The organism is Sporosarcina contaminans (genome assembly GCF_042679045.1).
In the GTDB taxonomy this organism is placed as follows: domain Bacteria; phylum Bacillota; class Bacilli; order Bacillales_A; family Planococcaceae; genus Sporosarcina; species Sporosarcina contaminans.
Genome location: NZ_JBHTLT010000130.1, coordinates 1 through 57671, shown reverse-complemented (window position 1 = coordinate 57671; position 57671 = coordinate 1). Strand labels below are relative to the sequence as shown.

General features: G+C 40.2%; 49 protein-coding genes. 14 read left to right on the top strand and 35 right to left on the bottom strand.

Annotated elements, in window-relative coordinates; translation table 11 throughout:
* Window positions 1-120: 120 nt before the first annotated feature.
* From ACFQ38_RS17220 to ACFQ38_RS17210, 3 genes are all read right to left on the bottom strand, one after another.
* Entirely contained in the window at window positions 121-1098 is a 978-nt protein-coding gene (locus ACFQ38_RS17220; protein WP_381482485.1) for an alpha-ketoacid dehydrogenase subunit beta, read from the bottom strand.
* Window positions 1099-1101: 3 nt separating this feature from the next.
* Window positions 1102-2217 (bottom strand): pyruvate dehydrogenase (acetyl-transferring) E1 component subunit alpha, encoded by a 1116-nt coding sequence (gene pdhA, locus ACFQ38_RS17215; RefSeq protein WP_381482483.1) that lies wholly within the window; start codon window positions 2215-2217, stop codon window positions 1102-1104.
* 258 nt (window positions 2218-2475) lie between these two features.
* Window positions 2476-3108, bottom strand: coding sequence for a YkyA family protein (locus ACFQ38_RS17210; RefSeq protein ID WP_336824879.1), 633 nt, complete (start codon window positions 3106-3108; stop codon window positions 2476-2478).
* A 146-nt stretch (window positions 3109-3254) separates the two neighbouring features.
* On the opposite strand from ACFQ38_RS17210, the gene def reads away from it, so the two are divergent.
* From def to rnjA, 3 genes are all read left to right on the top strand, one after another.
* A complete protein-coding gene (gene def / locus ACFQ38_RS17205; protein WP_336824876.1) occupies window positions 3255-3815 on the top strand; it encodes a peptide deformylase in 561 nt (186 codons plus the stop codon).
* A gap of 254 nt (window positions 3816-4069) precedes the next feature.
* Window positions 4070-4279 carry a DNA-dependent RNA polymerase subunit epsilon gene (locus tag ACFQ38_RS17200; protein ID WP_336824877.1) on the top strand — a complete coding sequence of 70 codons (210 nt, stop codon included), beginning with the start codon at window positions 4070-4072 and terminating at the stop codon, window positions 4277-4279.
* A 5-nt stretch (window positions 4280-4284) separates the two neighbouring features.
* A complete protein-coding gene (gene rnjA, locus ACFQ38_RS17195; RefSeq protein ID WP_336824878.1) occupies window positions 4285-5952 on the top strand; it encodes a ribonuclease J1 in 1668 nt (555 codons plus the stop codon).
* 652 nt (window positions 5953-6604) lie between these two features.
* On the opposite strand, the gene ACFQ38_RS17190 is transcribed toward rnjA, so the two are convergent.
* The 3 genes from ACFQ38_RS17190 to ACFQ38_RS17180 all read right to left on the bottom strand — a co-directional run bounded on the left by ACFQ38_RS17190 (window position 6605) and on the right by ACFQ38_RS17180 (window position 8452).
* Window positions 6605-7264: a potassium channel family protein gene (locus tag ACFQ38_RS17190; protein WP_381482480.1), complete on the bottom strand. Its 660-nt coding sequence runs from the start codon at window positions 7262-7264 to the stop codon at window positions 6605-6607.
* Window positions 7265-7393: 129 nt separating this feature from the next.
* A complete protein-coding gene (locus ACFQ38_RS17185; protein ID WP_336823352.1) occupies window positions 7394-7843 on the bottom strand; it encodes a TlpA family protein disulfide reductase in 450 nt (149 codons plus the stop codon).
* Between the two features lie 81 nt (window positions 7844-7924).
* Window positions 7925-8452, bottom strand: coding sequence for a peroxiredoxin (locus ACFQ38_RS17180; RefSeq protein ID WP_381482477.1), 528 nt, complete (start codon window positions 8450-8452; stop codon window positions 7925-7927).
* Between the two features lie 293 nt (window positions 8453-8745).
* On the opposite strand from ACFQ38_RS17180, the gene ACFQ38_RS17175 reads away from it, so the two are divergent.
* The 6 genes from ACFQ38_RS17175 (at window position 8746) to ACFQ38_RS17150 (ending at window position 14611) form a co-directional block, all read left to right on the top strand.
* The gene (locus ACFQ38_RS17175) at window positions 8746-9288 is read left to right on the top strand and encodes a helix-turn-helix domain-containing protein (RefSeq protein WP_336823354.1); all 543 of its coding nucleotides are present in this window, start codon (window positions 8746-8748) and stop codon (window positions 9286-9288) included.
* 15 nt (window positions 9289-9303) lie between these two features.
* Entirely contained in the window at window positions 9304-10410 is a 1107-nt protein-coding gene (locus ACFQ38_RS17170; RefSeq protein ID WP_336823355.1) for an ABC transporter ATP-binding protein, read from the top strand.
* Complete coding sequence (locus ACFQ38_RS17165; RefSeq protein WP_336823356.1) at window positions 10400-11224, top strand: ABC transporter permease; 825 nt, start codon at window positions 10400-10402, stop codon at window positions 11222-11224. Before ACFQ38_RS17170 ends, ACFQ38_RS17165 begins: the two co-directional genes overlap by 11 nt.
* Window positions 11208-12008, top strand: a complete 801-nt coding sequence (locus ACFQ38_RS17160) for an ABC transporter permease (RefSeq protein WP_336823357.1) — start codon at window positions 11208-11210, stop codon at window positions 12006-12008. The genes ACFQ38_RS17165 and ACFQ38_RS17160 overlap by 17 nt, the downstream gene beginning before the upstream one ends.
* On the top strand, window positions 12005-13075 hold the full coding sequence (locus ACFQ38_RS17155; RefSeq protein ID WP_336823358.1) for an ABC transporter substrate-binding protein: 1071 nt from the start codon (window positions 12005-12007) through the stop codon (window positions 13073-13075). The genes ACFQ38_RS17160 and ACFQ38_RS17155 overlap by 4 nt, the downstream gene beginning before the upstream one ends.
* A 345-nt stretch (window positions 13076-13420) precedes the next feature.
* On the top strand, window positions 13421-14611 hold the full coding sequence (locus ACFQ38_RS17150; RefSeq protein WP_381482473.1) for an MFS transporter: 1191 nt from the start codon (window positions 13421-13423) through the stop codon (window positions 14609-14611).
* A gap of 57 nt (window positions 14612-14668) precedes the next feature.
* Here ACFQ38_RS17150 and ACFQ38_RS17145 read toward each other — a convergent pair whose 3' ends face one another.
* The 14 genes from ACFQ38_RS17145 to ACFQ38_RS17080 all read right to left on the bottom strand — a co-directional run bounded on the left by ACFQ38_RS17145 (window position 14669) and on the right by ACFQ38_RS17080 (window position 33220).
* Window positions 14669-17266 carry a VWA domain-containing protein gene (locus ACFQ38_RS17145; RefSeq protein WP_381482470.1) on the bottom strand — a complete coding sequence of 866 codons (2598 nt, stop codon included), beginning with the start codon at window positions 17264-17266 and terminating at the stop codon, window positions 14669-14671.
* Window positions 17250-19013 carry a vWA domain-containing protein gene (locus ACFQ38_RS17140; RefSeq protein WP_381482468.1) on the bottom strand — a complete coding sequence of 588 codons (1764 nt, stop codon included), beginning with the start codon at window positions 19011-19013 and terminating at the stop codon, window positions 17250-17252. Before ACFQ38_RS17140 ends, ACFQ38_RS17145 begins: the two co-directional genes overlap by 17 nt.
* 12 nt (window positions 19014-19025) lie before the next feature.
* The gene (locus tag ACFQ38_RS17135; RefSeq protein ID WP_381482466.1) at window positions 19026-19898 is read right to left on the bottom strand and encodes a DUF58 domain-containing protein; all 873 of its coding nucleotides are present in this window, start codon (window positions 19896-19898) and stop codon (window positions 19026-19028) included.
* On the bottom strand, window positions 19898-20890 hold the full coding sequence (locus ACFQ38_RS17130; RefSeq protein WP_381482464.1) for an AAA family ATPase: 993 nt from the start codon (window positions 20888-20890) through the stop codon (window positions 19898-19900). Before ACFQ38_RS17130 ends, ACFQ38_RS17135 begins: the two co-directional genes overlap by 1 nt.
* Window positions 20891-21064: 174 nt before the next feature.
* Window positions 21065-22516: a hypothetical protein gene (locus ACFQ38_RS17125; protein ID WP_381482462.1), complete on the bottom strand. Its 1452-nt coding sequence runs from the start codon at window positions 22514-22516 to the stop codon at window positions 21065-21067.
* A 15-nt stretch (window positions 22517-22531) separates the two neighbouring features.
* A complete protein-coding gene (locus tag ACFQ38_RS17120; protein WP_381482496.1) occupies window positions 22532-23383 on the bottom strand; it encodes an ABC transporter permease in 852 nt (283 codons plus the stop codon).
* Window positions 23380-24309, bottom strand: a complete 930-nt coding sequence (locus ACFQ38_RS17115) for an ABC transporter ATP-binding protein (protein WP_336823365.1) — start codon at window positions 24307-24309, stop codon at window positions 23380-23382. Before ACFQ38_RS17115 ends, ACFQ38_RS17120 begins: the two co-directional genes overlap by 4 nt.
* A complete protein-coding gene (locus tag ACFQ38_RS17110) occupies window positions 24306-26717 on the bottom strand; it encodes a hypothetical protein (protein WP_381482460.1) in 2412 nt (803 codons plus the stop codon). The genes ACFQ38_RS17115 and ACFQ38_RS17110 overlap by 4 nt, the downstream gene beginning before the upstream one ends.
* 214 nt (window positions 26718-26931) lie before the next feature.
* Window positions 26932-27828: a LysR family transcriptional regulator gene (locus ACFQ38_RS17105; RefSeq protein ID WP_336823367.1), complete on the bottom strand. Its 897-nt coding sequence runs from the start codon at window positions 27826-27828 to the stop codon at window positions 26932-26934.
* Window positions 27815-29290 carry an MDR family MFS transporter gene (locus ACFQ38_RS17100; protein WP_336823368.1) on the bottom strand — a complete coding sequence of 492 codons (1476 nt, stop codon included), beginning with the start codon at window positions 29288-29290 and terminating at the stop codon, window positions 27815-27817. The genes ACFQ38_RS17105 and ACFQ38_RS17100 overlap by 14 nt, the downstream gene beginning before the upstream one ends.
* A gap of 133 nt (window positions 29291-29423) precedes the next feature.
* The gene (gene cbpB / locus ACFQ38_RS17095; protein WP_336823369.1) at window positions 29424-29864 is read right to left on the bottom strand and encodes a cyclic-di-AMP-binding protein CbpB; all 441 of its coding nucleotides are present in this window, start codon (window positions 29862-29864) and stop codon (window positions 29424-29426) included.
* Window positions 29865-30247: 383 nt separating this feature from the next.
* On the bottom strand, window positions 30248-30490 hold the full coding sequence (locus tag ACFQ38_RS17090; protein ID WP_381482457.1) for a hypothetical protein: 243 nt from the start codon (window positions 30488-30490) through the stop codon (window positions 30248-30250).
* Between the two features lie 62 nt (window positions 30491-30552).
* On the bottom strand, window positions 30553-31311 hold the full coding sequence (fadH, locus tag ACFQ38_RS17085) for a 2,4-dienoyl-CoA reductase (RefSeq protein ID WP_336823371.1): 759 nt from the start codon (window positions 31309-31311) through the stop codon (window positions 30553-30555).
* A 199-nt stretch (window positions 31312-31510) separates the two neighbouring features.
* Window positions 31511-33220 (bottom strand): EAL domain-containing protein, encoded by a 1710-nt coding sequence (locus ACFQ38_RS17080; RefSeq protein WP_336823372.1) that lies wholly within the window; start codon window positions 33218-33220, stop codon window positions 31511-31513.
* A gap of 262 nt (window positions 33221-33482) precedes the next feature.
* Here ACFQ38_RS17080 and ACFQ38_RS17075 point away from each other — a divergent pair, with 262 nt between their 5' ends.
* Complete coding sequence (locus ACFQ38_RS17075; protein ID WP_381482454.1) at window positions 33483-33938, top strand: YkyB family protein; 456 nt, start codon at window positions 33483-33485, stop codon at window positions 33936-33938.
* Between the two features lie 151 nt (window positions 33939-34089).
* On the opposite strand, the gene ACFQ38_RS17070 is transcribed toward ACFQ38_RS17075, so the two are convergent.
* From ACFQ38_RS17070 to ACFQ38_RS17045, 6 genes are all read right to left on the bottom strand, one after another.
* Window positions 34090-34827: a GTP pyrophosphokinase gene (locus ACFQ38_RS17070; RefSeq protein ID WP_336823374.1), complete on the bottom strand. Its 738-nt coding sequence runs from the start codon at window positions 34825-34827 to the stop codon at window positions 34090-34092.
* A 150-nt stretch (window positions 34828-34977) separates the two neighbouring features.
* Window positions 34978-35871, bottom strand: a complete 894-nt coding sequence (locus ACFQ38_RS17065) for an NAD(P)-dependent oxidoreductase (protein WP_381482494.1) — start codon at window positions 35869-35871, stop codon at window positions 34978-34980.
* Between the two features lie 141 nt (window positions 35872-36012).
* Window positions 36013-37251 carry a DUF4129 domain-containing protein gene (locus tag ACFQ38_RS17060; RefSeq protein ID WP_381482452.1) on the bottom strand — a complete coding sequence of 413 codons (1239 nt, stop codon included), beginning with the start codon at window positions 37249-37251 and terminating at the stop codon, window positions 36013-36015.
* Window positions 37194-38402 (bottom strand): DUF58 domain-containing protein, encoded by a 1209-nt coding sequence (locus ACFQ38_RS17055; protein ID WP_381482450.1) that lies wholly within the window; start codon window positions 38400-38402, stop codon window positions 37194-37196. Before ACFQ38_RS17055 ends, ACFQ38_RS17060 begins: the two co-directional genes overlap by 58 nt.
* Window positions 38402-39337 carry an AAA family ATPase gene (locus ACFQ38_RS17050; RefSeq protein WP_381482448.1) on the bottom strand — a complete coding sequence of 312 codons (936 nt, stop codon included), beginning with the start codon at window positions 39335-39337 and terminating at the stop codon, window positions 38402-38404. Before ACFQ38_RS17050 ends, ACFQ38_RS17055 begins: the two co-directional genes overlap by 1 nt.
* A gap of 13 nt (window positions 39338-39350) precedes the next feature.
* Window positions 39351-39530, bottom strand: coding sequence for an aspartyl-phosphate phosphatase Spo0E family protein (locus ACFQ38_RS17045; RefSeq protein WP_336823377.1), 180 nt, complete (start codon window positions 39528-39530; stop codon window positions 39351-39353).
* Between the two features lie 205 nt (window positions 39531-39735).
* Between ACFQ38_RS17045 and ACFQ38_RS17040 the strand changes: the two genes are divergently transcribed.
* Window positions 39736-39927: a YkvS family protein gene (locus ACFQ38_RS17040; RefSeq protein ID WP_336823378.1), complete on the top strand. Its 192-nt coding sequence runs from the start codon at window positions 39736-39738 to the stop codon at window positions 39925-39927.
* A 49-nt stretch (window positions 39928-39976) separates the two neighbouring features.
* Window positions 39977-40630, top strand: a complete 654-nt coding sequence (locus ACFQ38_RS17035) for a hypothetical protein (protein WP_336823379.1) — start codon at window positions 39977-39979, stop codon at window positions 40628-40630.
* A gap of 655 nt (window positions 40631-41285) precedes the next feature.
* Here the strand turns inward: ACFQ38_RS17035 and ACFQ38_RS17030 are convergent.
* Together ACFQ38_RS17030 and ACFQ38_RS17025 are read right to left on the bottom strand one after the other, a co-directional pair.
* Window positions 41286-41726: a MarR family winged helix-turn-helix transcriptional regulator gene (locus ACFQ38_RS17030; RefSeq protein ID WP_336823380.1), complete on the bottom strand. Its 441-nt coding sequence runs from the start codon at window positions 41724-41726 to the stop codon at window positions 41286-41288.
* A 77-nt stretch (window positions 41727-41803) separates the two neighbouring features.
* Window positions 41804-43231 (bottom strand): ATP-binding protein, encoded by a 1428-nt coding sequence (locus ACFQ38_RS17025; protein WP_381482445.1) that lies wholly within the window; start codon window positions 43229-43231, stop codon window positions 41804-41806.
* 201 nt (window positions 43232-43432) lie between these two features.
* Between ACFQ38_RS17025 and ACFQ38_RS17020 the strand changes: the two genes are divergently transcribed.
* Window positions 43433-45184: a B12-binding domain-containing radical SAM protein gene (locus ACFQ38_RS17020; protein WP_381482443.1), complete on the top strand. Its 1752-nt coding sequence runs from the start codon at window positions 43433-43435 to the stop codon at window positions 45182-45184.
* Window positions 45185-45354: 170 nt separating this feature from the next.
* Here ACFQ38_RS17020 and ACFQ38_RS17015 read toward each other — a convergent pair whose 3' ends face one another.
* Window positions 45355-45936: an LOG family protein gene (locus ACFQ38_RS17015; protein ID WP_381482441.1), complete on the bottom strand. Its 582-nt coding sequence runs from the start codon at window positions 45934-45936 to the stop codon at window positions 45355-45357.
* Window positions 45937-46034: 98 nt separating this feature from the next.
* Here ACFQ38_RS17015 and ACFQ38_RS17010 point away from each other — a divergent pair, with 98 nt between their 5' ends.
* Window positions 46035-46355, top strand: a complete 321-nt coding sequence (locus ACFQ38_RS17010) for a MazG-like family protein (protein WP_336823384.1) — start codon at window positions 46035-46037, stop codon at window positions 46353-46355.
* A gap of 590 nt (window positions 46356-46945) precedes the next feature.
* Here ACFQ38_RS17010 and ACFQ38_RS17005 read toward each other — a convergent pair.
* The 6 genes from ACFQ38_RS17005 to ACFQ38_RS16980 form a co-directional block, all read right to left on the bottom strand.
* Window positions 46946-48295 carry a TrkH family potassium uptake protein gene (locus tag ACFQ38_RS17005; RefSeq protein WP_336823385.1) on the bottom strand — a complete coding sequence of 450 codons (1350 nt, stop codon included), beginning with the start codon at window positions 48293-48295 and terminating at the stop codon, window positions 46946-46948.
* A 122-nt stretch (window positions 48296-48417) separates the two neighbouring features.
* Window positions 48418-49170, bottom strand: a complete 753-nt coding sequence (locus ACFQ38_RS17000; RefSeq protein ID WP_381482438.1) for a TerC family protein — start codon at window positions 49168-49170, stop codon at window positions 48418-48420.
* Between the two features lie 343 nt (window positions 49171-49513).
* Complete coding sequence (locus ACFQ38_RS16995; protein ID WP_381482436.1) at window positions 49514-52582, bottom strand: efflux RND transporter permease subunit; 3069 nt, start codon at window positions 52580-52582, stop codon at window positions 49514-49516.
* Window positions 52583-52983: 401 nt separating this feature from the next.
* Window positions 52984-54558 (bottom strand): peptide chain release factor 3, encoded by a 1575-nt coding sequence (locus tag ACFQ38_RS16990; RefSeq protein ID WP_336823388.1) that lies wholly within the window; start codon window positions 54556-54558, stop codon window positions 52984-52986.
* 111 nt (window positions 54559-54669) lie between these two features.
* The gene (locus tag ACFQ38_RS16985; RefSeq protein ID WP_381482434.1) at window positions 54670-56163 is read right to left on the bottom strand and encodes a UDP-N-acetylmuramoyl-L-alanyl-D-glutamate--2,6-diaminopimelate ligase; all 1494 of its coding nucleotides are present in this window, start codon (window positions 56161-56163) and stop codon (window positions 54670-54672) included.
* Window positions 56164-56175: 12 nt separating this feature from the next.
* Window positions 56176-57225, bottom strand: a complete 1050-nt coding sequence (locus ACFQ38_RS16980; protein WP_381482433.1) for a M42 family metallopeptidase — start codon at window positions 57223-57225, stop codon at window positions 56176-56178.
* Between the last annotated feature and the right edge of the window lie 446 nt (window positions 57226-57671).

Genomic DNA, 57671 nt, shown 5'->3' with positions numbered 1-57671 from the left:
GCGTTGAATTGTGTTACGCAACACTTATTAAAGCAATTGATATTGTTCCAAACGCAAACGTTTAATGCTCCTTTAACGGAAATTGCTCCCATAATCATTTGGCAATTTTAAAATAAATCCTTAGAATGTAAGTACTTTTTTAGCCGTGTCGATTATGTCGTTCGCGTTTGGCAACCAAGTGTTTTCGCCTTGGGCAAACGGATAGACAGTATCCGGTGCAGTTACACGCAATACTGGAGCTTCCAAGCTTAAAATTGCACGCTCAGTAATTTCCGATACAACGTTCGCAGCAATTCCAGCTTGTTTTTGAGCTTCTTGGACTACGATCGCACGATTCGTTTTCTCAACCGAAGCGATAATTGTTTCGATATCTAACGGTTGAACAGTACGCAAGTCAACCACTTCAACAGAGTACCCTTCTTTTTCAAGCGCCTCTGCAGCTTTTAAACTCTCATGAACCATCGCTCCATATGTGAAAATTGAAAGGTCATTACCTTCACGCTTCACATCCGCTTTCCCTAAAGGAATTGTATATTCCTCTTCAGGAACCTCTTGTCTAAATGAACGATAAAGCTTCATATGCTCCAAAAACACAACTGGGTTTTCATCGCGGATCGCTGAGATCAAAAGCCCTTTTGCGTCATATGGCGTAGATGGAATTACGACAGTCAACCCTGGCTGAGCAGCAACTAATCCTTCGAAGCTGTCTGCGTGCATCTCTGGTGTCGCAACGCCGCCACCGAATGGGGAGCGGATTGTAACAGGTGCATTGAATTTTCCGCCTGTCCGGAATGATTGGCGCGCCAATTGACCGCTGACAGAGTCCATCACTTCATATAAAAACCCGAAGAACTGGATTTCCATTACCGGTCGGAAACCTGTTAGCGTCAAACCGACCGCCAGTCCACCGATGCCCGATTCAGCAAGCGGTGTATCAAATACACAGTCTTCGCCAAACTCTTTTTGCAAACCTTCAGTTGCGCGGAATACCCCGCCGTTAACGCCAACGTCTTCACCGAAGACGAGGACGTTTTCATCATTTTTAAGCTCCGTGCGCATTGCATCGGTAATCGCTTGAATCATCGTCATTTGTGCCATCGGTTACTTCGACTCCTTCTCTGTATACAGTTCGAATTGCTCTTTCAAATTATAAGGCATATCGCCTTTGTACATTATTTTCATGAAATCAGTTACTTTTTGCTTCGGTGCTGCATCGGCTTTTTTGATCGCCTCTTTAATTTCTTCCTTCGCACGCTCAATTACTTCATTTTCTTTCTCTTCATTCCACAAACCTTTACCCTCAAGGTATTTGCGGAAGCGGATAAGCGGATCGCGTTTTTCCCATTCGTTATCCGTATCAGATGTACGGTATCTCGTTGGATCGTCTCCAGCCATTGTATGCGGACCATAGCGGTAACACATTGTCTCGATCAACGTTGGACCTCCACCATTAATTGCGCGTTCCCTAGCATCACGAGTTGCTGCATATACTGCAAGAGCATCCATTCCATCGACAAGAATGCTTGGAATGCCAGCTGCAACACCTTTTTGCGCTAATGTTTTAGCTGCAGTCTGCAATTCACGAGGTGTGGAGATTGCATATTGGTTGTTTTGGACAACAAAAATTGCCGGTGCACGGTATGCGCCTGCAAAGTTGATTCCTTCATAGAAATCTCCTTGTGAAGTTCCACCATCACCTGTATAAGTCATTGCAACAGCTTTCTTGCCACGTTTTTGGAATCCTAACGCAACGCCAGCCGCTTGGATGTATTGCGCTCCGATGATAATTTGTGGAAATAGAATATTTAAGCCTTCCGGGAAGGCACTTCCTTCATAATGTCCGCGAGACCAAAGGAAAGCCATATGTAACGGTAAACCATGGAATACGATTTGCGGAACATCACGGTACCCCGGCAAGATGAAATCTTCTTTTTCCAATGCGAAATGGGATGCTAATTGGGATGCTTCCTGCCCTGCTGTCGGTGCGTAGAAGCCAAGACGCCCTTGTCTATTTAATGAAATAGAACGTTGGTCCAAAATTCTTGTATAGACCATACGGGACATTAACTCTACCAACTCTACATCGGACAGTTTCGGATCCGCACCTTCGTTGACGATTTCACCTTCTTCGTTCAAGATCTGGAACATTTCAAACTTCTCTTCAATCGAATGAAGCGTTTCCACAGGATCGAACTGCTTGTCTTTTTTGGCAGCCATTTAGGCAACTCTCCTTTACATCTGTATTATGTTTAATCAAATGATTGAGTAATACAATTACCTTTCTTTTTTAGTATACTGAATCGGATTTGTTTGGTCAATCATTGAAACTACTGACATTACAGCACGGATAATTTTTCATAATTATACTGAAATAAGATTCTGTACTACTACAATATAATCTCTGTATTATAATAGAATGTCGTTTAACTATATAAAAAAGTGGAGCGTTTATAAGCCTCCACTTATTCTTTCCCTTTATTCATCTGCTTCTAAACTTGAAAAAAGTGCATCTTTCAAGTTATTGACTTCTTTTGTCTTAGCGTTGAACTGTTCTATCGTAGATTGCACGACAGTGTTTTGTTCATTGATTTCATCTGCTTTACTTTGTAGTGTCGCCAATTCAACATCTTTCTTCTCTAAAAGCTCATAAAATTCCTGTTGGATGGAAGTTAATTTTCTATATTGTTCCGTAAAGGATGCGTGAAGATCATACCGTTCGGTTGCGGCAGTGCTTAACTCTAAGATTTTTTCTTTGATCTCCTCACCAGCATCGTCAGCAGTTTTGTTCAATTGATTAATATACTTCTTCGCTTCATCCATTGAAGCCTCTTCACTTTCAAGATGCTTAAGTCGATCTTGTGTGGATGTAGTAAGCTCCTGTACATTTTTGCTAAGTTCGTCCACGTCTTCTTTCGTCAATTCCATCGTTTCTCCAAACAGTTTCTGTTCTGTTTTTTCCAAATCGCTCAAGGTCGTTTGATTTTTTTCATATTCAGCTTCTGAATCATTCATTTTTATAAGTGTATCTGATAATTGCTTCTCTATTGAAGCACCCATACTGCAGCCGGATAATGTTAAAACGCCTGCGGCTATTAATCCAATCATCATTTTATTCAAATCTATAAACCTCCAATCTGACTAAAACTATAACCTTCTCAATACTTCAATTCAAGTTTGCGGTAAAATCCTTTATCACATTTTCGTATTCGACTATACTATATGTACAGAAGGAAATTGAAAGGAAGTACATTTTTATGATTTTAATGAAAGATATTGTCCGTGAAGGCCATCCTATGCTTCGAAAAGTTGCGGAAGAAGTAACTTTCCCTTTATCGACAGAAGAAAAACAACTTGCACACGATTTACTCGAATACTTGAAAAACAGTCAAAATGACGAAGTATGTCTGCAATATGGTTTGCGTCCGGGAATTGGATTAGCTGCACCACAAGTCGCTGTGTCAAAAAGAATCTTCGCTCTCCATATTGATGAAGAAGAAGGTAAAGAGCCACTCAGCTTGATTGCTATCAATCCAAAAATCATCAGTCATTCTGTCGAAAAAACATATTTATCATCCGGTGAAGGGTGCTTATCCGTTGACAGAGATGTCGATGGCTATGTTCCCCGTTATGCAAGAATCACCATAAAGGCATTCGATGAAGATGGAAATGAATATAAGAAGAGATTAAAGGGCTTGCCTGCTATCGCTTTTCAGCATGAATTGGACCATTTAAATGGCATCATGTTTTTTGATCATATCGATCCGAAAGCGCCTTACAAGGAAATTCCTAATTCGACTCCTTATGATCGGAATTAGGCGATAACATATCCAACTTGACAGAAATATTAAAAAGCGGTACAATGTCTTTAAGGAGTGATATGCCCATGTATAAGCGCCTAAAACGTAAATTGTTGAGACGGCTCAATGGCATACTCGGTAAAAAGACGATTGCATAATTCAGTGGTTAATTACAGCCCACCTTCTGATTTGGTGGGCTTTTCTTTATTTTAAGCAACTGCCGTGATAATATTAAGAGAAAGATTTAAACGAACGAAAAAGGAGACCAAAACATGATTTACAAAGTTTATTATCAGGAGAATCCAAATCAAGTACCTGTTCGCGAAACGACAAAGAGCTTGTACATTGAAGCTGATTCTGAAAAATCTGTCCGCGAAAAACTGAAAAACCGCAATTATAACATTGAACTAATTCAAGTGCTTGAGGGAGAGCATTTAGAATACGAAAAATCCTCTGCCCAGTTTGAATTAGTACAGGACTAATCATTATGAAGCTTATTAAGAACAATGAAACAGCGGTTTTCGCTTTAGGCGGACTTGGCGAAATCGGAAAAAACACGTATTGCGTTCAATTTCAAGATGAAATCATTGTCATCGATGCAGGTATTAAATTTCCGGAAGATGACCTTTTAGGAATTGACTATGTCATTCCAGATTACACGTATTTGGAACGAAACGCAGACAAGATTAAAGGTTTATTCATCACACATGGCCATGAAGACCATATCGGCGGCATCCCTTATCTTTTGAGAAAAGTGAACATGCCCGTATATGGAGGAAAATTGGCTTTAGGCCTGTTGCGCAACAAATTAGATGAACACGGACTGCTTAGAACGACGAAAATGATTGAAATCAAAGAAGACGATCTCATTAAGTTCCGAAAAACATCCGTTTCTTTCTTCCGAACAACGCATAGTATTCCTGATGCTTTTGGAGTCGTTGTCAAAACGCCTTCAGGCAATATCGTCCATACAGGTGACTTCAAATTCGACTTCACACCTGTTGGAGAACCTGCCAATCTTGCAAAGATGGCTAAAGTAGGAAGCGATGGCGTTCTTTGCCTATTATCAGACAGCACGAATGCGGAAATTCCGAATTTTACAATGTCAGAGCGTAAAGTTGGGGAAAGCTTGAATGATATTTTCCGCAAAGTCGATGGGCGCATTATTTTTGCCACTTTCGCTTCCAATATTCACCGTCTTCAGCAAGTGATAGAAGCGGCTGAAAATTATGGGAGAAAAATCGCTGTATTTGGCCGCAGCATGGACAATGCAATTACGATCGGACGTGAATTAGGATATATTAATGCACCGAAAGAGTTGTTCGTCGACGCTCAAACGTTGAACCGACTGCCGGCCAACGAAGTGATGATCCTTTGTACAGGAAGCCAAGGTGAACCGATGGCAGCTTTATCGAGAATTGCGAATGGCACGCATAGGCAAGTGCAAATCCAGCCTGGTGACACAGTGATCTTCTCTTCTTCGCCAATTCCTGGGAATACGCTTAGTGTCAATAAGACGATCAATGCCCTTTTCCGTGCTGGTGCGGAAGTCATTCACGGCGCATTGAACAATATCCATACGTCAGGTCATGGATCCCAAGAAGAGCAAAAACTGATGCTACGCCTTATTAAACCAAAATATTTTATGCCGATCCATGGTGAGTACCGCATGTTGAAAATGCATAAGGAACTCGCTATCGATTGTGATGTTGAGTCGGACAATACATTCATTATGAGCAATGGTGATGTTTTAGCATTAACGGAAGACTCGGCCCGCATTGCTGGCAGAATCCCATCAGGAGATGTGTATATCGACGGAAGCGGAATCGGAGATATTGGCAGCGTCGTTTTAAGAGATCGTAAAATCCTTTCTGAAGATGGATTAGTTATTGTCGTCGCCACTGTCGATAAAAAGCGGAACAAGGTCGTTTCTGGTCCAGACCTCATTTCAAGAGGTTTCGTTTACATGAGAGAATCAGGCATGATGATCAACGAAGCGCAACAACTTCTTTCGAAAGAGCTCCAACGGAGACTTTCGGCAGAAACCGGAGATTCCGGATCATTAAAAAGCGATATTATCGATATCCTCTCGCCTTTCTTATACGACCAAACAAAAAGAAGACCAATGGTATTACCAGTAGTAATGGAAGTTTGAACAAAAGCGGAGAACGCCGCTTAGCCTCGACAGGCGTTGGAGGACTTGAACATAAGGCGCTTTTTGCCTTATGCTTCAAGTCCGAAACGACCCGAGAGGCTGGCGTTCGGAGTCTGGATGATAACAAAAGCGGAGAGGGGCGGTTAGCCCTGACAGGCACTGGAAGAAAAGAGTCTAAGGCGCTTTTTGCCTTGGACTCTTTTCTGAAGTGACCCGAAGGGCTGCCCCTCGAAGACTGGATGTAACAAAAGCGGAGGCGACCGGTTAGCTCCGACAGGCACTGGAAGAAAAGAACCTAAGGCGCTTTTTGCCTTAGGCTCTTTTCTGAAGTGACCCGAGGAGCTGGTCGCCGGAGTCTGGATGATAGCAAAAGCGGAAGGAGGCGGTTAACTGCGACAGGCGTTGGCCGACTAAGAACGCCGCGTCCTGCGGCAACGTCGGCACTAATACGTCCTGTATGTCGGAGGACTTAAAATAAAGGCGCTTTTTGCCTTTATTTTTAAGTCCGAAACGACCCGAGCAGCTGCCCCTCGGAGTCTGGATGAAAACTAAAGCGGAGAACGCCGCTTAGCTCCACCAAGCGTATCGATAAAAAAGTATAAAAAGCTGTTCACCAATTAAGAATCCAATTGGCGGACAGCTTTTTTACATGTTAATGAAGAGCTTTCTTTTCAAAACGATGAATATCAATGTCAGAGCCGATGACAATTAGAATATCATTCAATCGTATTTCTTCAATTGCTTGCGGCGAAACTAAAATTTGTGAACTTCGTTTAATAGCAACAATATTAACCCCATATTTTGCGCGAATATCAAGGTCGATTAATGTATAGCCTGCAAGTTTTTCATTCGCCTTTATTTCGACGATCGAGTATTCATCGGAAAGCTCCAAGTAATCCAATATATTATTTGAAACCATGTTGTTGGCAATCCGTATCCCCATATCGCGTTCAGGGTGAACAACTTGGTCTGCGCCAATTTTCCGAAGCACTTTTTCATGATAATCATTCTGGGCTTTCACAGTGATATTTTTAACACCGATCTCTTTCAATATAAGTGTCGTTAATATGCTTGACTGGATGTTTTCACCGATTGCTATAACGACATGTTCGAAATTCCGAATGCCTAAAGATCGAAGCGCAGATTCATCTGTAGTATCTGCTCGAACTGCCTGTGTCGCTATTTGGGCATAATCCTCTACCCTCTCTGGATCAATATCGATCGCCATCACTTCGGCATTTAATTTAACTAATTCATTTACGATGCTGCCCCCGAAACGACCTAAGCCGATGACAACAAATTCCTTTTTCATAAACAATCGCTCCAATCTGACACGATAGGTGAAATTAGTGTACCATATCTCCTTTTATCTATCTACATAGGATTCAAAACAATAAAATTATCCGGCTCCCTGAAAAGGTCACCGGATCGATAGAAATGATTATCTATTTGGTTCATTCAATAATCGGATAATACGTTGTTCAAGCATTACCATTCCACTTCCGCCAGATTGTACATGGCGCAATTTCCCCTCTTTGTCAAATAGATAATAAGCAGGCACATACTGATTATCAAATACATTCGTCAATTCCAAATCGTTATCTACAAAAATCGGGTGAAGGATATTATGCTCGATTGCTACGTCTTCAATTTGTTCTAAATCGGTATCGTATTTGGATCGCGGCATATGTACGGCGATCATGTTCAGTTCATTATTATATTTGTCCCTAAATTTGTTCAATACAGGCATAGCTTCTTTGCATAAATGACAGCTAATTGACCAGAAATGGATGAGGGTCGGATTTCTGCCGATTAGATCATATTTTGTTCTTCTTCCATTTAACCAAGCAGTCGCGCCGTCTAATTCAGGCATCTGTTCTTTTAATCTCACATTGCATCTCCTCCATTTTGAAAAGATCCCCATTGCTCATAATATGCAAGGAGTTTTCAAATGGCGATGTGAATCATCCACTTACTGTTTTTCGCAATTAACGGTTAGGCCACCGATTTGCAGCGCGCGTAGCACACGAAGTGTTTCATCCACATCACGGCCAATGTCATCGCAAAATACTGCTTCATATTTCAAAATACCTTCCGGACTAATAATAAACAACGCGCGCAGTGTAATGCCCTCTTCTGTGATTAAAACACCGTATCGACGCGAAACTAACTGATTGCGATCTGAAGCAAGTGGAAAATTCAATTGCTCAAGCCCTCTGTCTTTTCGTTTCGTATTGATCCATGCAAGATGGGTATAAACTGTATCTGTCGATGCTCCAATCAATTGTGCATTAAGCTTTTCAAATTCTTCGTAGCGATCCGATAAAGCTGTAATTTCTGACGGGCAGATAGTAGCAAAATCCAATGGGTAGAAAAAAAGAACAGTCCATTTACCGTTATTCATATTTTCTTCCAAACTTACAGTTCCAAATGACTTATCCGGCAGTACAGCAATCATCGTAAATTTGGGAGCTTCTTTACCAATGATCCTTTCAATCATAGTTTATCCCTCCTACATATCGTTATCTATCTCCTTCACTTCCTTCGTTCAGAATATCAAATCTATTCTATCAATTCAACATTCATTTATTTCTATTGAAGACACTAACTGCTGATTCATTCACTATATCCATACATTCATAGTAAGATTTTCCTTAAAATTATTTTGCTTACGGTTTTTTCTTAAAAAATGTTTGATTTCCATTGGTAATTTTGTATAATAAAAAAGGTTTATAGTAAACTTAAAGTACAGTAATACTAAACTCCGTTTTGCAGAAGGGAGGATTTACTGTCATGCATATCGGAAGTAAAATTAAAAGCCTACGACTCAAAAAAGGACTTACGCAAGAAGAATTGGGCGAACGCACTGATTTGACGAAAGGGTATATTTCACAATTGGAACGTGAAGTGACCTCCCCGTCGATTGAAACGCTTTTTGCCTTATTGGAAGTATTAGGTACGACTCCGAAGGAATTTTTTGACGAGCCAAAGAAAAATATGAAAGTCGTCTACTCTCCATCCGAACAAACAACGTATGTGGACGATGAATTGAAATATAGCATACGTTGGTTAGTTCCCCGCTCCAATGAAAATGAAATGGAGCCCGTCCATATAACCTTTTTGAAAAACGGGGAATTTAAACAGTTCGAGCCTTCCCTTGCTGAAACGTTTATCTATGTTTTATCAGGGAAAGTGGAAATTGAGCTTGGTAAACGAAAATTCATTGCAATGAAGGGAGATGCTGTTTACTATGAAGCATCAGACCATCATCGTGTGACGAACGCGAATGATGGATTGAGCGAGCTGATTTTAGTCGCTACAGAATCTTATTTATAAAGGGGGATAATGATTATGGATCAACAACCGATCATCCGATTTGAAAATGTCGTAAAGAGATATGGAAGTGATACGACAGTTTTGGATCACGTCTCTTTCGAAATGGAACGAGGAAAGTTTTACACATTATTAGGCCCTTCCGGCTGCGGGAAAACGACAATTTTACGATTGATCGCCGGGTTTATTGAACCGACGGAAGGCTCAATTTTTTTTAACGGAAAGAAAATTAACGATGTTCCTGCAAATGAGCGTCAAGTGAATACGGTTTTCCAAGATTACGCGTTATTCCCTCACCTCAACGTTTATGAGAATGTCGCTTTCGGATTACGGATTAAAAAAGTGAAAAAGGAAGAGATTGACGTACGCGTAAAAGAAGCATTAAAATTCGTCAATCTTGCCGGTTACGAAAATCGGGAAATTACTGAAATGTCCGGAGGCCAAAGACAGCGTGTCGCCATTGCACGCGCGATTGTGAACGATCCAGAAGTCATTTTATTAGATGAACCATTATCCGCTTTGGATTTAAAATTGCGTTCCGAAATGCAATATGAGCTGCGTGAATTGCAGCAAAGGTTAGGCAAGACGTTCGTTTTTGTCACGCACGACCAAGAAGAGGCACTTGCGATGTCAGACGAAATTTTCGTCATGAATATGGGCGCCATCCAACAATCCGGCACGCCGTTAGATATTTATGATGAGCCTATTAACCGGTTTGTTGCTGATTTCATCGGTGAATCGAATATCGTATCAGGCAGAATGATCGAGGATTATCTCGTCGAGTTCACCGGTAAACGGTTCGTTTGTGCAGACGCCGGCCTACAGCCAAATGAAAAAGTGGATATTGTCCTTCGCCCGGAAGACCTTGAAATCACATCGATCGACCGCGGAAAATTAAACGTAAAAGTTGATACGCAATTGTTCCGTGGCGTCCATTATGAGCTTTCAACTTATGATTCGGATGGCAATGAGTGGCTTGTCCATTCAACAAAAAAAGCGGAAGTTGGCACAACGATTGGGCTTGATTTTAATCCTGAAGACATCCATGTCATGAGGTTGAATGAGTCCGAAGAGGATTATGACGCGAGACTTGAAGCATATGGAGTGTCTGACAATGAAGGATAATCGTCTGCGCTCACTCTATATGGTCCCTTACGGAGCTTGGATTTTACTTTTCGTCATCGCGCCGATTGCCCTTATTGTCTACTATTCCTTTTTCGATCTATCAGGGAATTTTACATTAGGCAATTATAAAAGCTTTTTTTCATCGGTCTATTTGAAACTGACAATCAGTTCTTTTTGGTACGCTTTTTTAATTACGTTCTTTTCACTATTGATTGCGTATCCGACAGCCTATTTGCTTACAAAAACTAAACATAAACAGCTTTGGCTTTTGTTGATCATCATTCCTTCTTGGATCAACCTATTATTGAAAACGTATGCTTTTATTGGACTTATGGGCTTGTACGGTCCATTAAATGCATTTTTGGAAACTGTAGGCATCGGCAAACAGCAAATCCTGTTCACTGATTTCAGTTTTGTTTTCGTGTCAGTTTACATTTTTATTCCATTTATGATTTTACCGATCTTTAACGCATTGGATAAGTTGAATCCGGCTTTAATAGACGCTTCTCGTGACTTAGGGGCGAATGCTTGGACAACGTTCAGAAGAGTGATTTTGCCATTAACGCTAAATGGTGTGAAATCTGGTGTGCAAGTTGTTTTCATCCCTGCATTATCCTTGTTTATGATTACACGCCTAATCGCAGGAAATAAAGTGATTACGTTAGGTACTGCGATTGAACAACAATTCCTCGTTACACAAAACTGGGGCATGGGTTCAACGATTGCAGTTTTCCTTATCCTTTTCATGTTTATTATTATGCTATTAACGGGCGGCGCAGAAAGGGGGACGACTGGCATTGGAAAGAATCGGTAAGCTTCCAAAACTCTATTTGGCTGTCGTATTCATTATTCTATACGCACCTATTTTTTATTTAATTTTTTACTCCTTCAATTCTGGAGGAGGGATGTCACATTTTGAATCATTTACTTGGGAGCATTATGCAGCTGTTTTTGAAGATAAACGTCTCATAAGCATCGTTATTAATACGGTCGTCATCGCCTTGCTTTCTGCACTGCTATCGACAACGATCGGCGTGTTGGGCGCGTTGGCGATCTATTTTATGCGAAATCGTGGAGCAAGAAATGCGATCCTTTCATTGAATAACATTTTGATCGTTAGTCCCGATGTCATTATTGGTGCGTCGTTCTTAATTTTATTTACGATGGTAGGAGTGAAATTGGGCTTTGCATCAGTCCTCATTTCCCATATTGCCTTCAGCATCCCGATCGTTGTCATAATGGTATTGCCGAAATTGCAAGAGATGAACCCGACGTTGATCGATGCGGCTCTTGACTTAGGAGCGTCCAAAAAAGACGTAATGACGAGGGTCGTCTTGCCATTCATCCAACCTGGGATTTTTGCAGGCTTTTTCTTGGCGCTTACTTACTCATTGGATGATTTCGCGGTTACCTTCTTTGTGACAGGCAATGGTTTTTCTACCTTATCCGTTGAAATCTATTCAATGGCGCGCACAGGCATTAGCTTGACGATTAATGCACTTTCTGGAATCATTTTCGTCATAACCGTCGTATTGGTAGTAGGCTATTACGCAATTAGCCAAAAAGCGAAATCCCCATTAACGGGGGTGAAGAAATGAAATCGATTTGGCAAGGCGCCATACTCATTCTCATCGTTTCTGGAATCCTTTTATTCATTAATGCCGAATTAAATGAAAGTGGCAAATCCGGAAAAGATACGATCACTGTTTACAACTGGGGAGAATACATTGACCCCGATCTATTGAAACAATTTGAGGAAGAAACCGGCATTAAAGTAATTTACGAAACATTTGATTCAAATGAAGGTATGATGGGCAAAATCGAGCAAGGCGGAACTTCTTATGATATTACGATGCCGTCCGAGTATATGGTGGAAATGATGATGGAAAAAGACTTACTATTGCCGCTGGACTATGATCTACTTCCGAATATCAAAAATATCGATCCTTACTTCTTAGATTTGCCTTTTGATCCGGGAAACAAGTATTCCCTCCCCTACTTCTGGGGAACTGTAGGAGTCGCCTTCAATCCGACATTGTTAGAAGGCCAAACTTTCGAATCATGGGATAAGTTATGGGATCCCTCTTTAAAACAACAGGTCATTTTGGTCGATAGTGCCCGGGAAACAATCGGCATGGGGCTGAATTCATTTGGATATTCATTGAATTCAACAGACATGGGCGAACTTCGCCAAGCGACTGACAAGTTAAAAGCGTTGAGCCCGAATGTAAAAGCGGTCATCGGAGACGAAGTGACACAGCTAATGGTGAATAATGAAGCTGCTGTTGCACTTACATGGTCTGGTCAAGCAGCTGATATGATGTATGAAAACGAAGAAATTGATTATATCATTCCTGAAGAAGGTTCAAATTTATGGTTTGATAATATTGTCATTCCTAAAACCGCGAAAAATATAGAAGGTGCCCATGCTTTCATCAATTTCATGTTAGATCCTGAAGTAGCTGCTCAAAATGCTGATTATGTCGGCTATTCAACACCGAATCTATCCGCACTTGATTTGATGGATCCCGAAGTAGTAGAAGATGAACGTTTTTATCCAGATGAAGAAACTCGAAGCCATTTAGAAGTATATAAAAACTTAGGCTTGGAAATGTTAGGCGTTTATAATGAACTGTTTTTAGAGTTCAAAATGGATATGAAATAAGTAAATTTGAGAGGGCGATTTTCTATTGAACAGGAAATCGCCCTTTTGGTTTCATTAATGAATGAACGGAGTCCGATCAACTTCATTAAGAATATTTTCCGTTGTTTTGTGATGCGTTTTTGACAATTTATACGCTATACTGAAGCATTTTCACTTTTCGTTTTTCTAAAATTTTGTATAGTACGTTGCAGTTCGTGTTTTGATATGTAAAGAAAGTGCGATTCATTTAGTAAACCGTATCAATCCATTTTAGAGAATTACTGGATATGCGTTCGCCCAAAGTGTTTTCATTGCTACGATATGGTAAAATTCAGTGATACGAAATAATTAGAAGGTGGATTGCCAATGGAGAAAAAGTTTGTTCTATTCATTTTAATGTTTAATATGTTCATCGCTATGTCCGGCGTCGGCTTGATCATTCCGATTATGCCGAAGTTTTTAGGTACATTTGGCGCTGCTGGTCTTGTTTTAGGTTTTTTAATTGCAGTATTCTCTTTTGCGCAATTTATATTCTCTCCCCTTGCTGGCGATTTGTCTGACAAGCACGGAAGGAAAAAGATTATTATTATCGGACTTATTATTAATGGACTTTCACAGCTTGCTTTCAGTTTTTCTACTGAGCTGTGGATGTTATTCGTAGCTCGGTTCTTTTCAGGATTCGGTTCTGCTTTCATCGTTCCTCCGATGATGGCCTTTGTAGCGGATATAACGACCGTTGAGGAACGGGGTAAAGGATTGGGGCTATTAGGGGCTTCTATGTCATTAGGCTTTATGATTGGACCGGGAATTGGCGGTTTCTTAGCGAATATTAGTTTATATTTCCCATTCTACTTTGCGGGGGGAGCTGCTCTATTCGCAGCACTTCTATCAACCTTCATCCTTCCAAACCCCACGCCTGCTGTTTCTGAAGGGATGGCAGACAAGAAACCTGAAAATCTAATTAAGCAATTAAAACGTTCGACAAAAACCTCCTATTTCGTCATTTTAATTGTCATGTTTGTCTTTTCATTTGGACTTGCCAATTATCAATCGACAATCTCTTTATATGTCGACCATAAATATGGATACAGTCCTTCTCAAATCGCAGTTCTTATAACCGTTGGCGGTTTTGTCGGTGTAATTGTACAAACCTTCGTCATTAATCCGTTGTTCAAACGGTTTGGGGAGATGCCGGTCATTCTTTGCAACTTACTAGTAGCCGCTTTTTCTATGCTTGCAATTTTATTCGTCAATATGTTTTGGACGATTCTTTTGGTCGCAACAATATTCTCGGTTGCTACATCTCTTCTTCGCCCTGCAGTAAATACGCTCATTTCAAAATTAGCCGGGGAAGAGCAAGGGTTTGCAGCAGGCATGATGAATGCCTATATGAGTTTAGGCAATATGATCGGACCAGCGCTTGCAGGTTCAATTTTTGATATTAACATAACATTCCCATATTTATTAGGCACTTTCATTTTATTAATTTGTGCTTTAATCGCAAGCATCTGGTCACGGAAGAACAAGGAATTGATTGCACAAACACGTACTACATGATTCATAGATGAAAAAGAACTGCCGCAAGAATCGTATGGATTCGTACGGCAGTTCTTTTTATCGCTTCTTTTTGTTTTTTAACAGTTCAGATACATGATCCTCTTTTGGACGAACTACTGTCGGCTCAATCTCTTTCACAGGTCTTGCGAACAAGCCGGAAAGCATACCAAATCTACGCAACGTTATATCTACGAAAAACAGAATCATCGCCATTAACATTAACCATCTATTAATTGGCAAGTTTTCCCCACTTTTGAATGGGTGCTGCCTGAATGCATCGGCAGGATTTTCGTCCAATACAGCTCCCCCTGTCCGCTCAGCTATTTTTTCCATTAAAGCAGCATTCGGACTTGAAGGTTTATACTCATCACTATAAGGAACCGAAACACCCGCTTCGAACATTCCACCTTTTTCATCCGATACGCGGAAAAATACAAGGCCCGGATCAGCATCAATTGTCACTCTTGTTTTTCCGGGTGCCAAAGGTTCAGATTGGAAATCCACTTCATTACCTTTCTCATCTACAATCGCAATGTCCAAGAATGCCGATTTTCTTGAACTGTCGGTAACAGTGAAAACACCGCCACGTTCATGTGTAATTAGAAAAGGAACCTCTTCATAAGAAGGTAGAAGCCGTGAAACAGCAGCGTTCCAAAACTCCGGATACCCTGACCATCGAGCAAGATCTCCGGACCATTTACCAGATGAATCCGAAGTGAACGCAACTGTCCTACCAAGTCCATACATCCATTCGGCGATAACCGGGTCCTCTTTCGGACTTTCCGCTACAATTGTAGAAGTAGCTTTCGGAGTTGTTGCGATATAAGCATTCATCTGCGGTACCCCTTTATTGAAAACGTTTGTCCATTCAGGAACATTGCTGAATTCCGCATAAAATGGATCGTCTTCAATATAAGTTCTTGTAAGCATGGATGTTTCCCTCGTTAAGATCGCCGGAATTGTCGATTCATCAACGACATCATAGAAACGTCCGCCCCCTTGATCAGATAGCTCTTCAAGCAGTCCCCAGTCTGCGTCGGTACCAATTGCAACCGTAGATAGCGTAATGTTGTTTTTCTTTCCCTCTTCTATTACTTCCTCATATCCAGGCGGCATTTCCGACTGGCCATCTGTTAATAGAATGATATGTTTGCGTTGAAGTTTCAAATCAGATAGATCTTCATATGCTTTCGCTACGGAAGGAAAAATGTCAGTTCCACCAGCAGCCGGAACCGATAAAATCTGCTCAATTGCATCCTCTTTATCATGTAGCAGGCCTACAGGAATGACTTCCCATATTTCATGGTCGAATGCTGTGAAACCGAACGTATCATCATCGCGCAGCAATTCAACCGCCCGCGCTGCAGCTTCTCTCGCTAAAACAATCTTCGAACCTGACATACTTCCAGATCGGTCTAAGGCAATGACTAGCCCTAATGAAGGCAGTTGTTCTTTCCCTTTCACTTCCATTTCAACAGGTAGTAGCCTTTCGATTGGCGACTTAAAATAGCCGCCTAGCCCGAAGCTCTCATCCCCGCCAATCATCATGAAGCCAGTACCAAAATTTTTGACCGCTTGTTCAATAACACCCATTTTATGTTCACCGACGAGATGGCCTGGCACATTATCGAACAAAATAGCTCCATAAGGCAAATAACCCGATAACGATTCTGGGAGCATATCGGCGTTCACAACATCAACTTCAAGTGCTTGACGGTCTAATAGCGCCGGTATTGCAGAAGGGCTGCGCTCAGTTTGAACGACTAAGACCTTTGGTGATTCTTTCACCATCGTAACAGACAGCATCCTATTATTTTCAAGAAAACTGTCATCTGGTACAATTAACTTCGCTTCATATTTTAATAGCCCATTGCCTTCCGCTTCAACTTGGAAAGAAAAAGTGTTGCCTCCTTCATCCAATTCTACAGCACGGCTTAATATTTCCTGATCGTTTCGATAGAGGAGCAATTCACCGGTCGTCTTGCTCGATGATTCGACCTCCACCTTCAATACTTGCTTTTCACCTTCATACGCTGTTCTTGGTGTTTCAAATAAAGAAATCGAAGCATCATTGCTATTTGGTCGTTCCAACGTAACTGTGTCAATTTGAATGCGATCAGAATTGTATTTCGGCAAAAGTTCTTCAATCGATCCTTCCGTTTCAAGCCCATCGGATAGCAAAACAATTCGAGTCGCCAAATTATGTTTGGCGACCGCTAAAGCAAGGTCAATACTGTTTGCAATATTGGTTGCATCCCGTTTTTCCATCGGCTCGACAACAGGTGGAGCAATGTCTCTGTCAGTTAACTGAATATCTGTTCTAAAATCTCCTGCGAATGAATAAATGCCTACCGATTGATGCGCTTGGCGTGCTTTTAAACTTTCAGCAATCCATTCATCTGCAATTTCCCCCGCATTTTCAATCGACACAGAGCGATCGACCAAAAACAATACTTGCTCTTCATCATCTGGCAAAATCATTGTTGGCATCGTCAATGAAATTAATAGCAAGATAATTGCCAAGCTACGCAAAACATATAAAATAGTGCCGCGGCTCCGCCATTTCATATTAGATGAACGCCATGTGAAAACAAAATAGGCAGCAATTGGAAGGAGCAATAAAAGCCAAAAAGGCTGTTCAATTCGGATATCCACGACGCCTTTGCACCTCCCATTCAATTAGCAAAAGAAGAAGCACCGGCAAAACGAATAGCCAACCAAATTTATTTTTTCCTTCTTCTTTTACACCGTCTGCGTGATCACTTCCAAATTTGAAGCTGCTCCCGGAACCGATCGATTTCTCAGTGGATTCAAGCTGAACAGCGATATATTTCTCTTTACCGCCATCGATCAACTTATAAATGCCCGGTTTCATAGGTGCAATGAAATGATTGCCATTAGCAAACGACTCGACATACTCATCCTTTACAGTGAATACTTCCATATCATCAGACATGCCTGATGATAAAATCGCCTTCCGTTCATTTGGATGGAAAAGGCCGGCTATATCCGTCCCCGAACGCAATGATTCCACAGCACTCCAAAAGAATAATGGAAATGATGGATGGAGCGGCCAATCGGTCGATCCGATGTCGGTTAAAATAATAATATCTCCTCTTTTGGATCGTTGAATGAAAGGCTGTTCACCGATATATGCAATCGTCTCGTATTCTTCGAAAGATGGATAAATCGATTGTACATATACATCATCGATTGAACCGAGTGAAAATAACGGATCCGCTTCCGTTTTAATCTGCCCCGATATTTCCTCTGCTCGTTCATCATTTCTGCCAATTAATAATATCGGCCTGACGCCTTCCTGCAAAAAGGAAACGTCATTTGTGACGATAATAGCCTGATCCACTGCCGCTTTCATTTCAGCTGCTGATCCAGTTGTCACAGCCAACCCGATCGCATCAAATGCTTTTTTTATTAGCTCATGAAGATTGCTATCGACTATAGCTTCCGATGCATCATTTCCTATTAAAACAAATGCAGAATTATCTGCCGAGTAATCATCATTCACGTCAATCTCCGCGCGAAGGGCGATTGTTTCAGGCAATTGTTGAAATGAAACAAGAGTCGTATCTTTCTTTTCTATTTCGAAAGGTTTCTCAAGCAGTTTTTTTCCACTCAATTCGTCCCAAATAATTGCTGTGCCTGTAATGTCCTGCTCTGTTTGATTGTTTACTTTTAAAATAGCTTCCACACCATCATCAGAGAGTATCGCCCCAAATTTTTCGATTGAAATATTTGCTATTTCTGCTTCATTAACATGTACTGTCCAATGTATGCCTTCCTCTGTATCTACGAATGCAGACCGATCCATTTGATCTGTAAATATATGAATATCTGCGCTGCTTCCTGCAATAATTGATCTGGCAATGTCGATGGAACGATCGATCTTCTCGTTCTCATACTCAACATCCAAATGTTCAATCGCTTCTAACACTTTGCGTACGTCCCTTTCCTCACGCAAGATGATTGAAGGCTCTTTTCCGGTAGTAATTAACGAAAAGCTTTCGCCTGCTCTCTCCTCGGCGATTTCTTTCATGACCGCACGATTCGCCTCGAATAAAGACAAATCATCTTCCACAGCTGTCATCGTTGCAGAAGTGTCGACGATGAAAATCGTATGCTCATCATCACCTTGTTCTTTCGGTATGAATGGATCCATTAGGATGAATAACAATAAAAGCAAAGCCGCCATTTGCAAATAAAATAAAGCATTTTGCTGTAAATTTTTCAAATATGGGGATACTTTTGTTTCCTTCATTGATTTCTCCCAAAACAATGTGGAAGAAATCATTTCTGTTTTGTACTTTTTCCTGAAAAAATAATAAAGAAGGACGGCTAACGGAAAGATTGCCGTCCATAGATTGCTTACATGATCAAATCCCAATTGGCCGTCCCCCTATCGAACCCATCCTGCATGCCGCATTTTCTTGACAAAAGTATTCATAATTCCATCACCGACTTCTGTCCGTAGCAGTTGAATACCATATTTATTAGCCAAGGAAATCAAGGTAGTTTCATGTCTTGCTTTCCTTTGTACATACTCTTCAACCATTTTAGAGGACATAGACACCTCAACTTCTTTGCCTGTCTCAATATCTACAAAGCGCATATCCCCCTCATAAATGGGTGAATTTTCTTGTGGTGAATGAATCGTCGCCACTCGAATATCTTTACAAATCATAGGTAACTTGCGGAACAGCTTTTCCCATTCAGTCAAGTCTTCCAAGCCATCTGTAATAATAAATAAAACTGTCACAGCTTTTGGTATATGGCGCAAAGCTTGTTCAGCAAACGATTCTCCCGATGTTGGTGAATCGATCGTAGAGATAAATTTCGTAAAGGATGCTCTGTGTAGGGCCCCTTTTTTTCGGAAAAATAGCTGTTTCTTATGAGTCCAAGTGGAAAATGAAACCGTATCTCCACTTTTCAGTGCAATATGACTTAAACCAATTGCCATTTGCCTTGCAAAATCCCATTTCCCGTCCACTCCCATAGATAAGGTCGGGTCGAGAAGAATGTGAATTCTCATCTCTTGTTCATCTAAATATTGTTTAATGAACGGTTTTTCTGTTCGCGCAAACACATTCCAATCAATATGTCGCAAATCATCCCCAGGATGATACTCTCGAAAGTCGGAAAAATCCAAAGACGTTCCAGTTTTTCTTGATCGATGGGTGCCTTTATGGTGACCGAGCCGTTTGGAACGACTTACAATTGACAATGAACCTAACCTTTTCGTTAATCGATCTGGAAAAAGCTCCTTTTGCATTATACGCTTGCCCCTTGCTTCACTTCATCTAACAGTTTGTCGATGAGCTGATCAACATCAATTCCTTCCGCTTCCCCTTCATAATTCATTAACACACGATGTCTCAGTGCTGGCTTTGCAACCGACTTAATGTCAGCGATCGATACATGGAATCGTCCAGCCATTAATGCTCTCGCTTTCGCAAGTCGGATGATTGACTGCAATCCACGCGGCCCGCTGCCATACTGCACATATTGACTCCATTCATTATCACCTTCGGATTTATGGTGTGTAGCCGATACAAGATCTACAGCATAATCTACCATCTCATCCGCGATCACAACTTCCTTTGTCATTTCCTGGGCAATAATGATTTTTTCCGTATTCATTACCTTTTTAATCGGTATCGTATACGGTCCAGTCGTACGAAGCATAATTTCTTTCAACTCATCTTTTGAAGGATATGGCAATAAAATCTTGCATAAAAACCGGTCCATCTGAGCCTCTGGAAGCGGATATGTCCCTTCCATCTCAATTGGGTTTTGCGTAGCAAGGACGAAGAATGGCTTTTGCATTTTCCGTGTCTCTCCAAGTACAGTTACCGTCTTTTCACCCATCGCCTCAAGAAGCGCACTTTGCGTCTTAGGCGTCGCGCGGTTGATTTCATCCGCTAAAACCATTTGGCTGAATATCGGGCCTTCCTTAAAGGCAAATTTTTGTTGCCCGTCTTCATTCCGTTCCAAAATACTTGTTCCTGTAATATCAGCAGGCATTAAATCTGGTGTAAATTGAATTCTCGAAAAAGACAGATCCAGCACTTCTGAAATCGTGCGAATTAACATCGTTTTGCCTAATCCGGGCAATCCTTCCAACAATGCATGGCCATCTGATAGTATGGAATAAAGGGAAAACTCAATGGCTTCCTGTTGCCCTACAATAAATTTTCCGATTTCTTCTTTTACAAGTGATAGCTGTTCGCTAATTTCTTTAAATTGTTCCGGTGAATAAGCCAATATGATTCCCCCTTTGTAAGAATCTCAACTTTATGTTTTTAATCCTATATGTACACTTCATCGCAAAATCAGTAATCGTTTAAAAAACGTTAACTTAATTCAGCCTATGTCTTTTGTTGACAACTCGCTATTTATTCCTGTCATCGTACTGCTATAAGCTGAATTAAGTCAAATTTATTCAATAGAAGAAAAATAATCAGACAATATCCGTTGCAAGTCGGGTGAAAGTTCCATTTTGTCAGCACCTGTTAAATAGGCATCTTTATACTGCCCTACTACTTCTTTATACGGACGCAAAGTTCCTCTCTCGGTTAATCCTTCTCGCTCATTCTCTTCTACAAACTCGCCCTCTCCGATTTTTCCCCCGACTACTGAAGGATCATTTATTTGACCAAATCGATCCGCTGGGATGGACAGCAAGTCTCTTCCACCTGTACCTTTCCCGGCGACTGATCCCGATCCTGAACCTGAACCTTGGCCCTGACCTTGGCCCTGACCTTGACCTTGACCCTGACCTTGACCTTGACCTTGACCTTGGCCTTGGCCCTGACCTTGGCCCTGGCCTTGACCCTGGCCTTGACCTTGGCCTTGGCCTTGGCCTTGGCCTTGGCCTTGACCTTGGCCTTGGCCTTGACCTTGGTTTTGGCCTTGGCCTTGGCCTTGGTTTTGACCTTGGCCTTGACCTTGGTTTTGACCTTGGCCTTGACCTTGGTTTTGCTGACTTCCGCTTTGTGTGGCCTTATTTGAAGAGCCATTACCCGCATTCGCTAAAGAAGGAAGGGAAGGAGCTTTGCCAATTTTGTTTAAGGCACTTTGTGCTGTTCCGACTTGCTGTGAAAGTTGATCTACAATTGGACGCAACTGCTCCAACATTTCCGCTTCATCATCGGACAATTCATCGGCATCCCCATTCCCCTGTTCAGCAGCATCTTTCTTTTCCGCTAGTCTTTGCTCTTTTAATTTCATTTCTTTCTGCTTTTTCAAGACTTCTTTTAATGCTTCTTCAGAACTATCCATTTCTTCAATTTTACTAGATAGCTCTTCCAACTCTTTTTTCACTTCTGGAAGCTGTTCCTTTTTGGCTATTTCTTTAATTTCCTTCTTTAACTTCTCCATAATAGCATTTTCTTCTACAATCGTTTGTGCTTCTTGTTGGGCTTCTGAAGGAAATGCAAAAAGGATGCTTGCTGCTGCTATCAAAATGAGCGAGCCCCCTGCAATTGGCCAATTGATAAGCTTTTTTTTACGCTTCTTGAATTGACCAAATGCAGAATCGATTGTCATAGCGGCTTCTTGTATGATCAACTTTGCAAACCGGGTTTCTTGTACATCTTGATCCAACGCAGTGATTAGCAAATTATCTGGTAAATAGCTGTCCAATCTCCAAACAGCCTCGTGTACTGTTGCCCTTCTTATTATGACAACGATCACCGCAGCAATAAATGCAACGATCGCCGATAGTATCGCAATCCTTTCATAATAAGGAAATACGAACATCCTGGAGGATAGAAGGATAAGCGCGCAAAGCAGCCATGAAATGAAAAAGCCAGTTTGCAATTCATAGATCGTTTTTTCAATTCGAAGAGAAGCAACCGCTTTACGCACGTATCGTTTTAACGCATCCATTATATAACCTCCATATTATTTCAATTTCTTTGTGTTCACCCTCAACTTTTTCACAGCAATAAATAAAGAGAGCACAGTGATGAAACTATAAAAAATTAAATATCCTCCCCAAAGCGGGAAAGTTATTTTCGTCGCTTCCTGTACTCCTTCTAATATTCCGGGAGACAAAAATGACGCAAACAGTACAACAGGGTTAATAGATGCTAAGAAATACCCGATATAAGAAGGTTCGATAATCGAACCGCTCACTTGGTTCATCATCTTCATCTGCATGACGATAATGAATAGAAAACCTGTTACAGCAGTTAAAAATAACATCGTCCCATAAGTAACAATCATTGACACAATTGTCTTTCTAACTAATGTCGAGAACATAACGCCTATGCTCCCTACTGCCAACAGTGTAACAAAAAGAAATACGAACACTTTTACAAAATCGGACGGTGAAATGCCGCCGAATAAAAAGACTAAACTATAAATCGGCATTCCCGCGATGATGAGCAATAGCAAAAAAGCAACGGAAGACATCATTTTACCTGCAATAATTTGAAAGGAGGTTTGAGACGTCGTCAATAATATCGGCAAAGTTTGCTTCTCTCTTTCAGAGCTAATCGTTCCAGCCGTTAATCCAGGAGCCGTGAAAAGCACAAGTCCCAATTGGATGAAAGATAAAAATGCAAACAGTACAAAACTTTCACTTGGCCTAAAATACGAAGTTCCTCTTATGTTCACTGTTAAAAAAATATAGCCAAAAACGAAGATGCACATGGCCAACAGAAAGAATAAAATCCCATTAAATGCTTTAAATGATCGGAACCTTAGCTTCAATTCCTTAAATAGAACTGGATTATTAAAATTCATATTCAGTCGGCCCCTTTCGTAATTTCCATGAATACATCTTCTAAATTTGTGACATGCTCCATAAAAGTAAGTATCGGAACACCTTTCGTAATCGCTCTCTTTAATAGCTCAATTTGCTCTTCTTCGGTCCCTTTATACTGGAATGTTAGACCGTTTCCGTCTTCAAGCTCCTCAATAGAAGATACAAATGGCTGTTCCTCAAAAAACGCTACAGCTTCATCTAAATGACTTGCTATACGAACTGTAATTACTTTTTCTCCTTGAAGCTTTTTCTGTATTTCTGAAACAGATCCATGGGCGATTAATTTTCCATTATCAATGACACCAATTTCATCACACATCTCCGCCAATTCAGGTAAAATATGCGAGGAAATTAATATTGTCTTGCCCATTCCTTTTAATGTACGCAATATATCTCTCATTTCAATCCGTGCTCTCGGATCAAGTCCTGAAGCCGGTTCGTCCAATATGAGCACTTTCGGATCATGGATTAAGCATCTTGCAAGACATAGCCGCTGCTTCATTCCACGTGATAATAAGTCAACATAATCATAACGTTTATGGGATAAGTTCACTAATTCCAATAATTGTGGAATAAGCTTTTTCCGTTCTTCTAAAGGAATCCCGTAACTTGCCCCATAAAAATCAAGGTACTCATCCGTTTTCAATTGATCGTACACACCAAAGAAGTCTGGCATATATCCAATTAACTTTCGAATTTCCGATGGCTGTTCTCGAACGTTTATTCCATCAATTAGCACTTCTCCTGAAGTTGCTTGTAACAACGTCGAAAGAATAAGGAAAGTTGTAGACTTCCCAGCTCCGTTGGCACCAACGAAACCAAACACAGTGCCTTCATTCAATGTTAAATCTAAATGATCCAATGCAGTAAAGCTACCATACTTTTTTGTAAGCCCTTTAATCTCAATCATGGTGTCACCTCGCCATTCAACCTTACTTGTGGCGCTAATGCTTCAGTGCCATTTTGGTTTACAAAATCAAGTCGCAACTTAACTTCTCCTTCTTTAGATAAGTACTGACCTACAGAATCCAAAGTGACTCTTTTTCCCTCTTCAAGTTTTTCAAACTCTTCTGTTTGTTCGTTCCATACACTTACAGAATACATACTATTTTGTATGCCGCTTATTTCCAATGACTTCCACTTGAATTTCTTTGCCCTCATTTCTTCAGGAAGCTTCCACGTTTGGACATACACTTGCTCATCAAAATAATACATATTGTTTTGGTATCCCGAATAATAAGCTTCGTGTTTATTTACATCTGAAATCATCGTCATTTCCATCATCTCTGGATCAACTGAAAATTCACCAGAAAATTCGACGGTTGGCTTGAATGACTGAATGACCATCGTCATTGCATCCATAGAAGCTTTTGCATTGCTCAAATTAACGGGCACTAACTGTGTATCCGTGTAACCGATTATGGCCGGCAATGAGCCTTGGTTGTTAATAAATTCACCTGTATAGCTAATGATGCTATCTTTTCTCATCTTTTTTAAATCGTCCGTGTTTGCCGGCTGTTGGCCCATGTACATTGAATAAATCGACCTTTTCGGCAGCAATGTGGACGTTTTTAACGTTTCATTAATATTTTTTGATTCCCCTGGTCCTAAATCACCCACTGCAATAAGTTTGTTGCCCGACCAAATTGCAACATCTTTCAAGGAGAATGGGAAATTATTCGTTATTGTACCAGTTAGCTGCTTATTTGCAACGGTCAAATCAATACTATAATTGCCATCAACCTCAGCCGAAGATTGACCATATAAAGTGGAAACATTCCAATAACCAATATCACGAACATGCATTTTCTGCCCGGTAGCATCTCTCTCTAAAATTGCTTGCTTATGCGGCGTACCGCCCATAGCGCTGACGCCGAAAAAGCTACTGTAATAAACTGGCGATGATATCGACAATACAGTCTCCTTTGGTGCTTCAAACACGAAATCTCCCGCCTTATTCGTCAAAATTGACTCAACGAAATAGCCTGATAGCTTTCCAGATTGGTCTGCTTCCATGACAGCCGTTTGTTGAATTTGCGCTTTGCCGATACGCTCCCGAGCGCCGTATGCAAATATGAAGATGGAGAGCGACACCGCAATAGCAGGTATGATCCACCATGCATGCTCCCGTTTATCCTTACGTTTCAGAATAAAATAAAGTACAGGAATAATGAGAACAATATAAGCAATTATAATGCCAATGATTACTGGCGCAGACACTTTGAAACTTGGAAATAATTCATTTGAATTACCCATCGTCCAACGCAAAGACTCCAATGGATTGTCATAATAATTCATGCCGCCCATTTGGGAATTAGATGGTTTGGCTGCATCGAGAAGTTTCATCCATAAAGCGGAGCCACCTGTTGCTTTTGATAATGGTTCGTCTCCAATAGAAAATGCCGTTTGAATGACCAATCCCCTTCCGACCTCTTTAGAAGCAACTAATACATTCCCATCAGAAGTGAAAATTGCCTTGGCATTAGGCCGCAAAGTACCTGCATTCATGGTAATTTGCTGGTCGAATCCTTCTGTTGAAGTAAACTCGTTAAATACTTGTGGTTCAATACTCGTTTTGCCATTGAATTCTATCGGCAAAAATTCAGCAAAGACGCCCGCTTCAGCTGCAATATGATCAGAGCCTCCAAATAGGATCATGCCGCCCGACTGGACGTATTGCAACATCGCTTCTTGCTCATCTTTCGTTAAATCGGCAATCGGATATTCGTCTACAATAATAATATCACTAGTCTCCCATCCTACCGATTCATCTGGAAACTTTGAAATCTTAGTAGCATTTATCAATTGGGTGCTATTTGTAGTGGACGTACGTATGCCTTTGAACGATGTAAGGCGGTCCATGTTATCCGTAAATGCAACCATTAACTTCGTATCGTCATGATACATTGCTGCATTAATTTGCTGGGCCCCTTTATGGGCAATTTCCTTACCATTTTTCCATCCACCTTCGTACAAATAAATGGATTTATTATTTGGATTGTACATATTGAAGTCATACATTTTCGGTATTACGAAAGAAATCGTCTTCGATTCCCCTTCTCCAATATCAATCGGAAAAACTTCACCCACTCCATTTTCATAAGAATGTTGGACATCAACAATCAAGTCTCCTGAAAACGCACTGCCATTATTTTCAATAACAATCGAAACAGGCGCACCTCTACCGTATTTCACCTTGCCGTCAATTCCTGCACTAACCGTTACCTTTAGTTCAGGCGCCGCACTAACATAAGCTGCCGGAAAACTAAGGAAAACGATGAAAAATATCAGGAGTATACCCCACCTTCTCTTCCGCATGTAACAGATCCCCCCGTCAATAAATATCAATCTCGCCTCAAGCAAATATCTGATCAAATTTTATTGTGCTTTCTCAGTTCAAATTTTGAACATCCATTTTTGCTGGAGGCGAATTTAAATAAGCAGAAGTGGAGTGCTTCTGCTTATTTAAATTTCTAAAATTCTATTTCCTTTATATAGTTAGTACGTTGCATAATACGGAAGGTTCCCCCAATTACTTAATAAATGTTTCATTTCTCAGCTTTTCTGCATGTTTTTGCACAATTTCAGTAAAAGCGCTCACTTGTTTAAGAGCAAATGTTGAATCATAACCGATGAGCCACGTATCCCTCGTCAGCTCGAATTCTTCCTCACTGTTCAACAATGGAATTTTATTTACCTTCTCGTCACCTGCTAATGTAATGGATGGTAATATTGCGTAGCCAATACCGTTAATCGCAAGCTGTTTGCATGTTTCAATCTGATCTACGGTAATTTGTCTTCCCGGGTTTTGCGAAAAATGACGTTGCCACCACCGTTGTATTTCCATATAATAATTCGAATCACTTTTAAACTGTATAAATGGACGCGTCGCATTCTTCAACTCATCAATCATTGTAATTTCCTTGTCTACTAAATAGAGCCGATCCCTAAACAAATAGCTTTTTCTGCTCTTCCAATCGACTTGTCCCCGGACGATACCAACATGCGCTTCTCCTTCGTACAGCGCTTTTACAATTTCAGAGCTCCATCCAGTCATTAATGATATTTTAGCGTCTGGATACAATTGTACAAACTCTTTCAATACTTGCGGAAGCCATGTTTGTCCGACAATTGACGCGCAAGCGATTTTTAATGTTCCGTGCACTTTGTCTGCCAACGAAGCAATCATTTCCGCAGTTTCTTCTTTCTTAGCAATCGTCTCTTTTGCATATGCAATGACCAACTCACCTGCTGGCGTCGGTTCCAATCCCTTTTGAGAACGGATGAACAATAATGTACCCCATTCTTTTTCAATTGTCTGGAGCCGCTGAGACAATGCCGGTTGCGACAAAAATAGCCTTTCTGCCGCTTTGCGCATATTCCCTTCTTCATGTAAAGCTTTAATAATTTCAAGCTCAGTCGTTGTCATGCTGAATCACCTTTCCACGTGGGATTTTTAAAATGAGCAGAAAACTAATAACCGCAAACATGGCAACCGCTATATACACCCATTGCAATGAATGATCAAGCGCATATTGCAAAGAACGCATTCTTTCCAAGGAGAGCATATTTCTCGACTCTTCCGTCAAAAGTAAATTAATGTCATCGACTTGTGCCTCAATGCCTTCTTTACTGTAGGACATTAATAAAGTTGCATTGAGCACTGCACCGAAAATTGCAGCTCCTACAGTATTTCCAAAATTCCTCATAAACATATTAGCAGCCGTTGCAGCACCGCGCTGCTCCCTTCCTACAGCCCCTTGAATCGTTACGATGAAGGAAGTGCTCGTCAATCCCATTCCGATCCCGACAAAAAAGCTTGAAACGGCAGCCCAAAGTGGACCCGAATCACCTGTCATCCATACGAACATTAAAGATCCTATGACGAGTGAAATGCCCCCGGCAAACGACACTTTAAATGTTCCGTAACGGATAAGCAAATGCCCCGCAACAGAAGATGCAATCGGCCAACCGATAGACATAGCAGTCAAAGTAAAGCCTGCAATAATCGCCCGCTCTTCCATGACGCCTGTAACAAAAGTCGGCAAATAAGATGAGACGCCTATTAAAATGACCCCAGTTGTTAATGACACTAAATTGGCGTAGAGAATAACAGGATTTTTCCATATTGCAAAAGGCATCATCGGTTCTTCAGTTTTCCGTTCTACGAATATAAATGCTATAAATAAAATTGCACTAACTATGATTAACAAATAACTGATTGCCGACAACCTTCCGAAAGATTGTCCACCCTCCACTAACCAAAATAGGATTGAGGATAGGGCAAGCGTCAACAATATAGCTCCTGCATAATCAATCGATACTTTCCTTTCCATTTTAGGCTCCTGTAAAAACAAGTAGATGCCTGCCATGGCAAGTAAACCCAATGGAATATTTACCCAAAATACATATTTCCAATCCATATATTGGACGATCAATCCCCCGATAACAGGACCTGAAACTGCTGAAATCCCCCATACGCTCGATAAGTACCCTTGTATTTTTGCCCGTTCTTCAGTGGAATAAATATCTCCAACAATCGTAGTCGCAATTGGCATAACTGCACCTGCTCCCAATCCTTGCACTAGCCGATAGATAATAAGTTGTTCCATCGTTGTAGCGAATCCACATAGTAATGAACCAATTAAAAAAATCGTTAACCCAATAAAGAAAATCGGTTTTCTCCCGAAAATATCTGCCAATTTTCCATAAATAAGTACAGTTACAGTACTCATCAATAAATAAGCAGAAAAAATCCAACTATATCTTGAGAATCCCCCAAGCTCCGCTGCTATGGATGGCATGGCCGTTGAAACGATTGTTGCTTCCACAGCCCCTACAAACATAGCCAACATGACGGATACTAAAACCAATGGGCGTTTCGTCGTCATATGTCGCAACCCCTTCTATGTAAAAATAATAAAAGGGGATCCTGTTTTACGAGGAGCCCCTTCAGGTATATTGATTGCTACCTAATGAATTCGATTCGGTCGCATCAAAAATCCCGACAATCCCCTTTTGGAATTATCGACTTGTATAAATGTATTTTTTAAATTGTTTTAGCATAACTCTTCTCGTTAGTATACCCGCAAATGTCCCATCTTCTTCTGTTACACATAAGAAAGTATGATTGATTAGTAGATCTAAACCTTTCTGAAATTTGTCCGTTGTCCGGATTTGCGGCAGATCAGTCTGCATAATTTGATCAACTTTTAAATCTTCAAGACGTTCATATTCAATTCGTTCAAGTCCTAAAATGGAATCCGTTATCATGCCTATACCAAGTAACCCTTTTAAATGATTTTTTGCATCTAAAACCGGTATAGCAGAATAACCTGTTTTGGTAAGGACAAGAAGGGCGTGTTCCGCATTATTACCAATTTGCACATGTGCTACTTTCTCAGCTGGTATAATATAGTCGGCAATTGGCATGTAAAGAAAATCCCTGTCATTTACAGAAATCATAAAATCCGCTCCTTCTGTGCACTAGGCTGTCATAAAATATCTACATCTTCATCATACCATAATGGAAAGCAATGGGTGCACCGTTTTCAAAAGCTACAAATTGAAAACGGAAAAATAGTTCTTTTATATATTGTAATTTCCCCTAATTCTTCATTTCACACTTTTTTCTAACACCTAATTCTTTAGGATAAAACGCACTGTTTTACAAATAATAATAATGAAAAATACTCCGCCAATAAGGAATACCTCAATGTTAATTATACAATTAAAAATCTTAGCGTTATAACTGCAAGCATAGGCTTTCATTCCTTCTTAATACGCAAATTGTAAATGTTTTGAGAATGGGCAGTCGTCAAAAGAATACCAGAACAAAAAGAACCTCTTCATAAAGAAGAGGCCCAGTAGTAAAAGATGACAAATAAAATGAATAGAGCTGCAATGCCGATCACCCAAAGTATCGGGTTCATAGTAAATGGATGATCTTCAACGTTGTCGGGCACGTTTTGATCCCGTTCATTAAGCACAACTTTCATCCTATTATAGCTTCGCACGGAGAAAAAGCACACCGCTCCGATGACTATAATAACGATTCCAATGGGAACAGGCCAAATATCCCACATGAACATAACGAGCATCCTCCTTCCTGTTTGTCACAGGTAGGATATGCAATTTTTCTCATTCTACTCTTTTAGAAAGGATATTGGTTTAGCCATTGCCCACCATCCAATGTTACAATTTCACCGTTCATATAAGAAGCTTTGTCCGACATGATGAATGCTGATAATTCAGCAATTTCCTCAGGCTTTCCGACACGTCCTAACGGCACGGAATCGATTGTCCTTTGCACAGCCTCTTCGGATTGGAATAGCCGTTCAGCGCCGCCTGTCCTTTCAATAGGTCCAGGTGCAATCCCATTCACCCTAAAGCCGTATTTTCGACCCCATTCAACTGCCAATGTACGAGTAAGCGACATAACGCCAGCTTTTGCAGCCGCCGAATGAACAACTCCCGGACCTGCATCCCACGCATACGTTGCAAGCATATTTAAAATGGAGCCTTGTTGATTATTTTTTATCCAGTAGTTACCGACAGCACTCGAGCAATAAAAAGTACCATTTAACACAATATCAATTACAGCCTTCCACCCGTTCGGAGATAATTCTTCAGCATGCACTAAGAAATTACCAGCAGCGTTGTTGATAAGCCCATCGATCTTACCGAACTTTTCATCGGCAAACTCAACCATTCCTTGCACTTGCTCGATATTTCGCACATCCATCTGATACGTGAAACAACTTCCACCGATTTCTTCCTGAGCGGCGTGCAAACGCTTTTCATCACGCCCTGTTATAATGACATGCGCACCTTCATCTGCAAATTTCTTCGCCATATGCTTCCCCATACCGCTTGAACCGCCTGTAACGATGATCACTTTTTCGTTAAACAATATACATCCCCCCACTTCAAACTGAATGAATACTCACTCACAATCATATCCGAAACTTTCAATCTTGTAAATCCATTCAATTTTCTTTCTACATAACTGCTCAAAGCATTTGGGCAGTGTCTTAGCAATCTGCACCATCACGCAATTCATATTTACCGTAAAAAAAACCGCCCTTTATTTAGCACAGGGCAGTTATCGATTATACTAAATATTTTTTTACAACTTCTGTTGCAGGGATCGCTTTGCTAAATAAGAAGCCTTGTGCCTTATGACAATTCGCTTCCAATAGAATTTTCACCTGTAGCTCTCTCTCTACACCTTCTGCGATAACTTCCATACCAAGATTATGAGCTAAATTAATGATTGTTTTTGCAATCGCTTCGTTCTTTTGGTCCATTTCAATATCTTTAATGAAGGATCGATCAATTTTAATTATATCGATCGGATATTGTTTTAAGTAGCTTAAAGAAGAATAGCCTGTCCCAAAATCATCTACTGAAATTGTCACACCTGTCTCTTTTAAGCTTTCTAAAGTCGATAGCGTATCTCCCATATGCATCAAAGCACTTTCCGTAATTTCGACTTCAAACGACGAAGGATGAATGCCATACTTTTCAATTAAAAAATTTACTTTTTGAGCAAAAGATCCCTCCCGAAATTGCTTCGGAGAAATATTGACTGCTATTCGGACTGGACGAAAATTCTTCCCTTGCCACTCTTTCAGCTGTTTGCATACTTGGTCCATTACCCAATCTCCCATCGAATGGATAAAACCTGACTCCTCCGCCATCGGAATAAATTGAGCCGGGGAAACAAAACCGAATTTTCGGTTATTCCATCTTAGCAAGGCCTCAAAACTATCAATTTGCCCTGTCTTCAAATTCACTTGTGGCTGATAATGGATTTCAAATTCATCAAACTCAATAGCCCTTCTCAAATGCGCTTCCATTAGTGCTACATCTGAAAACGAAGAGTTCATTTCCTCCTGAAAAAATCGGTAATGGGCGCGTCCACGCTCCTTCACATATTGAACTGCTTGCTCCGATTTTTGTAGTAATTCTTCCAACCCTGTTCCATCATCTGGAAAAACAGCAATGCCGATAGAGGATGAAATAAAATACTCTTGATGCTCAAAATAAAAGGGTTTACTAAAATCACTTAAAATTTTTTGAACAAATTTCTCCGTTTGTTCAATGGAATAATTTCGAAGACAAACGATAAATTCATCGCCGCCTGTTCGATAAATACTTCCATTCTTAGGACAAACCGTCTTAATACGCTCTGCTACTTTTTTTAAAATTTCATCCGCACCATTCCGGCCTAAAGAATCATTAATCGTCTTAAACCGATCCAAATCCAAATGGACGAAAGAAATGTTTTCATCTTTGCAAAGTGGATACTTCGTGTCACCGTCAAAATGTTCTTTCAAAGCACGCCTATTCCATAGGCCTGTCAATTGATCATGAAAGGACAAAAACAGCAACCGCTCGTTGTTTTTTGATTGGACGGATGTATCACGTAAAATCAAATGGACTTCTTGCACTTCTCCCATAATTGCCACCGGAATTGTTTTCATATAGGAAGGTAAGTATTGACCTTTTTTATGAAAAAAAGAAATGCCTTCCAGCTCAATTGCCTCACCTAAAAACGCCATGCGCAAGTACATCTCGAAATCTTTATTCTTATCATCTTCAATAAAGTTAAAGATTGATCTGCCAGTCAATTCTTTCTGACGATATCCAAATGTCGTATGAACGGCATTATTTGCATATATAATTTTAAAATCCTTTTGAATTGTAAAGATTGGATCTAAATTATGTTCGATGACTGACATATATTTTTGTTCGATTTCAATTCTTTTTGCCCGCTCGGCCATTATCATTTCCGTGTTCGATTGTATGTTTTTCATGAATGCCTCCACGTATTTTACGTACTCCACTATTTATGCAAAACAGATTATTTAAATTTTCAGAAAGGTAATGATTTTGCCATCGCTATTATTTTTCAGTATACCTGTATTTTCGACAAAAATATAGTAGTTTCACCAATATTTATCCGTATATCTATCCGTCCACATTGCAAAAATGCAATTTATGTTTATGATTAACTTATAATGGAATTAGTTCCCGAGTGAATGGCCTTTTTGATTATATAATAAAGGAGGTTGCCGTATGAAAGAGGAAGAAGTTCGAAAAATTGCTATTGCCATTTACACAATCAACCGACATGCAAAAACCGCCCCTGACAATAAACATCTTTACATGTTAAAAAATATGGCGATCCAAAAATTAATTAAGACAGGCAATGCCACCAAAATTGGATTGCATTATATTGAACAGCCAAAATTCAGTCGGCAAAGCTCAACCGTTTTAGTGCAATGCAGTGACTTTCTATTTCACACATTACCTGAAAAAGAAGATTTTACATCTCTCCCCCATTTAGGTGATCAAAATCAGTCATACAGAAACCCCCAAGAACGGATGGGGTTGCAAGCCGCTAAAACAATAGTCGAAAATTTCTTAGGCATCCACCCACCTATCAAAAAATCTATTAAAACCGCTACAGTGAAACGGAAACAGCAAAAACAACCACAATCTTTCCGTTCGTCCTATTTAGATGATCGATAAGGTGTATAAACAATACGAATTTCGTCTCCTTCTCAAAAGCTTCCTCTCCTAAGTGCCTAAGGAAAAACATCGCCTCACTATTTTTTTGACAAAAAGAATCCATTTTGAAAAATATTCAAAATGGATTCTGATCATCAATCTTCTGACCGACTTAATTATTAATTTTTTCTACGCCCTTCAACATCTGTAGCAGCATTTCTCTTGGATTAAACATCAGATCTTCAATACGATCTGTTTGTTCGTTTTCCTTCAAAATATTAATCTCATTATTCAAATACTCCATTTTCCGATCAAGGTCAGCTACAGTATTTGCAGCTTCTTTTAATTGGCTTGTTAAATGTTCAGGAACTTGTTTATCGTACTTATAATAAATTTTATGCTCTAAGCTCGCCCAAAAGTCCATTGCAATCGTTCGAATTTGCATTTCTACATAAACTTTTACCGTGCGGTCTGACATGAAAACAGGAATCTTCATAACAATATGTAGACTTTGATAGCCATTAGGTTTTGGGTTTTGGATATAGTCCTTCACTTCAATTACTTCAATATCAGATTGCGCTTGGATCATTTCGCTAATTCGATAAATATCTGATGCAAAAGAACAGATAATTCGAATCCCTGCAATATCTTTAATGCTTTCTTGAATTACTTCTAACGATAACGGCAAGTTTTTTCTTTGAACTTTATTCATTAGACTTTCCGCAGATTTTACACGTGTGTTTACATGCTCAATTGGATTGTAATCATGCACAAGGCGGAACTCTTCTTTTAAAATATTTACCTTCGTACTAATTTCATCCAATGCAAATTTATACGCCATGCCAAAACGTGTTATTTTGATGCGCAATTCATCCAATGCTTCTTTATTAATCGTTTCAGGTAGTTTCATGATTGAAATGATTCCTCTCTATTCGATGCTATCAATAAAGCAATCGTCCCTTTTTAACAAAATTCATCATTGATTATAACGTAAGGCACACAATAAAACATGTAGGAAGGGAACGTCTAACTAATTTTTCACATCGAAAATAGATTTACTTTATCTCTCATAGCTTTGAAACAGCACTTGCGTTCCTTTATCTCCATAGCCGTCATTGACAAGTTCTTCGTACATTTCTTTAGCCAACCGAAGGCCTGGTAAAGGCAAACTCATTTCTTCCGCTTCTTTCAAAGCAATTTTCATATCTTTCAAAAAGTGCTTCACGAAAAAGCCTGGCTCAAAATCTCCTTTTAACATTCTTGGAGAAAGGTTGCTTAAAGACCATGATCCCGCTGCACCAGATGAAATGGATTGCAACACTTTATTCGCATCCAAACCCGCTCGTTTCGCATAAATCAATGCCTCACAAACACCGATCATATTTGTTGCAATGGCGATTTGATTGCTCATTTTCGTATGTTGGCCAGCCCCGGCTTCACCCTGGTAGACAATTTGCTTGCCGAAAACTTGTAATAGCGGGAGCATATGCTCAAAAGTCTTTTCATCTCCACCGCACATTATCGATAGCGTGCCATTTTGAGCACCAATATCTCCACCAGATACAGGAGCATCCAAAGATGACATACCTTTTTCTGCGGCATCTTTTGCAATCCTTTTCGCTAATGACGGGCTTGAGGTAGTCAAATCAATGACGATTTGGCCTTCTTTGCAACTTTGAAAAATCCCTTCATCTCCATAATAGACCTCTTCCACATCAGATGGATAACCAACCATTGTCATTACGACATCCGCTGATTTAGCCACTTGTGCAGGTGTGTCCGCCCAATTGGCGCCAGCTTCTATTAGTGGCATTGCTTTGTGCTTCGAACGAGTATATACCGTCACTTTATGGCCAGCAGCGAGCAAATGCTTAACAATACTTCCTCCCATAACACCAGTTCCTATAAAACCAATTGATAACTTGTCCATGTCAACCCCACCTTTTTTATTTATCGTATCAAAAGATTCATACGATTGACAATCCGTCTTTCGACAATAAAAAAGGAGGACAGATCCGATAATGGGTCTGTCCTCAAAAGGGGGAAATGAGAATGTTGCTGTGTTCAATCTTAATATCCCCCCTTTTCATGCTTCTTAAACATCTTTTTTAAAAAATATTTCTTTTATTTTATCAAGCGCTTTCAAAAATTGTTCCGCCTCTTCATTTGAAATAGGATAAGAACCGTATCTTACTTGGTCATATAAATTAAATACGATTTCTTGTTCTCCCCACCCCATCCGTTTAAACCATTCCCTCACAGTTTCTCCTACCATACGAGGTGAATTTACGGATTGGGCATTTTCTTCAAATGATTTAAACGCTTTTCTAACTTTATCGTTCGCTTCTGAATAATCATAGCGCAATGACTTTACAGATTTCTTCTCATTGCGTCTACCCTTAAAAATGAAAGTGTGTTTCATCTGCTCCCCAGCAAGTAAACGCTTTTTACTCTTTTTAAACAGGATGACGATAACCACAATCAAAACGATAAACACGACAACTGATGACACTACTTCAAAAAGGATTCGATCACTGTTGCCGAAAACGGTATACTTATCTTGCATTTCGAAATCAATATATTCGCTTTCGCCTTCCTCTTCTTCGATGCTCCTATTCGAACCTGTTATGAAATTATAGATCGGATTCAATATTTTACCGTACATTGAAAAGAAAAAATTCAATAAGTAACTAAATACTTTAATGACCCCTGACCTGATTGGTTGCAAAATAAATAAAACCGCAATAAATACAATTGTCCCCACACCTAAAATAGAACCAAATACTTTACCAGTTTCTATGAATTTTAAAGTTCCAAACCGCCTGCCATTCACCCATATTGTTATCATTCGGATAAAATAAAACAAAATTGAAGAAACAAAATAAATAATGATTTGTTGTTGCATCAATGGTTCAGGAATATTATGGACGAAAATGATTCGAGTTAATAAATACAGCACAATGAACACGATTGAATTGACAAAAAAGAACGGCCAGCCTTTAATGCGAGATCCATTAAAATTGTATTGCATTCTCCATAAAGTGTAGATAAAGAAAAACAAGATATTTACAAACGGTACGCCAAAGAAATAAAGTGGTGCTGTCATCATGAAAGATAGTCCTATTCCATAGCCAATTGAATAATCGCGAGATTTGAACACATAAAAAGCTGCAATACCACCAAGAATCGCAATTGTCATCCATATATATGGCATGTACGACCCAGTTTCCCCCAAGAAGAAGATGAATATATAGGAGACTAGAAACAGTTCAACAATTAGGCGCTCGGATAAAATGAATCGATTTTGGTCAATTGCGGCTGTGTCATGTCCCATTTCTGCTCCTCCCCTTCATATGCGTGATCTAAAATGACTTTATATTGCTTCGACCACTTATAGCAAAGGCTGTTCAAACGATTCGTTTCATGGCTAACTAACACAATCGTCGGAGACAGTTGGCCTTTTGCAGCCATGCTTTGCATTACATCTTCAAAAGGCATTTTCGCATGTTTATCCGAAATTTGCGCGAGCGTTTCCATCACCTTCAGAAAATGAATCTTCCCTTGGTTAGCCGGAATAAAGATATATGGCGTCGCTCCAAATGTTCGAATATTGATCGCTACGGAATATGGAATTTGATGGCTCGTACAAAAATGTGCATAAGAAGTTAGCCTCTCAACCTTTCGTTCAAAGTCCTCGCTCTTCCGATCTTTTTCAATAACATTCAACATAAGTACAACATTTTGGGAGCTTACCGGAAGGAATTCCTTCGTCTGAAGCTTTTGCATTCGAGCGCTCGCTTTCCAATGAATTTGATCGAACCGATCAGTCGGAACATAGTCACGCGTTCCAACAGGCTGGAAAGTATCACGGTAAAGCGATTGCCTTTGTTCAACCTCGCCTGGCTTAAACGGAGAGGATTTCAATGATCCATCAAGCGGCGTGATTTTTGGATACACTAAACTTTGATAATATATCGGCTCGTCTAATTCCATCATGACAAAGCCATCCCCAAAAAGATGCGGAATCTCTATGACAACCCTCGTAATACGAGAAACTCCCCTTCTCTTCCCTTCAAGCGGTATTTTAATCTCAATTTTTTTATTGCTGCCAACAGCAACAGGCACCGTCAAATCATAAATACCGCTATAGTTTTTTAATGGTACCTCTTTCGGCAAAACTGCATCTTCAATTGACATCGTCAAAACTGCATTCCAAATCGGTACGACACCATTTTCGATTTCCAAAATCAACTCTTCCTCATCACCGATCAAAATACGGTTTTGTTTTGATTTGACCTTTAAAGTAAAATGTTGGCCTACTTTCGAGAAATAACGATTTTGATAAGCCAATGTCGCAAATACGGCTGCAAAACAAGCTGTTAGTAATAATTGTGACAGGAGGAATGAAAATATAGCAAAAACGAACGTAATAACCATGCCTTGCTGGATCGCTGAAAATCCTGTTTCATAACGAGTCCATTTCATTAAACTGTCGCCTCTAACGGTGCAGCGATCGACTGGACGATTTCCTGTAAAACCTCTTCCATCCCTTTCGTCAAAACACCTTCTGTGGAAAGCTCCATACGATGAAGTGCTGCAGGTCCTAAAATCTTCTTCACATCATCTGGTGTTGCAAAACTCCTGCCGTCTATGAAAGCTCTTGTCTTTGTAGCTTGCAATATAGCTAGCGCAGCCCGTGAACTGAGCCCTAACTCTACTAGCGGATGCTCCCTCGTAGCCCTAACAATTTTTAAAATATACCTTTCAATATCTTCATGTACAACTACATCACTTGCTTCTTTTGCCCATCTTCCTACAACGTCTGCATCAATAACCGTTTTCGTTAAGATCGCACCAGGACGTGTTCCATATTGTTTCAAAATAAGATGCTCTTCCTCAAAAGTAGGGTAATCGATTTTTATTTTAAACAAAAATCGGTCTAGCTGCGCCGCCGGCAAAGGAAAGGTTCCTTGCTGAGATTCAATTGGGTTTTGCGTAGCAATGACCATGAATGGCGTCGGTAATTTGATCGTTTCGCCGTCTACTGTCACTTGCCTTTCTTCCATCGACTCAAGCAGGCTAGATTGTGTTCTCGGCGTCGCTCTATTAATTTCATCAGCTAATAAAATATTTGTTGAAACAGGGCCTGCTTTCAATACGAACTCCTGCGTTTGTGGATTGTAAAACCGGATGCCCGTTACATCTGATGGCAATACGTCAGGCGTGAATTGCACCCGTTTAAAATCACCTTTAAAAGCATTGGCAAAGCTTTTTGCCATCATTGTTTTACCTGATCCAGGCACACTTTCCAATAACACATGGCCTTGCTGCAACAACGCAATTAACATGAGATCAAATTCCTGTTCGCGGCCAACGACTGCCGTATTCAGCTCTTCCCTAAACTCCTTGATCGACACCAATTCCATCACCCTTTCAATTTTGCCCTTTCCGTGATCGCTTGAACTCCCCTTCAAGTTTCATATACTCATTTAACAAACGATCAAGCGCTTTGCTGCTCTCGATGGTTGCTTCAGAAGAAAGACCTTCACTTTTTGCCAATCGAATCAATTCATTGCGCGCTGCTTCGATTTTCTTTATAATTTTTAGATTCAAGCGCATTCCCCCCAGGGCAACAATCTTAAAGTCTTATTATACTATGAAATCTGAATAGAATGGCACTTACTTTTCGACTTAATTCGACAATTCGTTTTTTTCGGCAACCAACGATTTACTCCGTAATTTACAAGTAAATTTCTTTACCTTTACTATGTTTTAAGGCAAACTATAAAAGATAATCTCTTAAGGAGTTGATTTCGCTATGAAAATTGCGGAAGTCGGAAATATTATAGAATTTAAGGATGGACTGCAAGGAATCGTTGAAAAAGTCAACGAAAACTCCGTCATCGTTGATCTTACTTTCATGGAAAACTTCGATGAGCTGGAATTAGAAGAAAAAACAGTCGTCAACCATAAACGATATACGATTATTCATGGAAATGACGAGAACTGAAACATTCCACTTCATTGTACGTCCAATAAAGTGACAGGAGGGATTTTTTATGAAGATCAATTGGAAGCTTCTACTTACTGGTTTCTCAGCTGCGATGATCCTTACCGCCTGTGGAACTGATTCAGGCAATGACAATGAAAAATCGAACGGTTCAAGCGGCGTTGTGGATGAAACAGAGACGAATGTAGACGAAACAAATGATACTGATTTATCGTTGGAAGATGAAAATGAGGATGAGGGACAAGAGCAAGAAAACGTGCAGTCCGACATGGACAAAGCAGCACTACAAGATAGCGATGCTCAAGATTATGCCTTATACGTGCTTCCTGAATATACTTTAACGAGTGAAGAGCCAGGACGTGACAGTCTGTATTTCGGTGATGATGGCGAATATTTTATGAGAATTGAAACGCAGTTATCTGCTGACGGCGACTATGAATATTTACTTGAAAATATGCAAGAAACGTTGAAAGCATCCGCTGATACGGAAGAATTGACAGAAGTAACGGATGAAGAAAAACTGCCTTCCGCCGAAGGAATTGAACGAGTAAAAGCATTTACAGTACAGTCAGAAGATAGCCCAATAACTGGAATTGTTTTTGAACAAGGAGACTTACTCATTCGATTGACAATTTTTGATTCACCTGAAGCAGAGCATTACAACGACTTCATTCAAATGGGTGAAACAATTCAAAAGAAATAATGAAAAGGAGCTGTCCAGAAAGTCAGTGAAAATTGACTTTCTACGACAGTTCCTTTTTTGACCATATTGTGGTTGGGTTTCCGTTTTAGGCAGACGCTTTCTGCGTGTGAACCAATCGAACAACGAAGAGTTCAATTTGCCGTATTTCTGCAATTATTTTTGGAAATGAAGACTTTTTTCACTCGCAAAGTATGTTCTTCGTTCTATGTTCTGGAAAGTATGTGCTCCTAACACCTCGCTTTTATTTGCAAGCCATTTGGAGTGACACGCTTCGCAGGACATTAAATCAGCATCACCGAATCATCCGCTCGAAGGAAGTGCGCGCATTTCCGAGAAGTCGCCACCTTCCACTCCAAGCAATTATTATTTTTCCACAACAACAGGAAGGAAACATACAAAATATCGTTGATTCTAGAGACCAAACCACCATTTTTAGAAAGGCCGATTTTTAAATCCAAAGATCACAAATGAAAATTATTGCATAGAGCTTTCATGATAGAGAAAATGGTAGTTAACGCTCTCAGAACAATTATCCCCGACATTTCAGCCCTACTGAGTAAATCTTAATTCCTATCTATCAATCATAAAAAGACTGTAGATAGATGAAAAGAAACATTCTCTACAGTCTTTTATATACGAGCAGTCTTTTGTTGCCTCAGGACAAACTTTTAACAGATAGCCCCAATTTCCGAAGCAATTCAATTGCTGTTTCTTGTTCTTCTTCTGTTAACGCGGACATGATTGATTTGATATTTTCTTCATGCGACGGAAAAATTTCTTCAATCCTCTTTTTTCCTTCGTCGGTAATCGACATATAGGTAATCCTTTTATCTTCTTGACAGAAAACACGTTCAAGGAGACCCTTCTTTTCAAGCTTATCCACAACATACGTCATAGATCCGCTTCTCAACAAAATCTTTTGTCCGATCTTTTGAATTGGCTGTCTGCCTTTGTGATACAAAAGCTCCAATACGGCGAATTCCGTAGGATTCAAATTATACGTGTCGGTTAACTTATTGGCTTCTTCTAAAACAACCTTGCTTGCTCTTGAAAGTACAATAAATAATTTCAATGCTCGTTCTGTATCTTTTCCCATAGTCTGGTCCACCTTCTATTATCCTTCTTGACATGCAATCATTATAGCGGTTAGACGAATATTATGTCAAAAAAGGATTATGAAACGATGCTCTCCCTATCTTTCACTAACTGCAAATATTTATCCGCAGCAAATGGTATTTTAATTGTGAAAAGAGTGCCCTTTCCCACTTCGCTCTCCACAGAAATCGTTCCTCCATGCTCTTCTACCGTCTTTAAAACAAATGGCAGCCCTAAACCGGTTCCTCCAGGCTTCGAGCTGAAAAACGGCATGAAAACTTGATTAATTTGATTATGGTTCATACCTTTTCCTGTATCTTGTACAGATAAAACAAGTAAATCATCCGATTCTTGCAAGCAGATCGTCAAAGTTCCCCCTGCTTGCATCGCGTCTAAACTATTTTTAAATAAATTTAATAGGACCTGTTTCATTTTTGCTGCATCTCCGAAAATCATCGGCGCTTTTTTGAAATCACTTTTTTTAATGATTTCAATTCCTTCCATCAAAGCTTTCGGATATAATACTGAAGCCATATCTTCTATGAGCTCTGAAAGCGAAAAAGCAGCCTTTTTCTTCACAGAAGGCTTTGACAGTACAAGCATTTGACTTAAAATCGACTCCATTCTTTCTATTTCATCTTCAATGACAGTAATATAGCGGATGGAGTCTTCTGAAGCCGATACACGTAACAATTGAGTGAATCCTTTTAAAGTAGTGATCGGATTTCGAATTTCATGCGCCACACTTGCAGCAAGTTGTCCAACAGCAGATAATGAACCAGAATGAGCCAATTGGACTTCTAAATTCTCTTTTTCAGTGCAATCCGCCATTTGAATGATGAACATATTTGTTTCTTTATCATGATACGTTGTAATATGATAGTATCTTGTGTCGTCATGAGCTCTGTAAAAAGGAATGATGACATCGACTTGACCTTTTTCTTTCGCTTTAGCAAGATGCGCATTCGTATACTCGGCTGTCTTATCAGGATGTATAAGCTTCGTGATGACCGATAAGCTTTTTCCAATCAGTTCTTCTCGACTTTTATTGATGAATTTACTATGCATTTCATTGACATCGTAAATCTCACCTTTCAAGTCTACAAGGAGCATGAAATTATTAGATTTTCTAAAGGCGTTTACGTAGACATTTGAAAGCCTATCATTGAGCGTAGGGGCGTCAAATAAGGCAATTACCTGTTTTAGATCAGGCATGTAAATAAGGTGAACGTGATATTCATTACGCTGCTCGTCTTTAAAAGTCATTGGCAGCAATTCCATAATCATTTCTTGAGCATGCAAAGCGCGCTCTACAAACTGATCCCAAGTCCGCTGAGAGGTCAGGTCTATCAAATCTTTAATATTTCCCGATGCTGCTGTAAAATGAATCTTGAAATGATCATTCATTCCACGGATTGCACCATCGATATCCAAAACCAAGCCAGGCCGTTTGCTGTCATCCATAAGAAGCGACATGCTTTTCAAAGCTTTTTCATGATTATCCAACTTGATACCTCCTGTGCCCTATAACAGACAGTATGAGAAAAAACAATAAATCATGCTAACAAATTTCGTTCATAAAGAGTCCCTATTTCTGATTATTCCATATTGTCAGTCGTAATAAAATAGTATTTTCATCCTAATTTCAGTGTAAAATGATACATAAACAAGAACATTAGCATAGTAACAATACAAAGGAGTTTTAGCATGAACATTGTATTAGCCACTTTGAACGCAAAATATATCCATACGAATCTAGCCATACGTTATCTTAAATCATTCGTTGCACCAGATTATGATCCAGTACTTTCAGAATACACTATAAAAGACCCGACATTAAACATTGTATCAGATATTTATCAGAAAAGGCCAAGAATTGTAGGTTTTAGTTTATATATTTGGAATATTGAAGAGTCATTAAAAGTCATCCGTACACTAAAAAAGGCGAATCCGGAAATTGTTATAATTGCGGGAGGACCAGAAGTTACTTATGATTACGACATTTGGCTAACGAAAGTGCCAGAAATCGATTTTATTGCAATTGGGGAAGGAGAACGGACGTTTAAGCAACTATTGGATTACCATTCCGGTAAATGTGAATTGAAAGACGTTCAAGGGATTGCTTATATGGAAGATGGTCAGTTGAAAGTGACTGCACCGGGACCAAAATTAGATTTGCGTGAATTGCCTTCCCCCTTTAGATTCGAGGAAGACGTTCCTCATTTATCCAATCGTGTAACCTATATTGAAACGAGCAGGGGCTGTCCATTTTCTTGTCAATTTTGCCTTTCCTCGATTGAAGTTGGCGTCCGGTATTTCAATAGAGAAGCAATTAAAGAGGACATACGCTATTTGATGGAGAATGGAGCTAAAACAATTAAATTCGTTGATCGGACATTTAATATAAGCCGGAGCTACGCAATGGAGATGTTTCAATTCCTTATTGACGAGCATAAGCCGGGCACTGTTTTCCAGTTCGAAATAACTGGTGATATTATGCGGCCAGAAGTCATTAACTTTTTAAATGAGAACGCTCCAGCTGGACTATTCCGTTTCGAAATTGGCGTCCAATCGACGAATGACTTAACAAATGAACTCGTTAAACGCCGGCAAAACTTCGAAAAGCTTTCTCGGACAGTTAATATGGTTAAAGAAGGCGGTAAAATTGCCCAGCATCTTGATTTGATTGCGGGGCTACCTGAAGAAGACTACGATTCCTTCAGAAAAACATTCAATGATGTTTTCGCCATGCGTCCTGAAGAGCTGCAACTTGGCTTCTTGAAGCTTCTTAGAGGGACAGGACTGCGCATCCAAGCAGAACAATATGGTTATACATATATCGACGAAGCACCTTATGAAATACTTTCAAATAATGTACTATCCTTCGATGATGTATTGCGCATTAAGCAGACAGAAGATGTTTTAGAAAAATATTGGAATGACAATCGAATGCCTCATACAATCGAGTATCTCGTTTCAAAAGTTTTCGAAACACCTTTCGACTTCTTCCAAGATTTCGGTGCCTTTTGGGAGTCGAAAGGGTGGGCAAGAATCGGCCACCAACTGCAAGATTTATATACTCGGCTTCATGCGTTTTTAACGACATATGCGAAAGCGAATATGGAAATTGTGTTGAGTTTAATGAAGATCGATTATTTGTCTCACCACTCATTCCAGCCTCGGCATATTTGGTGGGAAAATGATATTTCTCCTGAAACGCTTTCTTCCGTGGAACGGATGATCCTATCGAACGATCATTTATTGTCCAAAGTAAAAACGCCTACCCGCTTGAATGAGCGAAATATTCGGAAGCATACTTTTATTACTCCTATAGCGATTGATCCAATCAAAGCGAAAAGTGGATTGATTGAAGAGAAACAGGGCTATCTCGTCACATTTTTCTGCCGTGGCGAGAAACCGCAGTTCCACTTTATCCAAGAAGCATTGGCAATCTCTTAATGCACTCAAAAAAGGCTGTTGGAAAGGTCACTTCACGACTATCCAGCAGCCTTCTATATTGAGTATTGGTTTATTTTTGTGAAAAAGAAGGCATTTCAAATGAAGGCAAGAAGTATTAAAGGCAAGGAAGTTTAGTTCCAAATGGTTCTATCTCGGTCTGTTGTTAGCTTTTAAATCTGTTTTTCTTTAATGTAGGTTTTAATTGTAGGCGGTTCATAAGAATCAAACCTATCAAGTAATCGGCTCGGCTCAACATCTACAATCGCCATAGAGCGATACTTTTCGTGTAAAAATTGCTCCTTTGTCATATGGTTAAACAGTTCAATGAGTGGATCAAAATAATGATTACTATTTAGAAGACCACATGGCTTTTGGTGAAGTCCCAATTGAGCCCATGTAAAAATTTCAAAGAATTCTTCTAATGTTCCTGGCCCACCTGGTAAAGCAACAAAACCTTCTGACAGCTCTGCCATTTTAGCCTTTCTCTCATGCATGGAATCGACTACGATTAGCTTGGATAATCTTTTATGCGATATTTCTCTCTGCTCTAAAAAAGAAGGCATGATTCCAATGACTTGTCCACCTTCATGTAAAACAGTATCCGCAACTGCTCCCATAACACCAACACTTGCTCCACCATACACAAGGGTAATATTGCGCTTGGCTAGTTCCCTGCAAAACTCTTTGGCATTTTCCATATATACATTAGATGCTCCAGCACTGGAACCACAAAATACAGCTATGCTTTTCATTATGACCGTCCCCCTAGCGAATTCAGCAATTATATTATACAAAAGTCTTGATCGTTTGTTAAACTTCTATGGAAATGAAATTTAAGGAGTGGTAAGAAATGGATGTAACTGAATTTCAAAAATGGGTACATGATTATTATGAAAATAGAGGCTGGTCTGATTTAGATATTTTCATTCGTATTGGATTTTTGGCAGAGGAAACAGGGGAAGTAGCACGAGCCATCAGAGCTCTTGAGATTGGAAGGGATCGACCTGACGAAGTAACAGATTCTTTTATGAATAATCGAAAGGCTTTGATCGAAGAGTTGGGAGATGTATTAGGCAACGTAATTGTAATCGCCAATCAATATAACATTTCTTTAGAAGAAGTGTTTAATTCTCATAAAGAGAAACTCTCAAAGCGTTACTCTAATGAATAAAAAAATATATTTTTACCAGAATTAACGTAGGAAGTAAGAAATGATTTGCTTAATCTAAAAGAATTTAAGATGAGTTAGCGAAAGATAAGAGCGAACGACTAACGATAGCGGTGGAAGTACATCTCTTCCACCTTTTTACTGTCCAAATTGGGAAATTGCCGCAGAACGCGGCGCTCTAAATCGACCAACGCCTGTCGAGGCTAAACGCTGCCCTCCGCTTTTGTTTCGTCCAGACTCCGGGCAGCAGCCTCTCGGGTCGCTTCGATCCTGAAGCATAAGGCAAAAAGCGCCTTATATTCAGGCTCTCCAGCGCCTGTCGCAGTTAATCGCCTCCTTCCGCTTTTGATACATCCAGACTTCGAGGGGCAGCCCTTCGGGTCACTTCAGAACAGAGTCTAAGGCAAAAAGCGCCTTAGGCTCTGTTCTTCCAGTGCCTGTCAGGGCTAAACGCCCCTCTCCGCTTTTGTTTCGTCCAGCTACAGGAGGCAACTGCTCGGGTCGTTTCAGACTTAAAAGTAAAGGCAAAAAGCGCCTTTATTTTAAGTCCTCCAACGCCAGTCGCAGTTAACCGCCTCCTTCCGCTTTTGAGATTACCCAATAATGACTCTTTCTTTTGGATAACTGTATGGGCGTTTGTTTGTTTTTCCGCCTAATGTATATAGGAAGGAGATTAGTCCGACGCGGCCGATGAACATTAATATCATAATGATCACTTTTCCAAATGATGACAATTCGGAAGTGATGTCTAAAGACATGCCACACGTACCGAATGCGGAAGTGATTTCAAATAGCAATGGGATGACCGGGATTGTCGGTTCTGTTATTAATAATATAAGCAATGCTGTCATCACCATGACAGCCGCCAATAAAATGACAGCATAGGATCGATAAACATCGATCAGTTTAATTTCACGTTTAAAAATGTTGATGACATTATTTCCTCGGGCAAAGTTAATTAAAAATAGCACCGCAATTGCGAATGTCGTCGTTCTTATGCCTCCTCCTACTGAACTTGGAGAAGCCCCTATAAACATTAAAGACGATATGAAAATATCCGTTGCGTCGCTAAAGTTTGTTATATCGTACGTCGTTAAACCAGCTGACCTCGCTGAAACAGAATGGAACAATGAGGCGAAAATTTTTTCATGCCATGCCATTCCTTTAAACGAATGAAAGGATTCAAGAATGAAGATGAGAAGTGCACCCCATATTAGTAAAAAGCCAAAAGTTACAGTTGTAATTTTCGTAAAAAGAGAGAAGCGGAAGTTTGGCACTTTTTTTGAAAAATAGCTTTTTACCTCGACAAGCACCGGAAAACCGATTGCCCCTAACACAATTAAAATCATAATAACGGTTTGGACAAAATAATCATCGAAATAAGGCTTCAATGAAACACCTGTAATATCGAAGCCAGCGTTCGTAGTCGCCGACACTGACAAAAACATGCCGTTCAAAAGCGCTTCGCTAAATGAATCGTAAAATCTCATAATGTAGATTGTTAGAATTATACCGCCGACTACTTCAATTAAAACGATAATCCTCACAATTTGCTGAATGAGCTGCACGACACCTGCTAACGAATACTGGTTATGATCGACCATAATCAATTGGCGTTCCCTCAATCCAATCCGCTTTCTAATGAGCAGCCAAAAAAACGTACCGATGGACATAATGCCAATTCCGCCTAATTGAAGAACTAACATGAGCATGCACAATCCAAACACAGAGTACGTGTCTCCTATGCTAATCGGCGTCAATCCAGTAACACTCACTGCACTTACTGCAGTAAATAGACTGTCGATGAAACTAACTTTTACTCCTGGATTATAGACCCCTGGTAAATTCAATAAAAGAAATGAAAAACCGATCGCCAAAAAATAATAAAATACAATTACTTGTGCTGGCGTAAATTTATGAAGTTTTTCTCTTGTGATCTTCATTACAATCTGTTCCTTCCCTCAGACGAGTATCTTTTCATTTTAGATAACTTCTTATGAAAAAGAAAGAAAATCTATAGAAAAGATTAAAAAACCGGCACAAAATTTTGCCGCCGGGAAGAACATTATGCTTTCTTTCTACTTTTTGCCATTGCAGTAATATATCCACCAATAGCAATCGCTGCAAGCACAACCCAAAACGTCGTTTTCCAAACAGCAGAATGCGGAAATGCCGTATCAATCAACTGTACTTTTTGATGCGCTAGCGTTAATACGACTAACTTAATGCCGACCCATCCAACGATTAAAAATGCAGCTGTTTCAAGTGAAGGATACTTTTCCAACAAAACTACGAACTGTCTCGCTGCAAATCGGATCAAGATTAATCCGACAATTCCTCCTAACAGCATGACGATGAATTGTCCACCGTTAATACCGCCAATATGGAAATCTCCTAACTCAGGCAATGTTACAGCTAATGCGACAGCCGCAAGCATTGAATCTAAGGCAAATGCAATATCCGCCAATTCAACCTTTAAAACAGTCATCCAGAAACCAGACTGTTTGCGTGGCTTTTTAATTTCGTCCGAGTGATCCTTCCCTTTATCCATCAAGCTTTTTATCGATATGAATAAAAGATAAGCAGCTCCTAAAGCTTGGATTTGCCAAATGTTTACTAAAAATGTAATCATGAACAATGCGCCGAACCTGAAAACGAACGCTCCTAATAGACCGTAAAAAAGTGCCTTTTTCTGCTGTACTTTAGGCAAGTGCTTAACCATGACAGCCATTACGACAGCATTATCTGCAGCTAATAATCCTTCTAAAACAATTAGTACGACAAGTACCCATGCGTATTCCAATAATATTGCTTCCAACCTTAATTCCTCCTTATTATTTGGCAATAAAAAAACCCTCACCTAATAAAAGGCAAAGGTCTCGCTAAGTCAGAAATTAAGTACGTTCCTGCTATCATAACCGATGGCGCAAATGCCATGTATTGACGACTATGAAATAGGTTTCCCTATAGCTACTCCCCTTTGACAACTGTCAAAAGTATTATGTAGTTGTTGAGCGCTTTCAATGTATTATAACATCGCATAGCCAGACGTACAATCTATTCTTCAAATTTTTTACGATGCTCACACTTATACTATGCATAAAAAGCGAATTTAAAACCTTGGAAAACACAATGTCGGTCTTCCAAGGCAATTATTTCACTTATTTCGTATTTGCTACGGCTCTTCTTCTGGTTTTTCGATCGAATAAACTGTACATAATCGGCACTACATATAATGTCAGAAACGTAGAACTGATCAAGCCGCCTATTACAGCAATACCCATCGGCTGATTCATTTCTGTTCCTTCCCCAATTCCTAATGCAAGCGGAATTAAACCTAAAATCGTCGTCAAAGCAGTCATTAAGATCGGTCGAACCCTGTCTCTGACAGACGCGATAATCGCATCGTAAGAGTCAAGCCCGCTATCTTTTCTTTGATTAATATAATCGACTAGCACGATACCGTTATTGACAACAATACCGACCAAAACTAAAATCCCGATAATGGCCGTGACACTAATCGGCGTATTCGTAACGTATAGGCCGATTGCTACCCCTATTATCATTAAAGGCACCGAAAACATAATGACAAACGGATACTTGAAGGATTCAAATTGTGCAGCCATCACGATATACACTAATACAACTGCCAACACAATTGCTAATAGCATATCGTCAATGGCACTTTCAAACAGCTCCCTGTCTCCTCCATAACTTATGTCTGTCTCTTTCGGGACTCCAATATGATCAAAAAGCTCGTTCACCTTTTCTGTCATTTCACCTAAAGTGAAAACAGACTCGTATTTAACATCAAAAGTGACAGAATGCGATTGATCGACTCGTTGAATGGATACAGGACCTTCCTTAATGGATAGATTCGCTATCTCGTCTAAAGTGATAAATATACCTGAAGGTGTCTTTAATTTGATTTTTTTCAAGTTGCTAATACTATCCCGATATCTTTCATCATACTTCACAACAATTGATACGACTTCTCCATGCTTATCTATAAATTGGGAAGCAGTCGATCCACGGGTGATCGAATTGACTGTTTGAGCGATTTGATAAGGAGATAATCCTAACTCAGCAGCTTTTTCTCGATTGACATCTACATGTATTTCTTCAATCGTATCTTGGAGATTATTTGACACTTCCAAGACAGCATCCATTTCTTTCAGTTGTTTATTCAACTTCGTAACGACTTGATTCAGCCTTTGTTCATCCGTATCTTGCACCATGAAAGTTAACGTGTTTGGATTTGAACCTGCGGCAGTTTGCATATTGAAATTGATCTTCGCCTCATCTCCAACCATCTTTACAATTTCAGGCTGCACATCATCGACGAATTGAAAAACAGAGCGTTCCCTTTCTGATATCGGCAACAGTTTCACATACAACTCAGCAGTATTCGTTTTTGAACTTCCTTCCGCCATGCTTTGCTGATTGCCACCAATTAGGCTCACATATACATCTATATCCTTCTCTTTCTTCAAACGCGTTTCGATTCGTTCGACAATTTCATTCGTTGCAGATAAAGACGAACCGTTTGGCAGTTTAACATTTATGCTAAAAAAACCTTCATCGGTAGCGGGCAAAAATTCGGTGCCAACTTTGTATAAACCGAAACCACTTCCGACGAGAAGAATCGCTGTCGTTAAGAGGACGAGCGTCCGGTGCTTTAACGACCATTTTACAGAGCGCTCAAAATTGTTAAGCGACTTGGAACGACGCCGTCTCGCCTCGATGTTTTTCCGTGGTCTTTTAAGCATTCGGCTCGCCATCATCGGAACGACTGTCAAAGCGACAACGAGAGAAGCAAACAAACTAAATGAAATGGTCAAAGCAAATTCAGTGAAAATTTGTCCAATCAATCCGCTAATAAAAATGACTGGCACGAACACTGCCAATGTCGTTAAAGTAGAAGCAGTTATCGCGCCACTAATCTCTTTAGCACCATCCCTTGCCGCCTCTTTCGGCCCTTTATCCATCGATAAATGCCGTTCTATATTTTCTATGACAACGATTGCATTGTCGACGAGCATCCCAATTCCTAACGCCAAAGCGCCAAGCGTCATAATATTAAGTGAGAAGTCGGCAAAAAACATTAACACAAACGTCACGATGACTGAATATGGAATGGCTACTCCAATAATGATCGGGCTTTTAATGCCCCTCAAAAAGAAGAATAGAACAACCATTGCAAAAATCCCACCCAGCAACAGTGACTGACCAATATTATTAATGGCTAACTTCACATAATCCCCTTGGTCAAATAAAATATTTGCTTCAATATCTTTATATTCATCTTGTGCCAACAACTCGTCCAATGCATCTTTAAATGCTGTAGAAACCGACGCTGTATTTGCCCCTGACTCTTGTAGAACGGACATGAGAACCGCCGGGTGATCATTTGCCCGCGTTTCAGAATTACTTTCCGTTTCAAGCATCGCCACATCTCCGACATCCCCAACGGTCACTTTCTCTCCGGTGAGCGGATTCATGCCGACGACGACATTGCGGATATCTGTAATCGTAGTAAATGTACTTACAATCCGAGTTGTCAATCGTTTGCCATCTTCCGTGTCAATCGGCTCTCCTGGCAAGGCTACATTATTTGCTTGTACCATCTGAACGATATCCGTTTGGGTTAAACCAAATTCCTCAAGCTTTTCCTGACTTAGGATAATTTGAACTTCTTCCAGAAGCTTACCTGAAACTGTAACGCTCGCAACCCCTTTAGCTCTGCGCAATTCCGTTTCGAGCTGTTCTGCTAAATTACGAATATCAGCATCTTCTGCTTTACTGCTTAAAGAAAGCTGGATAACCGGAAATTGTGCAGGATCAAACTTCATGAACCTTGGAGAGTTCGCTCCATCTGGAACAGCCACTTGGTCGATCCTTTGCATAATATCCAATTGAACATCATCAATATTTGTCGACCAATCAAACATCAGCAATATGAAGTTAGCCCCTTCCTGTGAAGAGGACTGCATTGATTTCAGTCCGGGTGCAGTGGATAAACTCGTCTCTAATGGTTTCGTCAGCTTTTCATCTACCTCGGTCGATGATGCCCCCGGATAGCTTGTTACAACGACAGCGACCGGTGGATTCAACTCTGGAATTAATGTTACTGGTATCTTGAAAAAAGATACTGCACCTAAAATGATGACAAGAAACATTGTGACAATTGTAAACACAGGCCGTTTAATTGAAAAGTTACTGATTCTCATCTGGACATCCCTTTCGTATCGGAAAAAGCACTACTTACATCATATTGAATGTTTCACCTAACATCAATTATGAGCATAGAAATCACTGAAAAACATCCAACGCCAATCCTTCAAAAACGCATCAGAAGCGCATTACAGCCTCTAAACACCAATATATAGATTAAATTCACATAACATTAATCAGCAAGCTCAAAAATGAAGCGTCCCACATAATAATGAGATTAGAGTGTCTTCAATTTCGTCTGAACTCTAAAAGAAGGCATTGTGTGCTCAAGACGTCCAGTGCGTTAATGCCTGTAAAGCATACGGAAATTCGCCAAATCGAACATGAGCGCACTCGCATACGTATGAAAAAGCCCAGCATAGACGACTAAACCGTCTGCTGGGCCATAATCATTACATTATAAAAGGCTATATAATTTAATATCTGGATATTTGTCGCCGAACCAACGCAGAGCAAAGTCATTTTCGAATAAAAACACTAAATTCTCATGTCGATCTTTCACTAACATTGAACGTTGTCCCGACATCGACTCTTTCACGTCGCTTTCATTTTCAATCCATCTCGCCACTTTAGAGCCAATATGTTCCATATGCACTTCAACGTTATATTCATTTTTCATACGGTGTTCAAATACTTCGAATTGAAGCTGTCCGACCGCCCCCAATAACACTTCTTCTGTATGCAAAGTTTTATAATATTGGATGGCGCCCTCTTGGACTAACTGTAATATCCCTTTATGAAAATGCTTCGATTTCATAACGTTTTTAGCTGTTACTCTGACAAACAGTTCCGGTGTGAACTGCGGCAACGCTTCAAATTGGAAATTCGACTTTCCTCCGACAACAGTATCGCCTATTTGGTAGTTGCCCGTATCATACAAACCGATAATGTCCCCAGCAACCGCTTCATTTACTGTTTCTCGATCATCTGCTAAAAACTGAGTCGTTTGCGTCAGCTTAAACGATTTTGAAATACGAGGGACTGTAACGGACATGCCGCGTTCAAAAGCGCCTGAGACGATTCGCACGAAGGCGATTCGGTCGCGATGTGCAGGATTCATGTTCGCTTGGATTTTAAAAATAAACCCAGAAAAATCTTTCGACTGCGGATCAATTAACGTTTCGTCCTTCGTTATTCTCGGCTGTGGTGGAGGAGCAAATTGAAGGAATGTCTCTAAAAACGTTTGCACGCCAAAATTCGTTAACGCACTGCCAAAAAATACGGGTGTCAACTCGCCTTTTGCTACACGTTCTTCGTCGAAGTCATTGCCAGCTTCATTCAAAAGCATTACATCTTCTAAAGCTTGTTGATAATAAGAAGTTTCGATCATCGGATGATCTATTGCCAATTCACCGTCTTCATTCAGAGGGAGGAAATGGCTATCCCCTTCCACTCTTGCCTGCTCGATGCGATTGTTATAACGGTCATAAACGCCGATGAATTCTTTGCCCATCCCGATCGGGTAGTTCATTGCATACGATTCAATCCCTAAAACTTCTTCCAACTCTTCCATCAATTCAAGCGGCTCTTTCCCTTGCCGGTCCATTTTGTTCATGAATGTAAAAATAGGAATGCCTCGCATACGACATACTTTAAACAATTTTATCGTTTGCGGCTCAATTCCTTTAGCTGAGTCTACCATCATGACAGCCGCATCAACGGCCATGAGCGTCCGATACGTATCTTCACTGAAATCCTCATGCCCAGGTGTATCTAAAATATTGACCCGCTTGCCGTCATAATCGAACTGCAATACGGAAGACGTAACAGAAATACCACGCTGTTTCTCAATTTCCATCCAGTCAGATGTTGCATACTTGCCTGTTTTCTTTCCTTTTACCGTTCCGGCATCGCGTATGGCACCGCCAAAGTACAATAACTTTTCCGTCATCGTCGTCTTACCAGCATCCGGGTGTGAAATGATCGCGAACGTACGCCGCGAAGCAATTTCTTCATTTATCGGTTTTTGCATATCATTAACTCCTTCTATTCAGCTTTTTTAAGCATAGACAGAATGAAAGATGATTTCAACATTTTTTCAAAGAAAAAAGAGGCCATTTACAAAATAATGGCCCCTCATTCTTCATTCAGTTTCAATAAAGCCTTTCCGAAACTTTCTTTCAGCCTCTTCCAGAGCAATTGCAGCGTCTGAGTGCGGCAGCTTTTCATGACCGACAATTTGAAAATCCTCATGACCTTTGCCTGCAAAAATAATAATATCACCTGCATCCGCCACTGATACTGCATGCTTCACCGCTTCGGCACGGTCTCCGATAGCTGCATAACGTTTATGCGCCATGCCCGCTTCCAACTCGGAAAGGATCGACTCATAAGGCTCGTCCCTCGGATCATCTGTCGTCAATATAACATAGTCGGCAATTGACGCTTTCTCCGCCATGATTGGTCGTTTTTTGCGGTCTCGGTTACCGCCCGTTCCGATGACAAATATGAGCTTTTGCTCCGCTTTCTTATAAGGCAATACAGCATTGATCGCTTTTTCGATCGCATCCGGCGAATGCGCATAGTCAACATAGATCGTGAGAGGTAGATCCGTCTCGACCTTTTCCATCCGCCCTTTCGCAGCAGGGATAACGGACAAACCATTTATAATGTCTTCCATCTCCATCCCCTTCGCAAAAAGTGCAGCTGTTGCAGCTAACGCATTGTATACATTAAACTCGCCTATTACATTCATTCGAACAGTAAAGTCCCCAACAGGCGTTTCCATTTTGAATGAGGTACCATCTGGAGATAACACGATATCCCGTGCACGGAAATCGGCTTCCCGTCTTATCCCATAGGATAAAACAGGATAAGACGTCATTTTCTCCATGCGCTCGCTCCATGGCTCGTCCGCATTTAAAACAACAAATTTACGTTGCGACAAGTCTTGGCCAAGCTGTGCAAACAATAACCCCTTCGCATGTCCGTAATTATCCATCGTTCCGTGGAAATCCAAATGATCATGCGTTAAGTTTGTAAAGACCGCAATGTCAAACTCCGTGCCTGCAAGACGACCTTCCACTAAGCCGTGAGAGGAAACTTCCATCGTCATCGTAGAACAATCCGCCTCGGCTGCCTGATGGATCATTTTTTGGGTCGTCAACACATCTGTCGTCGTATTTTCTGTTTCCATCAGTGTCCCATCCAAATTAAAGCCGATTGTCCCTGTAACTGCAGAGCGTTCGCCCGTATGCTGCAAAATTGTATGGATCATATTGCTGACACTCGTTTTGCCATTCGTTCCTGTCACTCCAATCATCGTCATCCTTTTGGAAGGATATTGATAGAAATGAGGAGCCAAAAGCGCAATCGCCCTGTCTGTATTTTTCACGTAAACGACTGCAACCTTTTCCAAGTCAACGGCAACGGGTTTCGATGCGACAATGACACGCGCACCTTGGTCGACCGCTTTTTGCACAAATGAATGTCCATCTACCGTAAAGCCTTCTATACAGACAAACACTCCCCCCGCACTGACAGCTCGTGAATCGACTGCAATATCTGTAACCGATTTTGGCAAGACGCCTTTAATATTTTTTATAGGAATAATAGAAAATAACTTTTCTGTATCCATAATAACCTCCAATTAGTCGAGCATCTCTGATGTAACGTAAGCGTAAAGCAGTTGGGCAGTAGCACGCAAAGAGTCTACATGAGTGCGTTCCAATGCATGGGATGATTCAATTCCCGGACCAAACAAAGCATGCTTTACATCATATCCCGCGCGAATCGCTGCAGAAGCATCCGATCCATAATAAGGATAAATATCAATTTTATACGGAATATTTTCGTCCTCGCATAATGTTTTTAACTGTCTTGTCAATGCATAATGGTAAGGCCCTGAAGAATCCTTTGCACAAATGGATACCGTATATTCATCGGATGCCTGTCCATCACCAATCGCGCCCATATCGACAGCGATGTATTCAACTGTTTCTTCAGGAATATTGGAATTCCCCCCGTAACCAATCTCTTCATTATTTGAAATGTAGAAATGCGTCGTATGTGGAAGTTCGGTTCCTTTTTCATGCAATGAACGGACCAATTCCAACAATAGTGCGGTGCTCGCTTTATCATCCAAATGGCGAGATTTAACAAAGCCGCTACCCGTCACTTCAAATCGAGGATCAAAGGAAACAAAATCGCCCACTTCAATACCAAGAGCTCTCGTTTCCGCTGCTGTTTTCACTTTTTCATCTATGCGAACTTCTATATTATCGGCATTCCGTTTTGCACTGCCTGAATCATTATAAACGTGAACGGTCGTCTGATGCATCAAAATTGTGCCGCGAATTGATTTGCCGCTAAAAGTATGTATTTGGCAATACTCGCCTTCCACTGCATTCCAATTAAAACCGCCAACCATCGTCAATTTCAATCGGCCATCACTTTTAATCTCTTTAACCATTGCGCCCAACGTATCTGTATGAGCTGTCAATAAACGATGGCGCGTTTGATCTTTGCCGGCAATCGTCGCAATGACTGCCCCTTTGTTTGTCTTTTTAAAAGGAACGCCTATTGCCTTTAATTCATTTGCGATGAACGCCATAATGTTTTCTGTGAATCCCGATGGACTCGGTGTCTCCACTAGTTTTTTTAATAAAGACAACGTACTTTTTTCATCGAATGTAAACATCTACTTCACCCTTCTTTCTATTTTGTGACTCCTGCTCTCATTAATAATTTTATTTTCATATTACTACTAAATTCAAAGGTATACCAATGGAAATGATAAACTTTCCGCATTTCCAATATCGATGTACTCTCCTGTTTCAATTCGATAGCATTATTATATACTAACGATTGTTCACATATTAAAACATTTATAGTAACAATCCGTTGATAACCGAAATCATTAAACTCTCGTATATCTCTTTCCAACATGAAAGGAAAAATTCTTTTAAAATGTGATGGAAAAAATGAAACTGTTAACGTACTTCTATAAGTTAATGATAGGTATCTTGCATACTTTATTAAGAAGGGGCTGTCCAGAAAGTCAGTGAAAACTGATTTTCTGTGATAGTCCCTTTCTGGTTGGAGAATAAATGGGGAACCCCTGACAACCGTCGCTTTCCGTTCCAG

What these genes read in the sequence shown, in the direction of transcription:
- ACFQ38_RS17220 (WP_381482485.1), bottom strand. Translation starts at nt 1,098, where the DNA reads ATGGCACAAATGACGATGATTCAAGCGATTACCGATGCAATGCGCACG.
- pdhA (WP_381482483.1), bottom strand. Translation starts at nt 2,217, where the DNA reads ATGGCTGCCAAAAAAGACAAGCAGTTCGATCCTGTGGAAACGCTTCAT.
- ACFQ38_RS17210 (WP_336824879.1), bottom strand. Translation starts at nt 3,108, where the DNA reads ATGATGATTGGATTAATAGCCGCAGGCGTTTTAACATTATCCGGCTGC.
- def (WP_336824876.1), top strand. Translation starts at nt 3,255, where the DNA reads ATGATTTTAATGAAAGATATTGTCCGTGAAGGCCATCCTATGCTTCGA.
- ACFQ38_RS17200 (WP_336824877.1), top strand. Translation starts at nt 4,070, where the DNA reads ATGATTTACAAAGTTTATTATCAGGAGAATCCAAATCAAGTACCTGTT.
- rnjA (WP_336824878.1), top strand. Translation starts at nt 4,285, where the DNA reads ATGAAGCTTATTAAGAACAATGAAACAGCGGTTTTCGCTTTAGGCGGA.
- ACFQ38_RS17190 (WP_381482480.1), bottom strand. Translation starts at nt 7,264, where the DNA reads ATGAAAAAGGAATTTGTTGTCATCGGCTTAGGTCGTTTCGGGGGCAGC.
- ACFQ38_RS17180 (WP_381482477.1), bottom strand. Translation starts at nt 8,452, where the DNA reads ATGATTGAAAGGATCATTGGTAAAGAAGCTCCCAAATTTACGATGATT.
- ACFQ38_RS17175 (WP_336823354.1), top strand. Translation starts at nt 8,746, where the DNA reads ATGCATATCGGAAGTAAAATTAAAAGCCTACGACTCAAAAAAGGACTT.
- ACFQ38_RS17170 (WP_336823355.1), top strand. Translation starts at nt 9,304, where the DNA reads ATGGATCAACAACCGATCATCCGATTTGAAAATGTCGTAAAGAGATAT.
- ACFQ38_RS17165 (WP_336823356.1), top strand. Translation starts at nt 10,400, where the DNA reads ATGAAGGATAATCGTCTGCGCTCACTCTATATGGTCCCTTACGGAGCT.
- ACFQ38_RS17155 (WP_336823358.1), top strand. Translation starts at nt 12,005, where the DNA reads ATGAAATCGATTTGGCAAGGCGCCATACTCATTCTCATCGTTTCTGGA.
- ACFQ38_RS17150 (WP_381482473.1), top strand. Translation starts at nt 13,421, where the DNA reads ATGGAGAAAAAGTTTGTTCTATTCATTTTAATGTTTAATATGTTCATC.
- ACFQ38_RS17135 (WP_381482466.1), bottom strand. Translation starts at nt 19,898, where the DNA reads ATGCAAAAGGAGCTTTTTCCAGATCGATTAACGAAAAGGTTAGGTTCA.
- ACFQ38_RS17125 (WP_381482462.1), bottom strand. Translation starts at nt 22,516, where the DNA reads ATGGATGCGTTAAAACGATACGTGCGTAAAGCGGTTGCTTCTCTTCGA.
- ACFQ38_RS17115 (WP_336823365.1), bottom strand. Translation starts at nt 24,309, where the DNA reads ATGATTGAGATTAAAGGGCTTACAAAAAAGTATGGTAGCTTTACTGCA.
- ACFQ38_RS17110 (WP_381482460.1), bottom strand. Translation starts at nt 26,717, where the DNA reads ATGCGGAAGAGAAGGTGGGGTATACTCCTGATATTTTTCATCGTTTTC.
- ACFQ38_RS17105 (WP_336823367.1), bottom strand. Translation starts at nt 27,828, where the DNA reads ATGACAACGACTGAGCTTGAAATTATTAAAGCTTTACATGAAGAAGGG.
- ACFQ38_RS17100 (WP_336823368.1), bottom strand. Translation starts at nt 29,290, where the DNA reads ATGACGACGAAACGCCCATTGGTTTTAGTATCCGTCATGTTGGCTATG.
- cbpB (WP_336823369.1), bottom strand. Translation starts at nt 29,864, where the DNA reads ATGATTTCTGTAAATGACAGGGATTTTCTTTACATGCCAATTGCCGAC.
- ACFQ38_RS17090 (WP_381482457.1), bottom strand. Translation starts at nt 30,490, where the DNA reads ATGTTCATGTGGGATATTTGGCCTGTTCCCATTGGAATCGTTATTATA.
- ACFQ38_RS17080 (WP_336823372.1), bottom strand. Translation starts at nt 33,220, where the DNA reads ATGAAAAACATACAATCGAACACGGAAATGATAATGGCCGAGCGGGCA.
- ACFQ38_RS17075 (WP_381482454.1), top strand. Translation starts at nt 33,483, where the DNA reads ATGAAAGAGGAAGAAGTTCGAAAAATTGCTATTGCCATTTACACAATC.
- ACFQ38_RS17070 (WP_336823374.1), bottom strand. Translation starts at nt 34,827, where the DNA reads ATGAAACTACCTGAAACGATTAATAAAGAAGCATTGGATGAATTGCGC.
- ACFQ38_RS17060 (WP_381482452.1), bottom strand. Translation starts at nt 37,251, where the DNA reads ATGGGACATGACACAGCCGCAATTGACCAAAATCGATTCATTTTATCC.
- ACFQ38_RS17055 (WP_381482450.1), bottom strand. Translation starts at nt 38,402, where the DNA reads ATGAAATGGACTCGTTATGAAACAGGATTTTCAGCGATCCAGCAAGGC.
- ACFQ38_RS17040 (WP_336823378.1), top strand. Translation starts at nt 39,736, where the DNA reads ATGAAAATTGCGGAAGTCGGAAATATTATAGAATTTAAGGATGGACTG.
- ACFQ38_RS17035 (WP_336823379.1), top strand. Translation starts at nt 39,977, where the DNA reads ATGAAGATCAATTGGAAGCTTCTACTTACTGGTTTCTCAGCTGCGATG.
- ACFQ38_RS17030 (WP_336823380.1), bottom strand. Translation starts at nt 41,726, where the DNA reads ATGGGAAAAGATACAGAACGAGCATTGAAATTATTTATTGTACTTTCA.
- ACFQ38_RS17020 (WP_381482443.1), top strand. Translation starts at nt 43,433, where the DNA reads ATGAACATTGTATTAGCCACTTTGAACGCAAAATATATCCATACGAAT.
- ACFQ38_RS17015 (WP_381482441.1), bottom strand. Translation starts at nt 45,936, where the DNA reads ATGAAAAGCATAGCTGTATTTTGTGGTTCCAGTGCTGGAGCATCTAAT.
- ACFQ38_RS17010 (WP_336823384.1), top strand. Translation starts at nt 46,035, where the DNA reads ATGGATGTAACTGAATTTCAAAAATGGGTACATGATTATTATGAAAAT.
- ACFQ38_RS17005 (WP_336823385.1), bottom strand. Translation starts at nt 48,295, where the DNA reads ATGAAGATCACAAGAGAAAAACTTCATAAATTTACGCCAGCACAAGTA.
- ACFQ38_RS16995 (WP_381482436.1), bottom strand. Translation starts at nt 52,582, where the DNA reads ATGAGAATCAGTAACTTTTCAATTAAACGGCCTGTGTTTACAATTGTC.
- ACFQ38_RS16990 (WP_336823388.1), bottom strand. Translation starts at nt 54,558, where the DNA reads ATGCAAAAACCGATAAATGAAGAAATTGCTTCGCGGCGTACGTTCGCG.
- ACFQ38_RS16985 (WP_381482434.1), bottom strand. Translation starts at nt 56,163, where the DNA reads ATGGATACAGAAAAGTTATTTTCTATTATTCCTATAAAAAATATTAAA.
- ACFQ38_RS16980 (WP_381482433.1), bottom strand. Translation starts at nt 57,225, where the DNA reads ATGTTTACATTCGATGAAAAAAGTACGTTGTCTTTATTAAAAAAACTA.